Below are 54,727 nucleotides of genomic sequence, written 5' to 3'. Positions count from 1 at the left end.
GACCACGACCTCGCGCACCCCGGCATCGACCAGCGCTCGCACCACTGCGCGAGCGTGCTCGCTCGAACTGAGAGTCACGACCGGTGATCCTGCCCCAGCGCCCGCACCGCAGCCAGCCGGTCGGCCCACCACGCTGCGCGGCCGGGCGGCGCCGCCCATCCGGCCAGGGCCGCCTCGTCGACCACCGGCCGCCGCACCGGGAGCACACCGTCGATCGGCAGTAGCGGGTCGGTGCACACGTCGGCGGTGAACAGCTGCACCGTCGCGAGTCCGCAGGCGTACGGCAGCGACGGCAGGGCCGCGGCCAGCGCGACACCTGCCGCGATGCCCACCGAGCTCTCCAGGGCCGAGGAGACCACGACGGGTAGCCCGATGTCGTCGGCGATGCGCAGGCACGCCTCGACCCCGCCGAGTGGCTGCACCTTGAGCACGGCCACGTCGGCGGCCTCGAGGTCGCGTACCCGGTAGGGGTCGGCAGCCCGCCGGATCGACTCATCCGCCGCGATCGGCACGAAGACTCGACGCCGCACGGCGGCCAGCTCCTCCACCGACGCGCACGGCTGCTCGGCGTACTCCAACCCACCCGCGGCCCGATCGAGCACCGGCAGCCGGGCGACGGCCTCGTCGGCACTCCACGCGCCGTTGGCGTCGATCCGGACGCCGCCGCCCGGACCGAGCGCGTCGCGCACCGCCTCCAGGCGGGCCTGGTCGTCGGCCAGCGACTGCCCGGGCTCGGCCACCTTGACCTTGGCCGTGCGACACCCACCGGCGCTCACGATCGCGTGCGCCTGCTCCGGACCGACCGCCGGCACCGTGACGTTGACCGGCACGCCGTCGCGCACCGGAGCCGGCCAGCGCCCCGCGGCGGCCTCCTCCGCGCACCGCAACCACGGCTCGGCGACGCCGGGCTCGTACTCGACGAACGGCGACCACTCACCCCAGCACGCCCGCCCGTCGTCGTCCGTGCCGCGGATCAGCGCACCCTCACGCACGGTGAGTCCGCGAAACCGCGTGCGCAGCGGCACCTGCCACACGTGCAGCGTCACGACACCCTCCCCCGCAGGCCCAGCCGGTCGGTCTTGCCGTTGGCCAGCAACGGGATCTTTGGCAGCACGACCAGCTCGCGCGGTGCCCACGAGCGCGGGTGCACCTCGCCCACCCACCTCCGCACCTCGGCCAGCGCCACCGAGGCTCCCGGGGAGGGCACCACGAACGCCACCAGCCGGTTGCCCCACTCCTCGTCGGGCACGCCCAACACGACGGCGTCGTCGATGCGCGGATGCGTGCGCAGCCGCGTGGCCACGACCGACGCGGGCACGTTCACGCCGCCGGTCACGACCATGTCGTCGAGGCGCCCCAGCACCTGGAGCCGGCCGTCGTGGTCGAGCCGGCCGGCGTCGGAGGTGTGGAACCAGCCGTCGACCAGCACCTCGGCGGTGAGGCGCTCGTCGGTGTAGCCGGAGAACAGCGTCGGACCGCCCAGCCGGATGCGGCCGTCGCCAGCCAGGGCCAGGCCCACCCCGTCGAGGGGAACACCGTCGTAGACGCACCCGCCGGCGGTCTCGGCCATGCCGTAGGTCGCCACGGTGCGCACGCCGGCGTCCGCGGCCCGGGCCCGCAGCGCCGCGTCGACCGGACCCCCACCGAGCAGCACGGTGTGGAAGCCGCACAGCGCATCGAGGTCGGCGCCACCCTCGGCGAGCAGCCGGTGCAGCTGCGTGGGCACCAAGGACACCAGGTGCGGCACGCCGGACGGCAGCGCCCGAGCGGCGTCGGCGAGCGAGGCGTGGTCGTCGAGCACCACCGGTGCATGGCCCGCAACCAGCGACCGGCAGACCACCTGGGCGCCGGCCACGTACGACGCCGGCAGTGCGAGCAGCCACGCCCCCTGCGCACCCAGCCGGGCGGCGGTCGCGGCGCCCGAGGCCAGCACCGCGGAGCGAGACAGCATCACCCGCTTGGGTCGCCCCGTCGAGCCGGAGGTCGGCACCACCAGCGGGCGGTCGTCGTGCGCGGCCAGCCAGGCGTCGAGGAGTGCCACCACCTCGCGCGGCGTGCCGGCGACCTCGCACACGTCGTCCGGCCCGGTCTCCACCCCAGCACCGTAGTGACCCGCACCGACACCGTCGGCGGCGGCTGGGGTTGAATGCACCCTCGTGGCAACTCCCGCACAGTGGCTCGCCGGCGCCCGGCCTCGCACCCTGCCCGCCGCCGTGGCACCGGTGCTCGCCGGCACCGGGGTCGCGGCCGACGCCGATCACGCCGTGGCCTGGAAGGCACTGCTCGCGCTCGTGGTCAGCCTGGCGCTGCAGGTCGGCGTCAACTACGCCAACGACTACTCCGACGGCGTGCGCGGTACCGACGACGACCGCGTCGGCCCCTTGCGCCTGGTGGGCAGCGGCGCCGCGCCGGCGTCCGCTGTGAAGGCTGCGGCGTTCGCCTCGTTCGGCGTGGCCGCCGTGGCCGGTCTCGTGCTGGCCGCCGCCACCGCGTGGTGGCTGCTCGCCGTGGGCATGCTGTGCGTGCTCGCCGCGTGGTTCTACACCGGCGGCTCCAAGCCCTACGGCTACCTGGGGCTCGGCGAGGTGATGGTCTTCGTGTTCTTCGGCCTCGTCGCCGTCATCGGCACGACCTACGTCCAGACCCAGACCTGGGAGCCGGGCGCCCTGGCCGCCGCGGTCGGCATCGGCGCGCTCGCGTGCGGGATCCTCGTGGCCAACAACCTGCGCGACATCCCGACCGACACCGTCGCCGGCAAGCGCACCCTCGCCGTCCTGCTCGGCGACGCCGCCACCCGACGCCTCTACGTCGGGCTCGTCGTCGTGGCCGCCGCCATGGTGCTGGCCACGGCCGCACTCACCAGCTGGTGGGCGCTGCTCGGCCTCGGCTTCCTGCTCCCCGCCTCACGTGGCGTGCGCGCCGTGCGCGGCGGCGCCCAGGGACCGGCTCTCATCCCGGTGCTCGGCGCGACCGGGGGCGCCGAGCTGGTCTGGTCGGTGCTCGTCGGGGTTCCGCTGCTGCTGCTCGCGATCTGACTCCTGCTCCCGGGGGCCCGCGTAGCCTGGAGACATGAAGTTCCTGCTGCTGCTCGCCGTCATCGCCGCGGTCGTCGTCGCCTGGAAGATGCGAGCCGTGATCGCGGCGAAGATCCTCGGCCAGGACGAGTCCCGCGTCAAGCGCCACCTCGACTGAAGACGAGGATCCGCGTGACGCGTGGAGACCGCGCGGGCGCGATCTTCTACTCGGCGTCCTCCTTGGCGCGCATCTCGTCGAACTTCGCTGTCGCGCGCCGGGCCCGCTCGTCGATGGTGCGCGCGAGTGCCTCGCGCGGACCGTTGAGCAAGAAGTAGGAGCCGACCCCGCTGATGACCAGCGCCGCGACGAGCGCGACCAGCAGGTTCACGGAGTCGGACAGTAGGGCCCATACGCCCAGCACCACGCCCACCGCCGCCACGAAGAGCAGCAGCCGCAGGCCCGTGTAGATCGCGAACTCCTTCACGCCGCCGAGGGTACCGGGCGGGGCGGATTCACCGGACGTCCGGTGAACTCGTCGCTGGGACGACGTCACACCGGCGTCCCAGCGGCCGGATCGGCGTCCCACCCCGCGGTGCCCAGGGCCGATCTAGAGTGGTGGTGTGCTGAAGTTCCTGCTCGTGGTCATCGTGATCGCCGTGGTCACGTACCTGGCCGTGCGCGCCACCCTCGACCGCGGCGCCACCGGCACGACTCCCCGGGCTCCGCGCCCACGCCACAAGCCCAAGCTGGTGGCACCCGACGACGACGAGGACTTCCTGCGCGACCTCGACCGCAAGCGGTTCCACGGCGACGACCCCGATCAGGGGTGAGCGCTACCGAGCCTGCGAGGTAGCGGTCATCGGTGGTCGAGCGAGCGCTACCGAGCCTGCGAGGTAGCGGTCATCGGTGGTCGAGCAGCGACCGCGGCTGAGGAACGAAGCCGCGACGGAGCGTGCCGAGACCCAGTAGGCCGGAGGTCGCACCCTCCCCAGCCCCCGCCACCCGAGGCGACGGAGCGTGCCGAGACCCAACGACCCGAAGGGCGACCCACTCCCCGCCACCCGAGGCGACCGCTCACGCGGCCGGCAGCCGCACCCGGAAGCAGGCGCCACGGGCCCCGTCGGGCGGGTTCACGATGCCGATCTGGCCGCCGTGTCGCTCCACGATGGTCTGGCAGATCGAGAGACCGAGCCCGGTGCCCTTCTGCGTGACGCCGGGAACTCGCTCGAAGCGGTGGAAGACCTGGCGCCGCATGTTCTCCGGGACGCCGATGCCGTTGTCGGTGACGGTGAGCTCGACGCACCGATCGACCACGTGGCCGTCGATGCGCACGTGCGGGGCCTGGCCCTCGGGCACGAACTTCACGGCGTTGCCGATGAGGTTGTCGAAGAGGTGATGCATCATCAGGGCGTCGGCGTTGACCGCCGGCACCTCTCCGATCTCGACGGTACTGCCGAGATCGCGCACCTCCACGATCTCGTTCACCAGGCGTCTTAGGTCGACCGGCTCCCGGGTCAACTCGCGATCGCGGCTGGTGGCGTGCAGCAGCAGGCCCTCGACGAGTTGGTCCATCTTGGTGGCACCGTTGTTGAGGCGCTGGAGCGCGCGCACGACCTGGGGGTTCGCCCGCACGCCCTCGGCGTTGTCGTCGACCACCATCTGGAGGGCGAGCTCACTCCAGCCGAGCATGGCTCCGAGGGGTCCGCGCAGGTCGTGAGCCACCACGCCGGCGAACGCGGCGAGCTCGTCGACCTGGGCGCGCTCCTCGGTCACGTCGCGGAAGGTGATGACGGCCTTGGCCGCGCCCTCGGCCCGTAGCGGCGAACCGTTGACGATGAAGGTCCGACGGTTGCCCTCGCGGTCGATCAGGGCGAGATCGAGGTGCGAGACGGTCTCGCCTGCCACCGCGCGCACGATGGGGTTCTCCTCCGGCTCGAAGGACGTGCCGTCGAGGTGCATGAGCGGCGTGCTGCCGGCGCGCTGGATGCCGCCGGCGCGGATGAGCTCGAGCATCGCCTGCCCGGCGCGGTTGCTCCGCAGGATCGTGCCGTCGGCTCCGACCAGCAGGAGCCCGTCGCTCATCGAGTCCAGCGCCGATTCCATGAGCTCCCCGTGCGCGATCGCCACCTGCTCGGCGGCCGCCAGGCCGGCGGTGGCCTCACGCCGCTCCGCGCCCGCGGCGGCCAAGAAGACCACCTTGATCAGGATGATCGCCACGTAGAGCTGCACGAGCAGTACCCGGTCGACCAGGCTGGAGCCGAACATGAACGGGCCGGTGCCGAGGATCGTGGCCGTCACGGCGATGCTGCCGGCGAGGACGCCGTGGACGCCCGCGACGAGCGGCCGCGAGCGGAGCCCGATGACCAGCGTGCACATGGTCGGCAAGAAGGCCATCGGCAGCTGGTTCTGCGCGAAGACCGGCACGTAACAAGCCACGGTCAGCACGACCATCGTGGACCAGTCGATGCCCGAGCTGTGCTTCTGGCTCGACGGGACGCACACGGCCCGGACGATGAGGTGGACGAGCACGAAGACGGCCAGGATGCCGGCGAAGTTGCGGCCCGTCCAGATCACGAGACCCTCGCCATCCGTGGCCCGGCCGGCGAGGTAGAGGCCCGCCGCACCCACGGCGGCGCCGGCGAGGGCCCCGGCCAGCGCCGCGACCGTCGTCCAGGCAACCGGGCGCATCCGGTCGAGTCCCTGGAGGGGGCTGGCCGACGCGAGCCCGGGGCGCCACAGCTGCGGTGACCCCACCCGCAGCGTCGCTGTGAAGACGAGGGCCTGGGCCACGTTGGAGGCCACGAAGGCGGCGCTCACGGGTGCCGAGGCACCGGTGGCAGCGTTCACGCCGTAGGTGACGACTCCCAGCGCCAGCGCAGCGGCCGGAAGCTCACGGCCTCGGGAGAAGTAGAGCCAGAGGCAGGCGACACCGCCGGCGGGCCAGGTGAGGGCGAGCATGGTGTCCGGCAGCATGCTCGCGCGACCGAGCAGCGCGGCACCGACGAAGGCGACCCCGGCCAGCAGGTGCCAGCCGAGAGCCCGCCACGCGGCAGGGCCACTCGGTCGCGGCTCGTGGACGCTCGGGCCGGGGTCGGGGTGCAGGCCGGACGTCGAGCTCGAGCGCACGCGCCGGCGGGGTCCGACCGTCTCGGCACGGTGCGCCGTACCGACCGATTCGGGCATCGCCACAGCCATCGCCTCCTGCTTCCTCCCCCACATTCAGTGTCGGCCGGTCCCAGCACAGGCGTAGCCGAAATCGTGAGGAAAACGTGAAGAAGGTGGCTCAGGTTCCGGGCGTGGCCACGGTCAGCAGGGCCGGGGCCTCGTCGGCCCGGGCATAGGAGTGCATCGAGGAGGTCGAGAAGTAGTTGATCCCGATGAAGTTGAACCACAGCGTGCCGACACCCACGAGGGCCAAGATGGCGGCGTTGCGGCCCTTCCAGCCCGCAGTGGCGCGCGCGTGCAGGTAGGCGGCGTAGACGACCCAGGTGATGAACGCCCACACCTCCTTGGGATCCCAGTTCCAGTACGACGCCCACGCCTGGTGCGCCCAGATCGGGCCTGTGATGAGCACCGCGAAGGTCCACACCGGGAACGCGAAGGCGTGCATGCGGTACGACACGCGATCGAGCGTGACGGTGTCGGGAACCCGCGAGAGGTAGCCGCGGGTGTGCTCGATGCCGCGCCGCTCGGCGCGGTCCTGCACCAGGTACAGCACCGAGGTGATGCCGCCGAGCGTGAACGCCCCGGTCGCGATGACGGCCGAGACCACGTGGATCACCAGCCAGTAGGAGTCCAGCGCTTCCATGAGAGGCGCCACCGGCTGGTAGAGCCACAGCACGGCGACCATGAGCAGCACCAGCACGAAGCCCACCACCAGCGGACCCATCCACGAGGTGCGGAACCGGCGCCGCGTCGCCAGGAACAGCAGGGTGACCACGAAGGTGCCCGAGAGCGTGAACTCGTACATGTTGCCCCAGGGCACGCGGTGCGGCTCGGCGGCCATGCCGCGCGCGACCATGGCCACCAGATGCACCGCGCACGCGAGCGCGGTGAGCAGCAGCCCGAGCCGCCCGGCCATCGCGATCCGCTGCTCGGACACCTCGGACGACACCTCGGACGCCGCGCTCGCGTCGTTCGTCTCGTCGTTCGTCTCGTCGTCCGCCTCGGTGGCGGTGTCGGAGGCCGCCCGGCCTCCGACGGCGATCGCCTCACGCCGGGTGGCGGCGACGGGCACCTGCCGCAGCAGCGCCCATTCGGCCAGGTAGGCCAGCAGCGCGAGGAAGTACACGACTCCCGCGGCCGCCACGGCCTGGTTGCTCAGGGACTCCCAGCTGGTCTGGGTCATGTCTGCTCCTCACGCGCCGCGGCACCGGGCCGTAGCGACTCCACGATAGAGGCGAGCACCGACGAGGTGTCCCCGCCACCGGACCGGTCCAGTACCGCCACCTCGACGTCGGTGCCGCCCTCGGGGTTCGGGCGCGCTCGCACCCACACCCGCCGGGGGCGCACGAACAGCGAGCCGCACAGCCCGATGAGGGCCAGCACGACGCCACCCAGCGCGATGTCCTTGCCGGGGCTGCGGCTGATCTGCACGCGCACCCACGGCTTGATGCCGTCGAAGGTCACCGACCCGAGCCCGTTGGGCAGCTTCGCGGTGTCGCCCACGGCGAGGTCGAGCCGCAGCGGCTTCTGCTTGCCGGTGTCGGCGTCCTTGGTCATGAGCTGGGTCATCTTGGCCGTGTCGAGCACGTAGACCGACTGCGGCTGCCCGTCCTCGAGCCCGAGATCGCCGGTGAACACATTCATGGAGATCACCGGGTTGGCGTCCTGCCCGCCGAGGTTGACCGGGTCGCCGCCGATGCTGGCGAAGTAGGGGTAGAGGAACCCCTGGAGCCCGATCGGGTCCGGCTTCGCATCGATCGCCTTGACCACGCCGAAGGAGAAGAAGCTGGCATCTTGGGGCAAGAAGTTGACCGGCCCCGTCCACGCCTTGTCGCCGTTCGCGTCGCGCACCGTGATGATCGGCGCGTATCCGTGCCCGACGAGGAACACCTCGCTGCTGCCGAGGTCGAGCGGGTGGTTCACCCGCAGGTCGTAGGTCTGCTCCGCTGCACCGGGCGAGGTGCGGTAGACCATGTGCGCCTGGTAGCCGCGCGCCTGACCGGCGTCGCGAACGTTCGGCCCGAGCGGGCGCCACTGCACGTCGAACTTCTCGATGTCGAAGCTGAACGGGTCGAGGTTCGAGGCGTCGAACAGCGAGCCGGGCACGAAGTCGTCGTACTGGGTGAGGTTGTTGGAGAACGTCTCGCCCTGCCGCAGGATCACCGCGCCCTTGTAGCCGAGCATGTTGCCCATCGCGAAGCCGACCAGCACCACGATCACCGAGAGGTGGAACACCAGGTTGCCGACCTCGCGCAGGTAGCCGCGTTCGGCGGCGACCCAGTCGGCACCTTGCGGCACGTCGCGTCGCAACCGGTAGCGCCGACGACGCAGCACGGCCCGGGCCCGTTCGAGCACCGCGGCGTCGCCCTGGTCGAGGTGGAGGCTCTCGTGGTCGGGCAGTCGGGTCAGCCGCGCCGGGGCCGCCGGCGGCTGGGCGCCGATGCCGCGCGCGTAATGCCAGCAGCGCGGCACGATGCAGCCGACGAGCGAGACCATGAGCAGCACGTAGACGGCCGCGAACCAGGTGGAGCCGTAGACGTCGAAGAGGCCGAGCTTCTCGTAGAGGGGCGCCAGCGTCTCGTGCCGGTCCTTCCACTGGCTGGCGTTGAACGAGTCGACGCTGGTCTGCGGGATCAGCGAGCCCGGTACCGCCGCCAGGGCGAGCAGGAGCAGCAGCACCAAGGCGGTGCGCATCGAGGTGAGCTGACGCCACGCGAAGCGCGCGAGCTCACGCGCGGTGAGTTCGCCCGGACGACGCACGCCCGGACGCTGCGGAGCCTCGCTCACACGCTCACCTCGTTGTAGGCGGCCAGGTGCACCTGGAGCCAGTCGACCGCCACGTCCCACCAGCCGGTGAGCAACGCCACGCCCACGAGCACCAGCATCACGCCGCCGCCGCGGGTGACCCAGGCCTGATGCCGGCGCACCCAACCCAACGCGCCGAGCGCCTTGCGCCACGCGAGCCCGGCGAGCACGAAGGGCACCCCGAGGCCGAGGGAGTAGAAGGCGAGCAGGAGGGCGGAGCGACCGGCCGTGCCCTCGTCGTAGCCCAGACCCAGGATGACGCCCAGGGTCGGCCCGATGCACGGCGTCCAGCCGAGCCCGAAGAGGAAGCCGAGCAGCGGAGCGGCGGCCAGGCCGACCGCCGGCACCCGGTGGAAGCGGACGTCGCGCTGGAGCCACGGCACGAGCCCGACGAAGGCGAGACCGAGCACGATGGAGAAGACGCCCAGGCCGATGTCGAGGGCGTGCTTGTTCACGATCAGCCACGTGCGTGCGCTGCCGACGAGCGCGCCGAGGATCACGAAGACGACCGTGAACCCGAGCACGAAGAGCAGCGATCCGGCGAGCATCCGGCCGCGGCGCGCCTCACCGCGGGCCAGGTCGGCCCCGGAGAGTCCCGTGGCGTAGGAGAAGTAGCCGGGCAGCAGCGGCAGCACGCACGGGGAGAAGAACGACACCAGCCCTGCGAGCACGGCCACCGGCACCGCGAGGAGCAGCGACCCCGACGCCGTCGTCGAGGCGAACCAGTCACCCATCGGCGGCCCCCGACGCGGAGTTCGAGGAGGAGGGGCCAGACGACGGGTCGTCGGCGTCGACGCTGGACTCCGCCGGGCCTCCGGCGGACTCGATGAGCGCCTCGAGCGTGCGTTGGGAGGGGATCTCGCCGTTGATGAGGGAGGTGACCCGGCCGTCGGGGTCGAGCACGAGGGTGGTGGGGGTGTAGCGCGGGGCCGAGCGCCCCGGGAAGGCGAGCAGCGCGTCGGGGTCGAGGATCGAGGGGTAGTCGACGCCGCGGTTCTTCTCGAAGATCCGGGCGTTGCCCTGGTCGTCCTTGATGTTGATGCCCACGAAGCCGACCGCGTCGCCGTACGCGGCGTGCAGCCCGGTGAGCATCGGCATCTCCTGGATGCAGGGAGCGCAGCCGCTCCACCAGACGTTGACCACCAGCACCTTGCCGCGGGCGTCGGCGGAGTCGAAGGTGCCGCCGTCGACCGTGGGCCCGGTCAGGTCGACCGGGCCGGGCAGGTCGTCGCGGGCGAACTCCACCGTCGAGCCGTCCCCGGAGATGTACCCGCCCTGCCCGGTGCCCTCCTGGCCCGAGCACCCGGCCAGCCCGGCGCCGACCAGCACGGCGGCGAACACGCCCGCCGTCCCCGTGCGGACGCCGCGTCTCATGGCTGCTCCTCCTCGGGCGCGCCGCCGGCCGAGAACGCCGCACCGCGAGCGTGGGCGGGGATCAGGTCGCCCGCGGGCTCGGAGTAGGTGAGCCGCACGACGCGGTCGCCCTCGAACTCCACGGTGGTGAGCGAGCACAGCGTGCACTGGCGCTTGCGCGGGTCGTGGAAGAAGCGCTTGCCCTCGAGACTGAGCCGGGTCACCCAGATCGGCAGCTGGTGGCTCACCACCACCGCCTCGTGACCCGCGGCGGCGACCCGGGCGTCGTGCAGGGCCGCCGTCATCCGAGCCGCGATCTCGGTGTAGGGCTCGCCCCACGAGGGCTTGAACGGGTTCCAGAGGTGCCGCCACGACGACGGCCGCTTGAGCGCGTTCTTGCCGGCGCCGAACCTCTCGCCCTCGAAGACGTTGGCCGACTCGATGACCCGCTCGTCGGTCTGCACGCTCAACCCGCGGGCGGCGGCCAGCGGCGCCGCCGTCTCCTGCACCCGCTCCAGCGGCGAGGCCACGATGTGGGTGATGTCGCGCTCCCCGAGGGTGTCGGCGACCCGCTGGGCCATCTTCTGGCCGAGGCCGGAGAGGTGGAAGCCGTCGCGGCGCCCGTAGAGCACACCTCGCGGGTTGTGCACCTCGCCGTGACGCAGCAGGTGCACCAGCGTCGTCCGGGGCGTCGTCTGCGGCGTCGGCTGAGGCGTCGGCTCGCTCATACCGCTCCCCCGGCCCCGGCCGCCGCCCGCGCGGCGGCCGGCAGCGCGTCGAGCACCGCCTGCACCGCTTCGTCGTCGTGCGCGGCGGAGCAGAACCATGCCTCGAACGCCGAGGGCGGCAGGTGCACCCCCTGCTCGAGCATGCTCGTGAAGAAGGCGGCGTAGGCAGCGGTGTCGGTGCGCTGGGCGCCCTCGTAGTCGAGTACCGGGCCGTCGCAGAGGAAGACCGAGAACATCGTGCCGGCCGCCTGCACCGTGTGCGGCACGCCCGCCGCCGTCAGCGCCTCGGCGGCACCGACCTTGAGCACGTCACCGACCTGCTGCACGTGGGCGTAGACCTCCTCGGTCGCCAGCCGCAGCGTCGTCAGCCCGGCCGTGGTGGCCACGGGGTTCCCCGACAGCGTGCCCGCCTGGTAGACCGGGCCCTCGGGCGCGAGATGGGCCATGACGTCGGCGCGACCGCCGAACGCCGCGGCTGGGAAGCCCCCGCCCATCACCTTGCCGAAGGTCATCAGGTCTGGAGCCCAGCCCTCGAGCGCGCCGTCGAGACCCCAGAACCCCTGGGGCGAGGCGCGGAAGCCGGTCATGACCTCGTCGCTGATCATCAGCGCCCCGACCGTGCGGCACAGCTGCGCGATGAAGCCGTTGAAGCCCGCCTCGGGCGGCACGACGCCCATGTTGCCCGGGGCCGCCTCGGTGATGACGCAGGCGATCTCGTGGCCGCGCTCGGCGAACACCGCGCGCAGGGCCTCGCGGTCGTTGTAGGGCAGCACCACGGTGAGTTCGGTGGACGACCCCGGCACGCCCGGCGTGCCCGGTATCGCGTGCGTCGCCAGACCCGACCCCGCCGAGGCGAGCAGGGAGTCGACGTGGCCGTGGTAGCAGCCGGCGAACTTCACCACGACGTCGCGGCCGGTGAAGCCGCGGGCGAGCCGGATCGCCGACATGGTGGCCTCGGTGCCCGAGGAGACCAGCCGCACCTTCTCCACCGGCGTGCGCGCGACGATCTCCTCGGCCAGCATGACCTCGGGCTCGGTGGGCGTGCCGTAGGAGGTGCCGCGCGCGACGGCGTCCTGCACGGCCGCGACCACCTCGGGGTGTGCGTGGCCCAGCAGCATCGGCCCCCACGAGCCGATGAGGTCGACGTAGCGGCGGCCGTCGACGTCCGTGAGCCACGGCCCCTGCGCGGAGGCGATGAAGCGCGGCGTCCCGCCGACGGCGTTGAACGCGCGCACCGGAGAGTTCACGCCGCCGGGGGTCACGGTGCTCGCGCGGGCGAACCAGCTCTGGGATGCAGCGGTGGACGTCGTGTACGTCTGGGGGGTACTGCTCACCCAGCCATTGTGACGGCCGAACCTGAGCGCACCGCATCGGGGCGAGGCCCGTCGGACTCCGGCGCGATCTCGACGCCCCGGAGGCGTTTCAACGGCCGTGATCTGGGGAAACGTCTGCCAGTCCGATCTTGGTAACGATCCTCACAAAGCCATGTGCCGCGTAACCAACGCGTGACACCATTCGTTAGGTCGGTCACATCCGCGAGATTCGCGGTCGTGCTTGAGGGAGCACGCGGCACTGCACCAGGGAGACTTCAGCATGGCAGGTCATCGATTCGGACGCGTTCACAAGGCCGTCACGCTGGTTCCCCTCGGGCTGGTGTCGGCAGCGTGGACCGCAAGCGTCGTCTCGACCCCGGTGCTCGACTCGGTCTCCGCAGAGGGTGACCAGCCCGCCCCGGCGGCCAGCCTGCCCGACGGCACCTCCGTGCCGTCCGAGGCCATCGAGGCACCCGCCTCGGTCTCCACGCCCAAGGCGCTCTCGGTCAACCCCGGCGGCGCCAGCGCCCGCCAGGTCGTCGCCACCTCCTCCTCGTCCTCGATCCCCGCCGCCGCGCTCAGCGCATACCAGCGCGCCGAGGCCGTCATCAACTCCGCCGACAAGACCTGCAACCTCCCTTGGCAGCTCGTCGCCGCCATCGGGCGCGTCGAGTCCGACCACGGCCGCTACGGCGGCAACGTGCTCACCGCCAAGGGCGTCTCCAAGCCCGGCATCATCGGCCCCGCCCTCAACGGCAAGCACGGCACCCAGGCCATCTCCGACACCGACGGTGGCCAGCTCGACGGCGACACCAAGTGGGACCACGCCGTCGGCCCGATGCAGTTCATCCCCTCGACCTGGTCGGTCGTCGGGGTCGACGCCGACGGCGACGCCCAGCGCAACCCCCAAGACATCGACGACGCTGCCCTCGCCACCGCGGTCTACCTCTGCTCCGGCAACGAGGATCTCTCCACCACCGCGGGTCAGGAGAAGGCGGTCTACCGCTACAACCACTCCCAGGCCTACGTCGACCTGGTCTTGAAGATCATGGACGCCTACGCCTCGGGCGACTACACCGCGGTGCCCACCAACGTCTCCGCGGCCGGCGTCCTCGCGCCCGACCCGTCCTACACTCCGCCCCCGACCCGCCAGCCGTCCAAGCAGCCCTCCAGCCAGCCGACGCAGCAGATCTCCCAGCCGCAGTCCGACAACAGCGGCTCGAGCCCCAGCAGCCAGCCCACCCAGAACTCCGGTGGCAACAACGCGGGCACCCCCTCGAACACCTCCGGTGGCGGCGTCACGGTCACCGTGCCCGGCGGCAACGGCCCGACCGTCACGGTGCCGCCGCTGCCCTCGACCAGCATCAGCCCGGTCGACCAGGCCCTCACCTACGCCCAGGCCGTGCTGCAGTGCACTGCCGACGGCTTCATCGACAACCCTCTGAAGAAGAACGACCCCTTCGACAAGTGCGTCGAGAAATACATGAACCCCTGACCCACGTCACCGACGAGGGGTCGCAAACGGTCCGTCGAGGAGTCAAAAATGGCGCCTCGAGGGGCCGTTCGCATTTCTCTGGGCGACCCCTCGCGGGACGATTCGCGACCCCTCGCGGGACGATTCGCGACCCCTCGCGGGTCAGGCGGTGAGCAGGCGCGCGGCCTCGACGGCCCAGTAGCTGAGGATGACGTCGGCGCCGGCACGGTGGATCGAGCCGAGGGTCTCGAGGATCGCGGCCTCGCGGTCGATCCACCCGTTCGCCGCCGCGGCCTCGACCATGGCGTACTCGCCCGAGACGTTGTAGGCCGCCACGGGCACCTCGACGGCGTCCCGCACGCGCCGGATGACGTCGAGGTAGCTCAGGGCCGGCTTCACCATGACCAGGTCGGCGCCCTCTTCGATGTCGAGCAGCGCCTCGCGCACGCCCTCATGGGCGTTCATCGGATCCTGCTGGTAGGTCTTGCGGTCACCGGTCAGGGAGGAGTCGACGGCCTCACGGAAAGGCCCGAAGAACGCCGAGGCGTACTTCGCCGAGTAGGCCAGGATGCCGACGTCGTGGTGCCCGAGCGCGTCGAGCGAGGAGCGGATCACGCGCACCTGGCCGTCCATCATGCCGCTCGGACCCACCATGTCGACGCCGGCGTGTGCCTGGGCCAGCGCCATCTGCGCGTACACCGAGAGGGTGCGGTCGTTGTCGACCCGTCCGTCGGGCGTGAGCACGCCGCAGTGACCGTGGTCGGTGAACTCGTCGAGGCACAGGTCACTCATCACGGTGAGCTGGTCGCCCACCTCGCCGACGACGTCGGTGATGGCCAGGTTGAGCACGCCCGCGGGATCGAGCGCACCCGAGCCCTCGGCGTCCTTCTCCTCCGGGACGCCGAACAGCATGACGCCTCCCAGCCCGAGCTCGGCGGCCTCCTCGACCGCCTCGAGCATGCTGTAGCGGGTGTGCTGGACCACGCCCGGCATCGAGCGGATGGGCTGCGGCTCGGTGAGGCCCTCGCGCACGAACAGCGGCAGCACCAGCTGGCGCGGGTGCACCTGCTGCTCGCGCACCATCCGGCGCAGGGCCGGCGTGGTGCGCAGGCGGCGCGGCCGCACGACGGGCGGCACCACGGGTGCCGGGATCGGGTGCTCGGCCGTCATCGGCTCACTCCGCCTTGCGGCGGCGCGCGGTGGTCTTGCGGTCCGACGGCTTGGTGACCGGCAGGCCGGCCTCGACGAACTCGGCGCGACGGGCGGTACCGAAGTCGGCGAGCGCCTCGACGAGCACCTCGACGTCGGGCGCCGACGCCATCACGTCGACGCGCAGCCCGTGCTCCTCGGCGGTCTTGGCGGTCATCGGCCCGATCACGGCGATCACCGTGGAGGGGTGCGGCTTGCCGGCGATGCCGACCAGGTTGCGCACCGTCGAGGACGACGTGAACACCACGGCGTCGAACCGGCCGGACTTGATGGCGTCACGCGTGGGCGCCGGCGGCGGCGAGGCGCGCACGGTGCGGTAGGCGGTGACGTCGTCGCACTCCCAGCCCAGGTCGACGAGGCCGGCCACGAGGTTCTCGGTGGCGATGTCGGCGCGGGGCAGGAAGACCCGGTTGATGGGGTCGAGATCCTGGTCGTACTCCGGCCAGATCTCCAGCAGCCCGGCGGCCGACTGACCCGCCGACCCCTCGGCCGAGGGCACCAGGTCGGGGCGCAGACCCCACGCGGCGATCGCCGCGGCGGTCTTGTCGCCGACGGCGGCGATCTTCAGGCCCGAGAAGGCGCGCGCGTCGAGGCCGTACTCCTCGAACTTCTCACGCACCGCCTTGACCGCGTTGACCGACGTGAAGGCGATCCACTCATAGCGCCCCTCGACCAGGCCACGCACGGCCTTGTCCATCTGCTGGGGGTTGCGCGGCGGCTCGACCGAGATGGTCGGCACCTCCTCGGGCACCGAGCCGTAGCCGCGCAGTGCCTGGCTCAACGAGCCAGCCTGCTCCTTGGTGCGCGGCACCAGCACCCGCCAGCCGAACAGCGGCTTGGTCTCGAACCACGAGAGCGTCTCGCGCAGGTCGACGACCTTGCCCACCACCACGACGGCCGGCGGCGCCATCCGGGCACCGCGCACGTCGGCGGCCACGTGCTCCAGCGTCGAGCACACCGTCGACTGCTCGGTGGTGGTGCCGACGCGGGTCACCGCGACCGGGGTGCTGGCCGCACGACCGGCCTTGACTAGGGCGGCGGCGATGTCGGCGATCTGACCGAGGCCGGAGAGCAGCACCAGCGTGCGGTCGTCGCCGTAGGCCGACCAGTCGACGTTGCCGTCGCAGGTGACGACCTCGACGCAGCGGTGGTCCTTGGTGGTCAGCGGGATGCCGGCGTAGGCAGGCACCGCACCGACCGACGAGACGCCGGGCACGATCTCGAAGCCGATGCCGGCCTTGGCGCACGCCTGGGCCTCCTCGGGGCCGGAGGCGTAGACGAACGGGTCGCCGCTGATGAGCCGGACGACGCGCAGGCCGCGCTTGGCCTGCTTGACGACGAGCTTGGCGCGCGCCGCGTAGGTGAGTGGCTGACCGTCCTGGCCGAACCCGCCGTCGACGAGCTCGGGGCCGTCGACGGCGTCCGGGCCGGTCTCCTCGGGGAGGCCGAGCAGCGAGCGCACCATCGCCTCGTGCTCGGGCGCCTCGGTCACGACGAGCTCGGCGCGCTTGATGACCTCGACGGCCCGCACGGTGAGCAGCTCGGGGTCACCGGGGCCGGTGCCGACGAAGGAGACGGTGCCGAGGGCACGGGGGGCGGCGGGCTTCTTGGTGCCGCGGGCGGTGCCGGCGGAACCGTTCGAGGAGCGCGTCATGCGTGGGGTACCTCATCTGTGTCGCTGGTGCTAGCCGGACCTGGCTGGTCAAGCTGTCCTGCCCCCTCGGCGAGCATCTCGCCGCCGAGGCGGGTGCCGACGCCCACGGCGTCGGCCACGCTGCCGGTGGCGGACATCCGCACCGAGAGCGTGCCGTCGGCTGACAGCGCGATCGCGCGCAGCCACAGTTCGGGCGACCCCTCGGGGTCGTCGAGATCGTCGGCCTCGACCACGTCGGCCAGCGCCCCGATGGGCGCCGAGCAGCCGCCCTCGAGGGTGGCGAGGACGGCGCGCTCGGCCGTCACGGCCGCGCGCACGTCGGGCTCGTCGAGGGGCGCGAGCAGGTGTCGGAGCTCGGTGTCGTCGTCGCGGCACTCCAGTGCCAGGGCACCCTGGCCCGGCGCGGGCAGCATCTGCAGGGGGTCGAGCACCTCGGTCGCCTCGTGGAGCCTCTCGATACGGGCCAGACCGGCCCGCGCGAGCACGACCGCATCGAGGTCGCCTCGGGTCACGGTGCCGATCCGGGTGTCGACGTTCCCACGGATCGCGACCACCTCCAAACCGAGGCCGAGCGCGTGCAGCTGGGCGGCACGCCGGGGCGAGCCGGTGCCGATGCGCGAGCCGACGGGCAGCTCGCCGAGCGTCAGCCCGTCACGGGCCACGACGACGTCGCGGGGGTCCTCGCGACCCGGCACGGCCACCAGCGTGATGCCGGGCTCGGGGGCGGTGGGCAGATCCTTGAGCGAGTGCACGGCGAGGTCGACCTGCCCGGCCAGGAGCGCCTCGCGCAGGGCGCTGACGAAGACCCCGGTGCTCGCGCTGCCGACCAGCGAGGTGCCGGCGGCCTGGCTGCGGTCGCCGTCGGTGGTGATCTCGACGAGCTCGGCCGGGTGACCGGTGCGGGCGGTGACCAGGTCGGCCACCCACTGCGACTGGGTGCGGGCCAGCAGCGAGCGGCGGGTGCCGATGCGCACCGTGCGCAGGCCGGTGTCGGCGGCGGCCGACACGCTGGTGGCACTCATGCGAGACCTCCCTCGCGGCGACCGGGCTCCTCGGGCATGTCGGGTCGGGTCACGGCGCTGACGGCATCGGGATCGAGCGAGAACAGCTCGGCCAGCGCCGCGGCGTAGGACACGGCGCCGTCGGCGTTCGCGAGCTCGCGCACCCGCACGGTCGGCTGGTGCAGCAGCTTGTCGGCCACGCGTCGCAACGTGCGCAGCACCTCGCGCCTGGCTCCCTCGTCGAGGGTGACGAGGCGGTGGTCGAGGCGTTCCATCTCGGCGTCGACCACCGCGGTGGCCATCGACCGCAGCGCCACGACGGTGGGCGTGACACTGGCCTGGCGGCGGGCGGCGAGGAACGCGGTGACCTCCTGGGCCACGATGTCGCGGACCGCCTGCACCTCGGCGCCGGCCGCCGACCCGTGCAGGTCGGCGGCGAGCGTGCCGAGGTCGATCAGCGTGACGCCGGCGAGGTCGCCGACCGCCGTCTCGACGTCGCGCGGCAGCCCGAGGTCGATGACCGCGAGCGGACCGTCGGTGTCGCGTCGCGCGGCCGCCACGAGCTCGGCGGTCACGGTGGCGCCCGTGGCGCCGGTACAGGTGAGCAGCAGGTCGCAGGCCGCGAGCTCGGCGGCGAGGTCGGCCACCGGCGCCGGGCGGGCGTCGTACTCGCGGGCCAGCCGCTCCGCGTGCGCGGGCGTGCGGTTGAGAACGACGATCTCGGCCGCGCCCTGCCGACGCACGGTCGCTGTCGCGAGGCCGGCCATGGCACCGGCGCCCAGCACCGCCACGCGCCGCTCGGCGGCGGGCGGCAGCAGGGATCCGACCCGGCGCAGCGCGGCGTCGACCAACGACGGTGCCGCGCGGTCGATGTCGGTCTCGGCCCTCGAGCGCTTGCCGACCCGCAGCGCCTGCTGGAAGAGGGTGTTGAGGGCAGGCCCCACGGTGCCGAGCTCCTGACCCAGCCGCAGCGCCTCGCGGGCCTGGCCCAGGATCTGCCCCTCGCCCACGGCCATGGAGTCCAGGCCGGCGGCGACCTGGAAGAGGTGGGAGACGGCGCCGTCGTCGTAGTGCACGTAGAGGTGCGGGAGCATCGACTCGGTGGTCTGCCCCGACCGCTCGACCAGCAGCGTGGAGAGCTCCTCGACCGAGCCGTGGAATCGATCGACCTCGGCGTAGATCTCGAGCCGGTTGCAGGTGGAGATCACGGCGGCCTCGACGACGTGGCTGCACCCCGCGGCCGCTCCGACCAGCTTGCCCACGGCCTCGGTGTCGGCGGCCGAGACCTGCTCGAGCAGGTCCACCGGTGCGGAGATGTGGGAGATGCCCACGACGAGGACGCTCATGCGGTCACCTCGTCGTCGAGCGCGTCGGGCTGGGCCTTGCGCTGTTCGTGGTAGGCGAGGATCTGGAGCTCGATGGAGAGGTCGACCTTGCGCACGTCGACGCCCTCGGGCACGGCGAGGTGAGTGGGGGCGAAGTTGAGGATGCTGCGCACCCCGCTGACGACCAGCGCGTCGGCCACCGCCTGCGCGGCCGGCGCCGGGGTCGAGATGACGCCGATCGCGACGCCGTGCTCGGCCACGATGCCGGCGAGCTCGTCGAAGGGCCGCACCGCCAGGCCGGCGACGACCTCGCTCTGCCGCTGGGAGTCGGCGTCGAGCAGGGCGACGACCCGGAAGCCGCGGGAGCGGAAGCCCGAGAAGTTGGCCAGCGCCTGACCCAGGTTGCCGATGCCCACGATGACGACGGGCCAGTCGTGGGTGACACCGATCTCGCGGGCGATCTGGTAGCGCAGGTACTCGACCTCGTAGCCGACTCCGCGGGTGCCGTAGCTGCCCAGGTGTGAGAGGTCCTTGCGCAGCTTCGCGCTGTTGACACCGGCGGCGGTGGCCAGCTCCTCGCTGGAGCAGGTGACCTGGTCGGCCTCGGCCAGCGCCGTGAGTGCACGCAGGTAGAGCGGGAGCCGTGCCACGGTCGCCTCGGGGATGTCCCGAGCCGCCTCGGCGGGGGTCCGATCGCTCACGTACATGCTCCTGACGAGCCGCCCGGCGGAGCAGGAACGGGTCTTCTCCCGAGCCTCGCGGCCCCGACGGCTCGCTCACTGTAGGAGTTTGTGAACGGGAGAACAAACCGACGGCGACGCCCTGCTAGCACACGTGATCTGGGCCACGCGCACCGGGCTCGGGCGAGGATCCGGGCCGGTGATGACGGACCCGGAATCGGCGGCCCGCCGGCTACTGGGCGAGTGCGGCTCGTAGCCGCTGGGCCGAGACCCGCCAGAAGTCGTGCTGGGCGCCGTCGACGAACGTCACCGGCACCTCGTCGGAAAACCGCCGGCGCAGGTCGGGCGCCAGCTCGGGGTCGGTGTCGACGTCTCGCTCCTCGAACCCCTCGCCCAACTCGTCGCACACCGCGCGGACGACGGCGCGGGCGTCGTCGCAGAGGTGGCAGCCGGCGCGGGTGTAGAGGGTGACGCGGGGCACCTCCCGATGGTCGCACGAGGCGCCGCCCGGCAGCCCCTGGGGCGCCGTCGCGCGAGGTCATACGCTGTGCCGGTGACCCCGCCGCCCGACCGTCGCGCCGTCCCGAACCTCAAGCGTCGCTCGACGCTGGCCGGGGAGGCCGCCGCCGCGGCCGCCGAGGTCGAGCAGGCGCTCGACCACCCGCTCGACCCGGGCGCCGCAGCCTTCTTCGACGTCGACAACACGGTCATGCAGGGCGCCTCCATCTTCCACTTCGCGCTCGGGCTGTACCGGCGCAAGTTCTTCACCACACGCGAGATCGCGGCGGCCGCCTGGAAGCAGGCCTACTTCCGCATCGCGGGGGTCGAGGATCCCGACCACCTCGCCGACGCGCGGTCCGATGCCCTGAGCTTCATCGCCGGTCACACCGTGGCCGAGCTCGAGGAGCTCGGCGAGGAGATCTTCGACGAGGCCATGGCCCACCGCATCTGGCCCGGCACCCGCGCCATGGCGCAGATGCACCTCGACCGCGGCGAGCGGGTCTGGCTCGTGACCGCGGCCCCCATCGAGATCGCCCGCATCATCGCGCGACGCCTCGGGCTCACCGGCGCCTTGGGCACGGTCTCCGAGCATGTCGACGGCGTCTACACCGGGCAGCTGGTGGGCGAGATGCTGCACGGTCCGGCCAAGGCCGAGGCAGTCCTCGCCCTGGCCGAGCGCGAGCGCCTGGACCTCTCCCGCTGCTCGGCCTACTCCGACTCGGCCAACGACCTGCCGATGCTCTCGCTCGTGGGCCACCCCACGGCCGTCAACCCCGACGGGCGGCTGCGGGCGCACGCCCGCCAGCACGGGTGGAAGATCCGCGACTACCGCACGGGGCGCAAGGCCGCGCGCGCGGGCCTGGTGGTGAGCGCCGCGGCCGGCGCCGTGGGCGGCACCGTGGCCGCCGGCGTGGCCCTGCGGGGCCGGCGCGGCTGACGCGCGCCGGTCGCGGGCGGCGATCACGAGTTCACGAGAACCGGTTCCACCGCGGCCTGATCCGGCGTACCCTCGCACCATGCTTCGTGGGGGAAGCAAGCGGGAGGAAACCTACGATGGCGCTGGACGACGCCTACCGGGCGCGCGGCCTCGAGGCCCTGCGCGTCGCCGTTGCGCGCGCCCTCCTCGACCTGCTGCCGCCGCTGGGGCCGACCCCGGCGCTGGCGGGCGGTGCCTTCGGGCGGGCCGGCGCCCAGCCTCGGCCCGGCCTGGGCACGCTGGCGGAGGCCGCCGTCGAGAGGCCCGAGGAGAGCTTCTCCGACCGTGACTCCTCGCGCGGGTTCGGTGACGCCGGGCTGGCGGCGTCCTCGGAGGACGACGAGGCCGACCGCGAGCGGCTGATCGCCCTGGTCGAGTTGGCTCGCGGTGGCGATTCCGAGGCGTTCGGCCTGCTCTACGACCACTACCAGGGGTCGGTCTACCGGTTCCTCTTCTACCGCACGCGCTCGACGCAGCTCGCCGAGGATCTCACCTCGGAGACCTTCTTCCGGGCGCTGCGTTCCATGCAGAACTTCCGCTGGCAGGGCAAGGACTTCGGCGCCTGGCTCATGACGATCGCCCGCAACCTGGCCACCGACCACTTCAAGGCCGGCCGGACCCGCCTCGAGATGACCACCGAGGACATGGGTCAGCACGACGACGCGACCGAGGGGCCGGAGCAGGCCGTGCTCGCTCAGCTGACCAACGAGATCCTCGTCGAGGCCTTGGCCCAACTGCCCGAGGAGCAGCGCGACTGCCTGGTGATGCGCTTCCTCCAGGGCATGAGCATCGCCGAGACGGCCGCCGTGCTCGGTCGCAGCGACGGCGCGATCAAGCAGCTCCAGCTACGCGGCGTCCGCAACCTCGCCAAGCTGATGCCCGAGGGGGTCCGATGACCCACCAGACCCCCTCTTGCAAGCGGTTGCACAAACTGGCCCGTCCGGCCGTAACCACCGACCCCGCCGCGTCGTTGAGCAGCATGTCGAGGCACTTCGCCCCGGCACCCATCTCTTCTTCGCAGACAGGAAACCACCGATGAGTCCCGTGTTCGCGGCGCGCCGGCGCGCTGAGGACTTCGACGCCCTGGTCGAGGCAGCGGCCTCCAGCAGGCCCGTCGAGGATCCTCGCTTCGCCGAGTTGCTCGAGGTCGTGTCGGCGCTGCGCGCCGCCCCGGCCCCGGAGCCGCGGCCGGCTTTCGTGAGCAGTCTGCGCGAGCGCTTGATGACCGCGGCCGAGACCGAGTTCGTGCCGGTCGCCGCCGACCCCAGCAGGGCGCGACTCACCGTCACCTCGTCGCGCAGGAGCCCGCGCGAGCGACGCATCGCCGCATACGTGGGCAGCCTCGCGATCGTCGGCGCCAGCGCCGGCATGGCCGCGGCCTCCCAGTCCGCGCTGCCGGGCGACGTCCTCTACCCGCTGAAGCGGGCGATCGAGAACGTCCACACCTCGCTGACCGGCGACGAGGCCGCCCGCGGGTCGGTGCTGCTCGCCAGTGCCACCGACCGCCTCACCGAGGTCCAGGATCTCAGCAACGTCGACTCCCCCGACGCCACGCGCATCGCGCAGACGCTGGAGGAGTTCACCACCCAGACCACGCAGGGCTCCGAGCTCATCATCGGCGGCTTCACGCAGTCGGACTCCACCAGCCAGGAGCCGTCCATCTCGGCGCTGCGCGACTGGACCGCCGCGAGCATGTCGACCCTCAACGACGTGGCGCCGAGCCTGCCGGCCAGCGCGCAGTCGGCGCTGGTCGACGCCGCGAACCTGCTTGCCGAGATCGACCTCACCACGCAGTCGCTGTGCCCCACCTGCACCGGCGACTCGATCGACCAGATGCCGAAGTTCCTGGCCGGGGCCGCCGAGAAGGTCGCCTCGTCGATGCCCCTGGGTGCCTCGGCCTCCTCGAGCGCATCGCCCGACGCGCTCGACCCGGTCCTGCAGCCCGACGGTTCGCCGTCGGCGTCGACGCTCGACCCCGTCGTCGAGCCGCCGGGGTCCGACGACTCCTCCTCGGCCGGCACCGACCCGACCGCGAGCGACCCGACCTCGACTCCCGACGGCACCGATCTGCTGGGCGACCTCCAAGACGTCTTCCCGAGCGACTCCACCACCTCCGGCGGGGGCCTCGGCAACCTGCTGGGCGGCGGCACCACGTCGGGCGGCACCAAGTCCGGCGGCACCAAGTCCGGCGGCACCAAGTCGGGTGGCACCAAGTCGGGTGGCACCAAGTCCGGCGGTGGCAGCACCTCGGGTTCCGACCCCCTCGGCGACCTCGTCGACGGCCTCTCCGACCCGCTCACCCCCTGAGCCACCCGCGAGGGGTCGCGAATCGTCCCGCGAGGGGTCGGGAATCGTCGCCCGAGGGGTCGCGAATCGTCCCGCGAGGGGTCGCGAATCGTCCCGCGAGGGGTCGGAAATCCTCGCCCGAGGGGTCGGGTATTGACCCGCGAGGGGTTGATCGTGCGCCCGGCTGGGCTCAGCGGAAGATCGACTCGCGCTGCATCAGCAGCGAGTAGAGCGTCTGCTGGATCGTCTCGCGCACCTGGTCGGTCACGTTGAAGACCAGCATCGGGTCGTCGGCCGCGCCGTCGTCGTACTCGTCGGTGCGGATCGGCTCACCGAACTCCAGTAGCCACTTCGAGGGCAGCGGCACCAGCCCGAGGGGGCCGAGCAGCGGGAAGGTCGGCGTGATCGGCAGGTAGGGCAGACCCAGCAGCCGGGCCAGCGACGGGATGTTGGCGATGCGGGGGTAGATCTCCTCCGCGCCGACGACCGAGAGCGGCACGATCGGCACACCCGTGCGCAGCGCCGCCGACACGAACCCGCCGCGACCGAAGCGCTGGAGCTTGTACCGCTCGGAGTAGGCCTTGCCGATGCCCTTGAAGCCCTCGGGCCACACCCCGACGAGCTCACCGCCGCGCAGCATCCGCTCGGCGTCCTCGTTGCAGGCCAGCGTGGCGCCGCCCTTGCGGGCGAGGGTGGAGACGAACGGCGTCTTGAACACGAGATCGGCGCCGAGCGCCCGCAGGTGGCGACCGGTGTGGTCGTAGATCGTCGACATCGTCATGAGTCCGTCGACCGGGATCGTGCCGGAGTGGTTCGACACCAACAGCGCCCCGCCGTCCGCGGGGATGTTCTCGATGCCGCGCACCTCGATGCGGAACCACTTCTGTGCGATCGGGCGCAGGGTGGCCAAGATGAGGTGCTGGCTGAGCTGGGCGTCGAAGCCGTACTCGTCGATCGTGTAGTCGCCGGTGACCCGCCGGCGCAGGAACGCGAGGAAATGTGCGAGCTGGGTCTCCCACTCCTCACCGAAGACCTCGCGCGAAGCGTGCTGGAGCGCGCCGAGGATCTCGGCGCTCGAGATCCCTCCGGACGCCGCCGCGGCGACGTCCTCGGTGCGCACGGGCTCGCGCTTCTCGAGCCCGGGGGTGCTCTCGACCTGGGACGGCGGCACGCTCGCCGCCGGCTCGGCGTGCGGCGACTCGGCGCCGGGCCTCGTGGCCGGTGCGATCGATGCCGGCTCGTCGGCCGCCTTCCTCGGTGCGGCAGCCTTCTTCGCAGAGGCCTTCTTGGCGACGGCCTTCTTGGCGGCGGGTCGCGATCCGCCGGCCAGGCTGCGCGACGCCGACGAGGGCTTGCTGCCAGTGCCTCGGCCTGGGCGGCCGCGGGTTCCGATCGGGATGATCTCGGCGTCACCCATGGTCTGCTCCTGCGGTGCGGGCCGCCGGCGTGGGCAGCGGGCGGAGGGCGGGCGGGGCCGTCTCCTCGACGTCGGGGAGTGCCTTGGCGAGCTGGGTGAGCATCCGCTCGCTGCGCCCGCCGGTCGGCGTGAGCGTGGTGGCGAAGTCGGCGAGCGCCTCGGCCGTGGTCATGGTGGGCTGGAAGCCCAGCTGGGTGCGCATGCGGGAGGTGTCGACACCGCGACCGAAGGTGAGCAGGCCGAGCTGCTCGGGCGAGAAGTCGGCGACCCGCGCCTGGCGCAGCGCCTTGCCGAGCCGGCCGACGGCGAATCCGGGCAGCGGCACCATGGGCCGCTGGAGCCGGCGCAGTGCTTGCGTCAGCGAGACGATGCCGTCGCCGGCCACGTTGAAGGTGCCTGAGACGTCGGCGCACACGGCGTGCCGGAGCACACCGAAGAGATCCTGCTCGTGCAGGAACTGCAGCCGCGGGTCGTGGCCCACGACGACCGGCACCACCGGCAGCCGGAAGTAGGAGGTGAGCGGACTCACCACGTGCGGTCCGATGACGTTGGCGCAGCGCAGCGTGGTGACGCGCACGTCATCGCGGCGCCGCGCGAAGCCGCGCACGTAGCCCTCGATCTCGGCGACGTCCTTCGCGTAGCCCGACGTGGGCGCGCGACGCGGCTCCATGTCCTCGGTGAACATCGCAGGGTCGCGACTCGAGGCGCCGTACACGGTCGTGGTCGACTTCACGATCAGCCGACGCAAGCTCGGGGCCCGCTGGCAGCCGGCGAGCAGCTGCATGGTGCCGATGACGTTGAGCTCTTTCATCGTGTTGCGGCCGCCCGCGCTGCCGGGGGTCGCGATGACGCTCATGTGGACGACAGTGTCGACGTCCTCCTTCGCGATCACCTTCGCGATCACGGGGTTGCGAATGTCGGCTCGCACGAAGGAGACCGAACCCATGTCGCCGCGCGGGGGTACGACGTCGACGCCGATGACGCGCGCAACGTCGGGGGCTGCGGCGACCTGGCGGGCGAACTTGCGTCCGAGGTCGCGGGAGACCCCGGTGACCAGCACGACCTTGCCGTCACTCGTTCCGGAGTCGGCCCCCATGACAGCCCCCAACACTCAAGCGGCAGACCTCTGGGGCCCGCGGCTGGCGAAAGACGAAATCTGCGGTGCCGGCGGGGCGCTGCGCCCCGCGCGGCTCACTTGCCGAGCTTGCGACGCTGGACGCGCGTCTTCTTCAGCAGCTTGCGGTGCTTCTTCTTGGCCATGCGCTTGCGGCGCTTCTTGATGACCGAACCCACGGGTGATCCTCCTAGCGGCGGTGCATCCCGCGCAGTGGCGCGGGATCGCCACAGCCTATCGGCCCGGGGCCAGGACCGGAGAAACGGCGCCACTGGGTGGGCGTCGGCCCCGCTCCCGCGGAGCGGGCCGCCCGTGGTCAGCCGGCGTTGAAGAAGCTCTTGCGCAGGTACTCGTCGACCGCGTCCTCGCGCACGCGAAACGACCGACCGACCCGGACGGCGGGCAGTTCGCCCCCGTGCACCAGGCGGTACACCGTCATCTTGGAGACGCGCATGATCTGCGCGACCTCGGCCACGGTGAGGAACGTCGCGTCGGCGGCGTCGCCAGAGGGGTTGACCATGAGGCACCGTCTTTCCATGCGACCGCCCACCGGCTTCCCCACCGGTGATCCATCGGCCGCACCGCAAGCGACAATAGAGGGCTGTGTGACTGGTGGGGAAGAGAACGATGAGAGTGATCTGAGTTTTCTCGGCGTGTCGGCTTGAACCATCGCGAGTCACCTGATTCGGGGCTCGCTGGTCCAGACCACCCGAGCCGAGCTGGTCTGCTAGGTTCTGCGCGTGCACAGCGATCGCGTCGTCCCCCTCCTCGGGGCGTGGTGGCCCGCCTGATCGGCGGCCCATCGATCCTGCACACTCCTCTCCACGGCCGCCCACGGGCGGCCTCTTTGCTCTCGCGTGCCGGGAGTGGCGCCGTCTTGGGCTCTCACCAGAACGGACACCTCCATGACCCGGCCCACCTCCCGCACGCTCTCCCTCCTCACCCCCTCGGGTCACCTGACCCTCGGCAACCTCCTCGGCGCCTTGCGCCCGATGGCCGCTCGCGCCGCCGATGTCGGGGCCGATGCGTTCTACGGCGTCAGCGACCTGCATGCCCTGACGACGCCCCACGACCCCGTGGCGCTGCGCGAGCGCAGCACCGAACTGGCGACCCTGCTGCTGGCCGCGGGCCTGGACCGGGCCACGCTGTTCCGGCAGAGTCGGGTGCCCGCACACCGATCGTTGGCCTATCTGCTGGAGTGCACGGCGCACACAGGCGAACTGTCACGGATGATCCAGTTCCGCGAGAAGGTGCGCAGCGGGTCCGAGGGGTCGGCCCGGGTGTCGCTGTTCACCTACCCCGTGCTCATGGCGGCCGACATCCTGCTCTACCGGCCGGCCGCGGTGCCGGTCGGCGACGACCAACGCCAACACGTCGAGCTCGCCCGCGACCTGGCGCAACGGTTCAACCATGCCTACGGGCCGGTCTTCACGGTGCCCGAGCTCGTCACCCCGCCCCTGGGCGCCCGGGTGATGGACCTCGCCGAGCCGACCCGCAAGATGAGCAAGTCGGCCGGCGCCGCCGGCTCGATCTACCTGCTGGACTCCCCCGACCTGGTGCGACGCAAGATCGCGCGGGCCGTGACCGACTCCGACACCGGGACCGGCGCCGTCCGGGCCGACCGGAACGCCAAACCGGGGGTCACCAACCTCCTGGAGATCCTCGAGGCGTGCGGCGGCTCGGCGGCCGGCGTCTCGACCTACGGCGCGCTCAAGAAGAACGTCACCGAGGCCGTCGTCGCCGTGCTCGAGCCCGTGCGGCGACGCTACGCCGAACTCACCGCCGACCCCGCCCACGTCACGGCCGTCTTCGCCGACGGCGAGGCGCGGTGTCGCGCCCTCACCGAGCCGGTCCTCGCCGCCGCCGAGGCTGCCGTCGGGCTCTGAGGCGCCTCCCCGGGTCGGTGGGGGCGGGCGGGCGAATTCACCGGACGTCCGGTGAATTCGCCCCTGGGACGGCGAAGTTCCGGCGTCCCAGGGGCAGGCTCGCCGTCCCACCCCCGGCGGCGCGAGGTGTCATACGACCGAGGTGAGCCCGCCGTCGACGTAGAGCACCTGGCCGCCCACGTAGTCGCTGGCCTGCGAGGCCAAGAACAGCACGGGCCCGACGAGGTCGGACGGCGCGCCCCACCGACCAGCGGGGGTGCGGCCGCGCAGCCAGGCGTCGAAGTCGGGGTCGGCCACCAGGGCGGCGGTCATGTCGGTGTCGAGATACCCGGGGGCGACGGCGTTGACCTGGACGCCATGACCACCCCACTCCGCGCACATCGCCTGGGTCAGCATCCGCACGCCGCCCTTGGCTGCGGCATAGGCGCCGATACCGGGGCGGGCCAGGGAGGTCTGCACGGAACCGACGTTGACGATCTTGCCGCTCCCGCGGGCCACCATGCCCCGCGCGACGGCCCGGCCGACCAGGAAGACGCTGGTGAGGTCGGCGTCGATGACGCGCTGCCAGTCCGCGGCGTCGATCTCCAGCAGGGGTTCGCGATGCTGGAGGCCGGCGTTGTTGACCAGCACGTCGAGATCGCCGACCTGGCGGAGGATCCGCCCGATCCCGGCCTCCACCGCCGAGGGGTCGGCGACGTCGAAGGCCTCTGCCTGCACCCGATCGGCGCCATGGACGGCGGCGAGCCGGTCGACCGCGGCGCTCAACCGGTCGACATCGCGCCCGTGCACGACCACCCGGGCGCCGGCGCCGGCCAGACCGTCGGCGAGCGCGAGGCCGATGCCGCGGCTCGATCCCGTGACCAGCGCCGTCCGCCCGTGCAGGTCGAAGAGACTCATAGCGATCCGACGGCGAACAGCGCGGTGCCCACGACGAAGCCGACCACGCCCAGCAGCGCCTGGCTCACCGTCCACGTGCGCAGAGTGGTGGCGGTGTCCATGCCCAGGAACCGGCTGACCAGCCAGAATCCGGAGTCGTTGACGTGCCCCGCGAACACCGAGCCGCCGGCCAGTGCGATCACCATCGCCGAGAGCTGCACCGTGGTGAGGGAGGAGTCGGCGAGCACGGCCGGCTGAATGAGCGCGGCACCGGTGGTGAGGGCGACCGTGGCCGAACCCTGGGCGATCCGCACGATCGCCGCGATCAGCCAGCCGGCGACCACGAGGGGAAGTCCGAGGTCGTTGAGGGAGTCGGCCACCGCACCGCCGATGCCGCTGCTGCGCAGCACGCCACCGAACATACCGCCGGCTCCGGTGATGAGGATGATCGCGCAGATGGGGGCGAGCGCGCCGTCGACGACCGACTCCACCAGGGCGCGCGGCCTGCCCACGCTCCACCCCAGCACCCACATGGTCACGAAGACCGTGATGAGCAAGGCCACGGGCGTCTCGCCGAGCAGGCGCAGGATCTGCACCCAGGTGTCGTCGAGCGAGACCGTGCCGGCGGTGGCGAGGGCGTTGAGCCCGGTGTTGAGGAAGATCAGTACGAGCGGGAGGGCGAGCAGGCCGAGCGTGGTGCGCACCGACGGGCGGCTGGCGAACTCCTGCTCGGCGTCGTCGCGACCGGAGAGGATCTCGGGCACGGGCAGGTCGTAGCGCCGCCCGACCCAGCCGCCGAACACCTTGCCGACCAGGTACCAGCCGGGGACGGCGGCGAACAGCGCCAGCACCAGGGTCAGACCGACGTCAGCGCCGAGCAGCCCGGACGCCGCGACCGGGCCGGGGTGCGGTGGCACGAACACGTGCATGGCCGAGAACGCGATGACGGCCGGGAAGGCGTAGACGAGCACCGACCCGCCCAGCCGGCGGGCGACGGCGAAGACGATCGGCAGCATCACGACCAGGCCGGCGTCGAAGAAGATCGGGAAGCCCATCAGCAGCGAGGCGACACCGAGCGCCACCGGCGCGCGGCGCTCGCCGAAGCGCTGCACCAGCGACTCGGTGAGCACCTCCGCTCCGCCGGAGAGCTCCAGCATGCGCCCGAGCATCGCGCCTAGGCCGACCAGCAGAGCGACGGAGGCGAGGGTGCTCCCGAAGCCGCTGGTCATGACCGGCACCACCTGGTCGGGTGGCACGCCCGTGGCGAGGGCCGTGAGCAGACTGACCACCACGAGGGCGAGGAAGGCGTGCACGCGCGCCCCGATGATGAGCACGAGCAGCGCCGCGACGGCGGCGGCAGCGATGCCGAGCAGCGCGGGCGTGGGCAGTGTCCAGGCGAGTTGTAGGTCGTCCATGGTGCTTCTCCAAAGGTGTGTCGGTCGGGCCGTCAGGCGTTCGGTCGTGGGGCGAGGGCCGCGGAGAGCTCGTCGACGATGGCGTCGACGGGGCGTGCCACGTCGACGACGACGCCCGGCTCGTCGTCGGCCAGGGGCTCGAGGACGGCGAACTGGGAGTCCAGCAGCGAAGGCGGCATGAAGTGCCCCGGACGGCTCGCCTGCCGGCGGGCGATCACCTCGCGCTCGCCGTCCAGATGCAGGAACGTCGTGTCGGGTGCCTGCCGACGCAGCACGTCGCGGTAGCTGCGCTTGAGGGCCGAGCAGCTCATGACGCCACCGGTCGGATGGGCGGCCAGCCAGGCGCCGATGGTCTCCAGCCAGGGCATGCGGTCGTGGTCGTCGAGCGGCACGCCGCGGCTCATCTTCTCGACGTTCGAGCGTGGATGCAGGTCGTCGGCGTCCTCGAAGGCGACGCCGAGGCGCCCGGCGAGTGCCGCCCCGACCACGGACTTTCCGGAGCCGGAGACGCCCATCACCACGACGGCGCCTCGGCCCGTCGGAGGGGCGGGGGTGGAGGCGGGGGTGGAGGTGGAAGGGTCGGGCATCGGTGCTCCTGGTCGCGATCGCGGCATGGTTGTGACGGCGATCACGCTGCCCTAAAAAGCATACGATTACAAGAGGATTGACGGATAGATCTTCTTTAATTGGGGATGAGACAGTGTTCCCGTGACGAATACGAGCCCGAACGGACGCCACGGCGACGTCGTCGACGCCTTGGGCGCCGCTGTGGTCGCCGGCGATCCGCCGGCCGGCTCGGTGCTGACCCTCGACCTCGTGGGCGAGCGCTACGACGTGTCGCGCAGCGTCGCACGCGAGGCGGTCCGGGTCTTGGAGTCGATGGGCCTCGTGGCCTCACGGCGCCGCGTCGGCATCACGGTGCAGCCGCGCCTCTCCTGGCACGTGTTCGACCCGCGCGTCATCCGGTGGCGGCTGCGCAGCGGCGACCGCGCAGCCCAGCTGCTCTCACTCTCCGAGCTGCGTCGTGGCATCGAGCCGGAGGCGGCGGCGCTCGCCGCGCGCCGCGCCACCTCGGGCCACTGCCGCGACCTCGCGGCCGCTGCCTCGGACATGGCGGTGCACGGTCGCACCGGCGACCTGCGGTCCTACCTCGATGCCGACCGCGCGTTCCACCGCACGCTGCTCGAGGCCAGCGGCAACGAGATGATGCGTGCCCTGCACGGGCTGGTCGAGGAGGTGCTCGCCGGCCGCACTCAGCACGGCATGATGCCGGCACGCCCCAACCCGGCCGCCATAGCGCTGCACGACGACGTCGCCCGCGCCGTCAGGCTCGGCCAGCCCGACGTCGCAGAGTCCGCCATGCGCGCCATCATCGACGAGGCAGCTCACGCCCTGCGCGCCGAGCACGGGGAGTAGCGGCGGCCGCGGCGGGGGGCGAATTCACCGGACGTCCGGTGAATTCGCCCCCGGGACGACGAAATTCCGTCGTCCCGGGGGCGGGATCGCCGTCCCGGCTCCACGGACGGGGGTGTGCACGACGCGCTCGCCGTCCACATCGGGCGCTCGAGCAGGGTTTCTCCACAAGCATCCGGCCGTGCAGGCGGTCGCCGGGCTGACGCGGAGGAAGGTGGTCCCATGAGTCCAGTGAGCTCTCCACCCGGCGACCCGGTCGTGCTTCGCAGAGACGTGCTCGCCTCGGGTGGGTCCGACAAGGAGTTGTACGCCTCGGTGCGGCGCGGCGATCTGGTTCGCATCCGGCAGGGCGCTTACTGTCCGGCGCCCATCTGGGAGTCCGCGAGCGCCGAGGAGCAACATCTGCTGCGCGTTCGCGCCGTCCTTCGTCAGTACGCGCCTGACGTCGCCGTCTCGCACCTCAGCGCCGCTGTGGCCATCGGCGCGCCGCTTCTCCAAGCGCTGCCCACCCAGGTGCACCTGACCCATCTCGACGCGACGGGAGACAGACACCAGGCCGCCGTCACGCATCATCGAGGTGCCTGCACCGTCGAAGACCTGGGTTGTTGGGAGGACCATTGGATCACCTCCCCCACCCGCACTACGCTCGATTGCGCCCGGTTGCTCGACCGCGATGCGGCCGTCTGCCTTCTCGACTGGATGCTCCAGCAGGGTCACACGACCAAGACCCTCTTGCGGTATCGGCTCTCGCACATGCGCACCTGGCCGAAGACGCTGGCCATCCGCCGCTACATCGACGTGGCCGACCCAGCCTCGGAGTCGGTGGGCGAGACCCTGGCGCGGCTGCTCTTCCTCGACCACGGGCTTCCCCTGCCTCGCACTCAGCTCGAGGTGTACGACCAGACGGGTCGCCTGATCGGGCGGCTCGACTTCGCCTGGCCGGAGCTCGCCACCGTGGTCGAGTTCGACGGGCGGGAGAAGTACACGCGCTACCTACGAGAAGGCGAGTCCGCGACCGACGCCGTGCTCCGCGAGAAGGCACGGGAGGACGCCATCCGCGAGGTCACCGGATGGACCGTCGTCCGCATCACCTGGGCCGACGTCGTCCACCGCCCGGCGCAGACGGTCGATCGGATCCGGCGCGCGATGGCCTCGAGAGCCGCCTGAGAGCGGCACCCGCGTCGCGCCACCCCTGGGCCCGGACGGCGAGTTTGCCCCCGGGACGGTGAAATTGCGTCGTCCCAGGGGCGAATTCACCGGACGTCCGGTGAATTCGCCAGCCGCTACGACCCCTCGGCCAGCTCCCGCGAGCGGTTGCGGGCGGCCTCCATGGCGGCGAGGAAGGCGGCACGCACCTTGTGCACCTCCAGCTCGCGCAGCGCGGAGGCGGTGGTGCCGCCCGGCGAGGTGACCTGCTCGCGCAGGACTGTCGGGTGGGTGCCGGTCTCCTGGAGCATCTTGCCGCTGCCGACGAGGGTCTGGATGACGAGGTCGGTGGCGGTGGCGCGGGGCAGCCCGAGGTGCACGCCGGCCTCGATCATCGACTCGACCACGAAGAAGATGTAGGCGGGGCCGGAGCCGGAGATCGCGGTGACGGCGTCCTGCTGCCGCTCGGGGATCCGGACGACGCGCCCCACCGATCGCATGAGGGCCTCGGCCTCGGCGAGCTGGGCGTCGGAGCAGTGCGACCCGGGCGAGACGCCGGCCATGCCCTCGTCGACCAGCGCGGGGGTGTTGGGCATGACCCGCACGACCGCGACCCCTTCGGGCACGTGCGACTCGATGAACGAGGTGGTGATGCCGGCGGCCAGTGACACGACCAGCTTGCCGGGGCGCAGCGCGGGGGCGATCTCGTCGAGCAGCTCGCCCATGTCCTGCGGCTTGACGACCACGGCCACGGTGTCGGCCCTCTCAGCGGCCTCGCGGTTGCCCACCACCGCCACGCCGTAGCGCTCCTCGAGCTCGCGGGCCCGCTCGGGTCGCTTCTCGCCGACGAGCAGCCGGTCGACGCGGCGCCCGGAGCGCACCAGGCCCGAGAGCAGCGTCTCGCCCATGACGCCGGCGCCGATGATCGCCGTCTGTGCCGCAGGGGTCGTCATGCCAGGGCTCCTACTTCTTCGAGATCAGCGAGGTGAGGAAGAACGAGAGGTTTTGCGGTCGCTCCGCCAGCCGTCGCATCAGGTAGCCGTACCACTCGGAACCGTAGGGCACGTAGACCCGCACGGTCTCCCCGGATTCCGCCAGCCGGCGCTGCTCCTCGGGCCGGATGCCGTAGAGCATCTGGTACTCGTAACTGCCCGGCTCGCGGCCGTTGCGCGCGGCGAGGGTGCCGGCGATGGCGACCATGCGCGGGTCGTGGCTGGCCACCATCGGGTAGCCCTGGCCGCTCATGAGCACCTTGAGGCAGCGCACGTAGGACTTGTCGACCTCGAGCCGCTCCTCGAAGGCCACGGACGCCGGTTCGGCGTAGGCGCCCTTGCACAGTCGCACCCGCGACCCCTCGTAGGCGAGCTGGTGACAGTCCTCCTCGGTGCGGCGCAGGTAGGACTGGAGCACGGCACCGGTCTCCGGGAAGTCCTGGCGCAGCTCACGCAGGATGCCGAGCGTGGAGTCGGTGGTGGTGTGGTCCTCCATGTCGAGGGTGACCGTGGTGCCCTGGTTGCGGGCGGCGCGGCAGATGCGACGTGCGTTCTCCAGCGCCAGCTGCTCGCCACTCTCACCCACGTACTGCCCGACTGCCGACAGCTTCACCGACACCTCGGCGCCGTGGGTCAGGCCGGCGTGCCCCAGCGCGGTGAGCGCGTCGAGGTAGGCCTCGACGGTGCGCTCGGCGTCGCCGCGGTCGGAGGTGTCCTCGCCGAGGTGGTCGAGCGTCACGTGCAGGCCGTCGGCGACGAGCTCACCGGCGGCGCGCACGGCGTCCGTCGTGGTCTCGCCGGGCACGTAGCTGCGCACGATGCCGGCGCTGACCGGCATCGTCTCGACGACCTTCTTCACACCGCCGCTGCGGGCGAGCAGGAGCAGGGGCTGACGCAGGAGGGACATGCCGATCACCCTACGGATGGGTCTCGACGGCGAGGTGCTCGCGGGCGAAGGCAAGCGACTCCTCCAGGTCGACCTGACGCTCGGCCGAGGTGCCGCAGCGCCGGGTGTTGATCTCCAGCACCACGTCTCCGGTGAACCCGGACGACGCCAGGTGGCGGCAGAAGTCGGCGGCGTTCATGACGCCCCGACCGGGCACGAGGTGCTCGTCCTTGGCCGAGCCGGTGCCGTCGGTGAGGTGCACGTGCCGCAGCCGCGGGCCGAGGCGCTGCGCCATCTCCACGACGTCTTGACCCGCGATCGCGGCGTGGGAGAGGTCGATGGTGGTGTGCGCGTACGGCTCCTCGGAGGGGTCGCGCCCGGGCAGGTACATCTCGACGCCGCGGCTCGGACCGGCCCGCCACGGGTACATGTTCTCCACCGCGAACGCGAGCCCCGAGGACTGCTCGATCGCGGCGATGCCGTCGACGAACCCCGCGGCGTACTCCTTCTGCCAGCGGAACGGTGGGTGCACCACCACGGTGTCGGCGCCCACCTCGTGCGCCATCTCGGCCGAGCGCACGAGCTTGCCCCAGGGCTCGGTCCCCCACACCCGCTGGGTGAAGAGCAGGCAGGGTGCGTGCACCGACCCGATCGGCACGCCGTAGTGCTCCGCGAGCTTGCGCACGGCCGACTTGTCCTGACTCAGCGCGTCGATGCCGACCATCACCTCGACGGTGTCGTAGCCGAGCAGGGCGGCCCACTTGAAGGCGTGTGCCGTCGACTCGGGGTAGACCGAGCTGGTGGAGAGTCCGACGCGGGGGGTGCGCACGCTCACTCGGCGAGCGCGCGGAGCTGGTCGAGCCGCTCGAGGATGAGTCCCTCGCGCAGCGCCCAGGGGCAGATCTCGAGCGCGGGCAGGTCGAAGATGTCCATACAGGCCTCGGCGACGAGCGCGCCGGGCACGATCTGGTGGGTGCGGCTGGTCGAGACGCCGGGCAGGTCGCCGAGCTCGTCGGCGGCCATGTCGGCGAGCTTGGGGATCCACTCGCGCAGATCGTCGAGTGGCAGCACCCGCGGTACGAGCGGGCCTTCCGACGACGGCGCCGCGCCGCAGATGCGCGCGAGCGACCGGAAGGTCTTCGAGGTCGCCGCGGCGTGGTCGGGGGCGCCCGCGCGCAGCAGGTGGCCCGCGTCGCGGGCGATGGCGGCCCGGATCTGCTTGCGCAGCTCCTTGAGGTCTCCCGACGCCGGCTTCTTGTTGCCGAAGTGGTCGCGCGCCAGCCTCGCGGCACCCAGCGGCAGCGACCACGCGACGTCCGGCAGCTCGTCGGCACCGCCCGCGATCTCCAGCGACCCGCCGCCGATGTCGAACACCGCCAGCCGTCCGGCCGACCAGCCGAACCAGCGACGGACGGCGAGGAAGGTCAGGCGCGCTTCGTCCTCGCCGGTGAGCACCGAGATGCGCACGCCGGTGCGCCCCTCGACATGGTCGAGCACGGCTTGGGAGTTCGCCGCGTCCCGCACCGCGGAGGTGGCGAAGGCGAGCATGTCCTCGCAGCCCTTGTCCTCGGCCGCGTGCACCGCGTCGGCGACGAACTCGGTGAGGGCTGCGATGCCGTCGTCGCTGACGTCTTGGGCACCGTCGGCGTCCTCGTCGTCGACGTCGACCAGGTGCTCGGCCAACCGCAGCGGCTCCTTGTGCGAGTGTGCCGGCAGCGGAGCCGCGCCACCGTGGGCGTCGACCACCAGCAGGTGCCCGGTGTTGGAACCGATGTCGAGGACGCCCAGGCGCATGAGTCCCAACGTACGCGACCGTAGGGTTGCGCCGTGCCCGAAGTGCCCCTCGACTTCCCGCGGGCCTGGGTGGAGTTCGTCAACCCCGACGACGACACCGAGGTGTTGCGCTGCGACCTGACCTGGCTGACGTCGTCCTACACCTGCATCTTCGGCTCCGGCTGCGCGGGCATCTACGCACACTCCCCCGATGTGGGCTGCTGCACCTTGGGCGCCCACTTCGCCGACGACGAAGACGAGAAGCGCGTCGCGCGCGAGGTCAAGAGGCTCACTCCGGATCTCTGGCAGCACCGACCCGCCGGACGCCTCCGGCGCGACGACTGGGTCGAGACCGACGACGAGGGTGAGCGCAAGACGCTGGTGATCGAGGTCGACGGCCAGCAGGCGTGCATCTTCCAGAACCGCCCCGGCTTCAAGCCCGGCGACTTCGCGGACGGCGCCGGCTGTGCCCTGCACGCCCTCGCGCTCGCCGAGGGTCGCTCGTTCGTCGAGACCAAGCCCGACGTCTGCTGGCAGCTCCCGCTGCGCCGCACCTTCCGCGACGTCGAGCGCCCCGACGGCACGGAGTACACCGAGGTCAGCATCAGCGAGTACGAACGCCGCGGCTGGGGCCCCGGCGGACACGACTTCGACTGGTACTGCTCGGGCAACCCCGAGGCGCACGTCGCCCCCGAGCCGGTCTATCTCACCCATGCCGACGAGCTCACCGCGCTGATCGGCGAGGCCGGCTACCGCGAGCTCGTGCGGCACTGTGACGCCCACGTGCGCAGCCGCTCCGCTCTCGCCCTGCACCCCGCCGACCCGCACTGACCCACCCGCCGGGCTCCCGGCGTCCGGGTGGTGCCGCGGCGCGGGGTCGGATGCACCGCACGTCGGGGCCGGTCCCCGGCAGGAGCCGCACCCACCGCCGCGCCCCACCGACCCCACCCACCCCACCCGATGCCCCCCGGTGTGCCGGGGCGAAAGGCAAAGGCTGACAATGAGTGGCATGCGCTTGGACCACCTCTCCTACGCGGCCGGCCCCGACGGGTTGGAGAGCACGGCTCTCCGGTTGGGCCAGGCGCTCGGGCGTGACTTCGAAGACGGCGGGGTGCACCCGCGGTTCGGCACCCGCAACATGGTGCTGCCGCTGGCCGACCGCACCTTCCTCGAGGTCGTCGAGGTGCTCGATCACCCGGCCTCCGACAAGGCGCCGTTCGGTCAGGCGGTCCGTGCCCGCTCCGCCCTCGGTGGCGGATGGCTGGGCTGGGCGGTCGAGGTCGGCGACATCAGCAAGGCCGAGGCCCGACTGGGTCGCGGTGCGGCGCAGGGCAGCCGCTACCGCCCCGACGGCGTCGAGCTGCGCTGGAAGCAGATCGGTGTCAACGGACTCATCGCCGACCCGCAGCTGCCGTTCTTCATCCACTGGGAGTCCGAGCCCGACCTGCACCCCAGTGTCGGCGCCGACGACCGGTTCTTCCTCGACCGGCTCGAGATCGCAGGCGACCCCCAGCGTGTGAGCGAGTGGCTCGGCGAGACCGTCGAGGCGCCGCTCGAGGACATCAAGGTCGAGTGGGTCGCCCCGCACGGCACGCCCGGCATCATCGCGGTGCAGGTGCAGACGCCCACCGGACTGGTGCGGCTCTGAGCCAGGCTCGCCCCGGCCCTCTCGCGGGCGCTCGCCCGAGCCCCAACATCTGGCACCACACCGAGACCTACGAGCTCGAGAACCGCGCCTTCGACCCCGACGGTCTCGTGTGGACGACGATGCGCGGCGTCCGCGACTGGCAGGGCGCCGCCGTGCTCGACCTCGGCTGCGGTACCGGCTTCCACCTCCCCTACTTCTCCCGGACGGCGGCACACGTCGTCGGCGTCGAGCCGCACCCCGAGCTGGTGGCCCTGGCGCGGCGGCGAACCCGCCGCCTGGAGCACGTCGAGGTGCACCAGGGGCTCGCCCAACGTCTACCGCTGCCCACCGACAGTGTCGACGTCGTGCACGCTCGCTGGGCCTACTTCTTCGGCCCCGGCTGCGAACCGGGGTTGGCCGAGCTCGAACGCGTCGTGCGGCCGGGCGGCGTCGCGTTCGTGATCGACAACGACCCCACCCGCGGCACCTTCGGGCCGTGGTTTCGTGAGGGGTTCCCCGATCACCACTCGCCCGCGACGGTGGCCGACTTCTGGGCCGCGCAGGGGTTCGATCGCTCCCCGGTGATGACCCGCTGGGCGTTCGACTCCTTCGACGACCTGGCGAGCGTCGTCCGCATCGAGCTGCCGGGGCACGTGGCGCACCGGGTGATCGCGGAGCACCGGCGCAGCAGTCCGGTGCCGGAGGTCGCCTACGCCGTCGACGTGTGGTGGCGCCGCTACTGAGCGGTGTCGCGCACCGGCCCCGAGGAGTCACGCACCTCGAGGGTCGGTGAGAGCAGCACGCCACGATGCCGGGTGCGCGGACGACCCACGACCTGCTCCAGCGCCCGCACGACCTCGACCGCCACCTGCTCCAGAGGCTGGCGCACCGACGAGAGCCCCGGACGCACCACCTGTGCTGTGAGCGAGTCGTCGAAGCCGACGACCGCGACGTCGTCGCCTGCCCGCAGGCCCCGCTCGCCCAAGGTGTGCAAGACCCCCATGGCCAGGGTGTCGGAGGCGCAGACGAACGCCGTGGGCGCCGCCTCGTCGAGCAGGACGGCGCTGGCGCTGCGACCGGAGGTGACGGTGTCCTCGACGCGAGAGGCGAGCCCGGTGGTCGAGAGGTCGCGGTCGTGCATGGCGCGGTGCCACCCGGAGCGCCGGTCCTCGCCGATGCGGGAGTCCTTGTGCCAACCGATCCAGGCGACCCGGGTGTGCCCCTTGTCGAGCAGGTGCGCCGTGGCGAGCTCGCAGCCGGCGGCGCCGTCGACGTCGACCCAGGCATGGCCGGCCGCTCCGTCGTCCCAGGGGCGCCCGAAAGCCACGAAGGGCGCCCGCCGATCGTCGAGCCACCGCGCCTGCGGGTTGCCGAGGTAGGTGTCGGTCACTACGAACGCGTCGACCGCGGTGGAGCGCAGTAGGTCGTCGTAGCCGGCGAGCGGATCGCTCGCGTCGCCCGAGAAGAGCAGAACGTGGTACCCGGCCTCACGGGAGGCATCGACCAGGGAGTGCACGAAACGGTCCATGGTCGCGTTGGCCGTGCCCTCCTGCGCCGCCGCGATGCGCAGCCCGATCAGGTGGGAGGCGCGGGTGCGCAGGTTGCGGGCCGCGCGGTTGGGCAGGTAGCCCAGGTCGGCGATCGCCTGCTGCACGCGGGCGAGGGTGTCGGGGCGCAGCAGGTCGGGAGAGTTCACCGCGTTCGACACCGTCTGCCGCGACACCCCCGCCCGCTCGGCCACGTCGGCCAGGGTCGGCGGGCTGCCGGACGGCACCCCGCCCGGCTCGGAGACGTGGCGCGGAACCTGCGAAGGCGCGGGCGACGACGGACGACGACGGGCCGGCTCGGACTCCACGTGCCCACCTCCCGCCGTCCGGACGAACATGGCTGGATCGTTCCAACCGACGGGTCGAGGATACGACCTCTCCCGCACCTCACACCCCCACGTTTGGTCGAGAACTGCACTCCGACCGGCCGTTTTACCCTCGTTTGGTACCAAACGGCCACCACCACGACCGCCCCCGGGACCACGGCCCGGCTGCGGTGTCGGCACCGTGACCTAGGTTCGATCCATGGCCACCCGCACCGCATCGAAGACACCCCGCCCGGTCTACCGGTGCTCCGAATGCGGGTGGGAGACGGGCAAGTGGGTCGGTCGGTGCGGCGAGTGCCAGGCGTGGGGGTCGGTGGCGGAGGCGGCGAAGCCGGCGCTGCGAGCCGAGGCGACGCCGGTCACCAGCCGGGCGGTGCCGATCGGTCAGGTGGCGGTCGAGGACGCCGCCTTCCGCTCCAGCGGGGTGGGCGAGCTCGACCGGGTGCTGGGCGGTGGCCTGGTGCCCGGGGCGGCGATCCTGCTCGCCGGCGAGCCGGGGGTCGGCAAGAGCACGCTGTTGCTCGAGGTGGCGGCGTCCACGGCTCGCACCCCGCAGCGGGTTCTCTACGTGACCGGCGAGGAGTCCGCCTCGCAGGTGCGGCTGCGCGCCGACCGCACCCAGGGAGTGCACGACGAGCTCTACCTGGCCGCCGAGACCGACCTGGGTGCGGTGCTCACCCACATCGAGCAGACCCGGCCGACCCTGCTGGTGGTCGACTCGATCCAGACCATCGGCGCCGCCGGCATCGAGGGCGTGCCCGGCGGGGTCACCCAGGTCAAGGAGGTCGCGGCCGCGCTCATCCGGGTCGCGAAGACCCGCAACATCACCACGGTCATCGTCGGTCACGTCACGAAGGACGGCTCCATCGCCGGCCCGCGCGTGCTCGAGCACCTGGTCGACGTCGTGCTGCACTTCGAGGGCGATCGCAACAGTCGCTTCCGCATGGTGCGCGCCCACAAGAACCGCTTCGGCCCGGTCGACGAGGTCGGCTGCTTCGAGCTGGGCAACGCCGGCATCCTCGGCGTCACCGACCCCACCGGGCTCTTCGTCGAGCAGCACCACGGCACGGTGCCGGGCACCTGCGTGGCGGTCACCCTCGAGGGGCGTCGCCCACTGCTGGCCGAGGTGCAGGCCCTGGTCAGCCAGGCCACGCTCGACAAGCCGCGCCGGGCCGTGGCCGGGCTCGACACCTCGCGGGTGGCGATGGTGCTCGCGGTGCTGGAGAAGCACTGCGGGCTACAACTGCCCCGCCAAGACGTCTTCGTCTCCACGGTCGGCGGCGCTCGGCTGCACGAGCCGGCCAGCGATCTCGCGCTGGCCGCGGCGCTGGTGTCGTCCTACGTCACGCAGGCGCCGCCCGCGGCCACGGTCGCGATCGGCGAGATCGGCCTGGCCGGCGAGCTTCGCCGCGTGCGCGAGCTGCCCCAGCGCATCGCCGAGGCCGCCCGGCTGGGCTTCGAGCGCGCCGTCGTGCCGTGCGAGCCCGGCCGCCGCCCCGGCCGCCGCACGGTCGACGGCCTGGAGGTGATCGAGGCGCCCACGGTCATGTCGGCCCTGCACGCGCTGGGGTTCACCAAGAACGGTTGAGCACGCAGCGTCCGGCCGCCCGTAGACTCCCGCCAGGGCGCGGCCGCCGCGCCCACTCCCCTTGGAGGAACCCGTGTCCGACCGCCCCACCGAGTCGCAACGGCTGCGTGCCGTCCTGGCCGAGATCGCGCCCGGCACCGGTCTGCGCGACGGCTTGGAGCGCATCCTGCGCGGGCGTACCGGCGCGCTGATCGTCATCGGGCACGACGAGGTCGTCGACGACATCTGCACGGGTGGCTTCGAGCTCGACGTGCCGTTCACGCCGACCGGCCTGCGCGAGCTGGCGAAGATGGACGGCGCGATCGTCGTCGACGCCGACCTCACCCGCATCGTGCGCGCGGCCGTGCACCTCATGCCCGACCACTCCCTGCCCAGTTCCGAGACCGGCACCCGGCACCGCACCGCCGACCGTGTCGCCCGCCAGACCGGCTTCCCGGTGATCTCGGTGTCGCAGTCGATGCAGATCATCGCCGCCTACGTGGGCGGCCTGCGCCACGTGCTCGAGGACTCCGGCCAGATCCTCTCCCGCGCCAACCAGGCGCTGGCCACCCTCGAGCGCTACAAGATGCGCCTCGACGAAGTCGCCAGCACCCTCTCCGCACTCGAGATCGAGGATCTCGTGACGGTGCGCGACGTCGCCGTGGTCGCCCAGCGGCTCGAGATGGTCACCCGTATCGCCCGCGAGGTCGAGGACTACGTGCTCGAGCTCGGCACCGACGGCCGGCTGCTCTCGCTCCAGCTCGAGGAGCTCGTCACCGGCGTCGACGCCGAGCGGCAGCTGATCGTGCGCGACTACCTCCCCGAGGACGCCGACCCCAGTGGCCCGCTCGCCGAGCTGGCCGCTCTCTCCCCTGCCGAGCTGGTCGACCCCGCCGCGGTCGCCGCCGTACTGGGGCTGGGCCGGGGCGAGGTGCTCGACGGCAGCGTCGCTCCGCGCGGGTACCGGCTGCTGGCGAAGGTGCCGCGCTTGCCCAGCACGGTCATCACCCGGCTCGTCGAGCACTTCGGCACGCTCCAGAAGCTGCTCACCGCCAGCGCCCACGACCTCCAGACCGTCGACGGCGTCGGCGAGCTGCGTGCGCGGTCCGTGCGCGAGGGCCTCTCGCGCCTGGCCGAGTCCACGATCCTCGAGCGCTACGTCTAAGAGGCGCCCCTCCACGTTCGGCGTGAGGTCATCGGGCATGCACGACCCGCCTTCATCGCCGCGCAGGCGATGCCGCGCTGACGTCGCGGAGGTTCCACCCGCACCCGTACCCGCCCTGCCGCGGGTCTGTTGACCGCCACCCTGGCCACGGCCGGGCTCTCCGCGTGAGGTGGCGACGACTCCCCAGCCCTGCACCCGGCACCGCTTCGTGGCTTCGTGGCTTCGTCTGTGGCCCCGAAGGCGGCGCCGACGGCCGCACCACCCCGTGGCGGAGCACCGACACCGCGAGTCTCACCCTGTCCGACGGTCGCGCGGTCACGATCCCGGGCCAGATCCGCAACACCAGCACGCGCCACACCCCGCCAGTCGGCGAGGTCGAGTTGCTGGTCACCGGTACCGGCTGACGCCGTTCGAGCCCTCGGTCGCGCACCCCACCTCCCATGGACGGCACGCTCAGTCGACGGCGCGCCGGCGTTCGAGCATGACGGTGTCGCGCCACACGCCGTCCAACTGTGCGATGCGTGAGCGGACGCCGAGCGTGACGTACCCGGCCGAGCGATGGAGCGCGAGGCTGGCCCGGTTCTCGGGGAAGATCGCGGTCTGCAGGGTCCACAGACCGCCGGCGTCGGCCTCGGTGACCTGTCGGTGCAGCAGCGCCCGCCCGACGCCCGCACCGCGAGCCGACTCCGCGACGTACACCGACGTCTCCCCTACCCCGGCGTAGCAGGCGCGGGTCGAGGTGGGCGAGACGCCCGTCCACCCCAGGACGTCGTTCGCGCGCTCGGCCACCCAGCGATGCTCGGGCAGCCATTTGTCGCGCAGCTTCGCCACGCTCGGCACGTCGGTCTCGAAGGTCGCGTTGCGCGTCGCGATGCCCTCGGCGTAGATCTCCCGCACGCGTGGCAGGTCGGCCTCCGTCATCGCCCGGGTGGTGACGTCGGCAGGCAGGTCGCCCGGGCAGCACGGCGCGGTGGCGAGCGTGCCCATCACGACGTCGGCCGCGTGCGGCAGCCCCGCGCAGCAGGCCTGGTTGACCGAGACCAGGCTGGCGGTGCCGACCTTCTCGACCGCGACGTACCCGGTCTCTGCTAGCCGGCGTACGTGATGGGAGCAGGTGGCCTGACTGATGCCCAGCGCGGCCGCGAGATCGCCCACCTTCACCGGGGCCGGCGCCGTGGCGACGGCGTGCAGCAGCCGCACCCGCGTGGGGTCGGCCAGGGTGCCGAACCAATCCGCGTAGGTGGTCGCGAGCTCGATGTCGAGGGACGCCATAACACCCAGCCTAGCTTCTTCATCGACATGCGTCGATGTATCCCCATCGACCATGACCGATGAAGCTTCCTCCTCCCCCGGCCCGCTTTCGACGGCGGGCCGGCGCACTGCTGCGGCTGACGCCCCGCTCGGTCGCCGCGAGTTCCCTCGCGGTGTGTACTGCTCCGATGAGGCCCGCCCGTACCGTCCGCACCGCCCGCACGTGCGCAGGCCTCGTGGGCGCCGTCCTGCTGGGCACGACCGCATGCAGCGGGGAGGCCACCGACCCCGACGAGGCGCTGCGCCACGCCTGCGCGGAGACCTCCGGATCAGGATCCCCGAGCCGCATCGAGACTGGTCCGGCCTTCACGACCACCCGCTTCGTCAACGGCGGGACCGACGAGATCACCCCCGACGACCCGGCCTCCACCGAGTACCCGACCGTCGGGGTCGACGACAACCGGGCCTGGGTCGGCGTCCTGATCACCGCGGACGGCGTCTGTGCGGCCGTGGCCTACGCGGTCGACCTGGAGGGCTGGCGGGTGCGAGGCGGGTTGATCCGGGTGCGGCATGAGACCGGCAGGCCGGCGGCCGAGCCCGACGACGATCGGATCGACGTCGAGTTCAGCCCCGAGCGCTTCCCGGCGACCCTGAGCGCCGACGGCCCCGAGCGGGACAGCCCTCTGGCCAGCGCCGCAGCGCCGTGGAGCGACTGCGTGCAGGTGAGCGCCGCGCTCGACCTGGCCGGACCCGGCGGCTCGGTGGCCACCTGGTACGCCCAGGGGCGGTACGGCGCACGCTGCGACGCGTGAACGGGCCCTCACACCAGGAGCAGGACGCGCGGGGACTCGCTCACCCGCACGCGCTGGCCCCAGGTGAGGGTGAGCCGATCGGACTCGATGCCGTCGCCGAAGGCCACCAGCCGGTCGGACTCCACCACCACGGCGATGCCCTCCTCCAGCCCGGCGCCCGGGCCGAGCATGCCGGCGGTGTGCTCGACGCCGGTGACGGGCGAGGGCCAGGCCTCGCGCACGAACCAGGCCAGGCCGCGCTGGGTCGCGGCCGGCAGTGGCATGGTGTCGCCGCGCTCGCGCGAGACCGATCGGCACCACCCCGTGGCGCCGGTGCCGGTGGTGACGAGCAGGCCCGAGCTGGCCTGCCGCTCGCGCGCACCGTCGGGCTCGACGAGGGTCCATCGCGCGGTCTGGTGGGTCTCGTGCCCGAGGTAGATCTCGTTGAGGGCGTCGAGCCGCTGGCCGTCGTCGGCCTCGGCGCGCACCATCGCCCGCCGCTCGACCGGTGCCCGACCGGCCACCACAGCGGGCAACAGCTCCTCGACCTCGGCCGGAGCGTGCCGCACGAGCACGCCGGCGTTGCGCCCGGGGTCGGGGTCGACTCCGATCACCGGGTTGCCGTCGAGGTAGCGCGCCACGTTGGCCACCAGACCGTCTTGACCCACCACGACCACGACGTCCTCGGGCGCGAACCGGAAACGCGGCAGGTCGGCCCGCTCGACCCGCCCCTGCCGCCAACCCCGCGGGATGGCCGCCTCGACCACCGCCAAGGCCGAGCGCTGCGCGGCGTCTCGCGCCTCGACCTCGACCAGGTCGCGCCCGCGCGTGCGCAGGAAGAACGCGGCCTGGCCGGCCGAACCGTGGGTGGCGAGCAGGCCGTCGCGCTCGGTGGTCCGGTGCACCACGACGACCCGCGGTGCGAGCGTCATCGCTGGCTCCTCACCTCGGTGCTCGCGCCCAGGCGGGCTAGCGCCGTCGTCACGACGTCCGGACTGAGCACCAGGGTGCCCACCTCGGGCAACTGCCCGGCCAACTCCTGGAGCGCGAGCGCCATCAAAACGCCGGGTTCGGCGTCGCGGTAGGCGGCCACCCGGGCGCTCTCGGCCTCGGCCCGGGCCACGCCGGTGGCGGCGATGCCCTCGGCCGCGGCCCGCTGTGTCTCTCGAGTACGCGCCACCTCGGCCCGGACGGCGACCTCGTCGGCCGCGGCCGCCTCCTGCGCCCGGCGCCGCTCGTTGGCACCGCGCTGGGCGACCAGCTGCTCCTCGCGCCGGGCGAGCTCGATCTGGTTGGCCAGCTCGTTCTCGGCGATGGCGCGCTCGCGTTCGACCGCCACCGCGCGGCGCTCGTAGGTGGCACGGTCGGCCTCCTGCTGGAGCTGCTCGCGGGTGGTGGTCCGCAGCGCCTTCTCGACATCCGGCTCGGGCGTCAGGGCGACGACGCGTACGTCGACCACCTCGAGCCCGGTGCCCACCAGCCGGGCGTCGCCGACCAGGCCCTCACGCACCGCCTCTCGCACGACGGGCACGCCGGCGGTGAGCGCGGCGACCAGCTCGAGCCCGGCGACGGCCTCGATCACGTGCTGCTGGGCGGCCTCCGAGAGCAGGGTCTGCACCTGAGCCATCGGCGCACCACGCCAGCGACCGCTCACCGGGTCGATGCCGAAGTCGATGCGGCCGGCAGCCAGGGCCGGCTCGCTGAAGCGGAAGGTGACGGTGAGCTGGGCGGCGAGATCCTGGAAGTCGCTGGTGCGGCCGTGCACCACCAGCGGCACCTCCTGATCGTCGACCGGGAGCTCCGAGAGGGCGCTGCTCAGCGGACGGAACCAGAAGCTGCCACCCGTGGTGGCGCGCAGCACGGTGCCGTTGCGCACCAGTCGCACGTGGGTGGTCTCGTCGGCGCGCAGGTGCCGCACGAACGGGTAGCGCTTGATGTCAGCCATGCGAGGACTCCTTTGTCGTCGTTATGACGATAACTATCCTCCAACCCGCCCCTTTCGTCAACTTGACGATTAGCGTTAGCCTGACACCATGCCTGGCCTCCCGGATGCCGTCGTGCCCGTGGCCCTGGCCGCCGACCTCGTCGTGCTCACCCTCGTCGACGGCTCGCTGCACGTGCTCGCCGTCCGGCGCGCCGAGGCGCCGTTCATCGGCCGCTGGGCGCTGCCGGGCGGGTTCGTCCGCGAGGGCGAGAGCGCGCAGCGAGCCGCCGAGCGCGAGCTGGCCGAGGAAACCGGGCTCGGGTCGCGCGTGCACCTCGAGCAGCTGGCCAGCTACTCAGACCCGGCGCGCGACCCGCGCGGGCGCGTGGTCAGCGTGGCCCACCTAGCCCTCGTCCCCGCAGACGATGCGCCGCCGGAGGCGATGCGCGCCGGCGGCGATGCCGCCGAGGTCGCCTGGCTCCCCGTCACCGACGACGGCTCCACCGCCGAGCCCCTCGCCTTCGACCACGCCCGGATCCTGCGCGACGGGGTCGAGCGAGCCCGCGCCAAGCTCGAGTACTCCGCACTGGCGGCGGCCTTCTGCGAGGAGGAGTTCACCGTCGGCGAGCTCCGCCGGGTCTACGACGCCGTCTGGGGAGTGCGGCTCGACGCCCGCAACTTCCACCGCAAGGTCACCGGTGCGCGCGGGTTCCTCGACCCGGTCGGCACCACCACCACGAGGGACGGCGGTCGTCCGGCCGCGCTCTTCCGCCGCGGGCCGGCGTCCACCCTCAACCCCCCGATCACCCGGCCACCCGAACCCGACTGACCGCTCTGCCTCAGAGCTGGCTCTGCACCCCGGCCAGCAGTTGGCGTGCCATGACGATCCGCTGCACCTGGTTGGTGCCCTCGTAGATCTGGGTGATCTTGGCGTCGCGCATCATCCGCTCCACGGGGTAGTCGCGAGTGAAGCCGTACCCCCCGAGGATCTGCACCGCGTCGACGGTGACGGCCATGGCGGTGTCGGAGGCGAACGCCTTGGCGGCGGCTCCGAAGAAGGTGAGGTCGGCGTCGCCGCGCTCGGAGCGACCGGCGGCGGCGTAGGTGAGCTGACGGGCGGCCTCGACCTTCATGCCCATGTCGGCGAGCATGAACTGGAGCCCTTGGAAGTCGCTGATCGGCTTGCCGAACTGCTGCCGCTCCTGGGCGTAGCCGAGCGCGTAGTCGAGGGCGCCCTGAGCGATGCCGACGGCCTGTGCCGCGATCGTCACGCGTGTGTGGTCGAGGGTCTTCATGGCGGTGGCGAATCCGGAGCCCTCCTCGCCGATCATCCGATCAGCCGGGATGCGCACGTTGTCGAGGTAGACCTCGCGCGTCGGGGACCCCTTGATGCCGAGCTTCTTCTCCGGCGCCCCGAACGAGACACCCTCGTCGGACCTCTCCACCACGAACGCCGAGATGCCCTTCGACCGCGCGTCGGGGTCGGTCACGGCCATGACGGTGTAGAACTCCGACTCGCCCGCGTTGGTGATCCAGCGCTTGGTGCCACTCAGCACCCACTCCTCGCCGTCGCGCACGGCTTTGGTCTTCATCGACACCGCATCCGAGCCCGCCTCGGGTTCGGAGAGGCAGTAGGAGAAGCCGCCCTCGCCACGCGCGAGCGCACCGAGGTAGTGCTTCTTGAGCTCCTCCGACCCGCTCAGCATGACCGGCAGCGACCCCAGCTTGTTGACCGCCGGAATGAGGGACGACGACGCGCACGCGCGAGCGACCTCCTCGATCACCAGCACCGTGGCCAGCGCGTCCGCCCCGGCTCCGCCGTACTCCTCGGGCACGTGCGGGGCGTGGAAGTCGGCGCTGGTCAGCGCCTCGGCGGCCTCGCGCGGGTAGCGGGCCTCCTCGTCGACCTCGGCCGCGTACGGCGCCACCTTCGCCTCGCACAGATCACGCACGGCTTCGCGGATCGCCTGGTGCTCCTCACTGAGCGCGTACATCGGCATGTCGGTCACGGCGATCCTCTCGGTGGCTGGTACTGAGTACCGTACTCTCGGGATTCAGTGTCATCCAAACGCGTGGAGGTCCGCATGCCCGACAGCACTCCCCGAGAGCGCTTGCGCGAGGCGGCCTTCGCTCTGTTCGAGGAGCGCGGCTACGAGGCGACCACGGTCGGCGACATCGCGACCGCTGCCGGCGTCGGCCGCACCACGTTCTTCCGTGCCTTCGCCACCAAGGACGACGTCGTGCTCCCCGACCACGACGAGCTGCTCGGCCAGGTGCGCACCCGACTCGCGAGCCTGCGCTCCGGGCGCCCCACCCGCGCAACGGTCGACGTCGCCCTGCGCGACGGGTCGCGCATCGTGCTCGAGCACTATCTCGCGGAGGGCGAGCTGGCCCGCACCCGCTACCGCCTGCTGCGCTCCGTACCCGCCCTGCGTGACCGCGAGCTCATCGTCACCGCGCGCTACCAGCGGGTCTTCCGCGAGGCGCTGCGCGGCTGGACCAACGAGCAGGACGGCGACGACCTGCGCGCCGAACTGCTCGGCGTGGCCGTCACGTCGGCTCACAACCACGTGCTGCGCCGCTGGCTGCGGGGCTCGATCGACGCCGCCGGCGCCCACGCCGAGCTCGAGCGCGCCCTCGACACCGCCATCCCCCCAGCTCGCCCGGACGGCGCCACGCCGGGGTCCGCCGTCGTCGTGCTGCGCCACGGCGCACCGGTCGAGGAGGTGCTGGTCGCCGTCCGCGACAGCCTGGACCAGCTGCCCGATCCGGGCCGAGATCCGGGTTAAAGGTCGGGCAACTCGCTGAGATCTCGGGCCGACCTGCCGATGATCACCTCGTGGACTCCACCAACCGGCGCGACGTGCGCGGGCGGAGCCATGCCCCGGCGCAGCCCCGGCGCCAGTCCGACTCCTCGGACGGCGACGCGCTGATGGCGCGCTGGCTGGACCACCACGCGGGTGGTTCCACGCCTTCTCCCTCGGCGCGATCGGCCCCGGCCACCCCACAGAGCCCGACCACTCGGCCGGCGCTGTCCACCCGCGCGCGGACCGGCCTCGGGCCGATGTGGAGCCTGCTGAGCTCCACGGTCGCCACCGCGGTGGGAACCTCGGCCACCGTGAGGCCGGTCGATGACCCCACTGGCAAACGAGGCAGCGCCGACGAACGGGACACCCACGTCGCTGGGCACGGCTACCACTCGCCCCAGGCGCGCGCGGCCAGGGAGCAGGCGGCAGCCGCGGCGCGACCCGCCGGCCCCGGAGCCCCCGACATCACGTTCAAGCCGCGCACGGGCGGGCGCACCCTGGCCGGGCTCGTGGTGCTGGCCGGCGCCGTGGCGACGATCTGGTACGCCCGGCTCACCTACGTCACGCGCAGCCAGCTCGACCTGACGCTGGCCGCCGTCCTGACCTTCACCACGGCCGTGGTCTGGGCAGTACGCGCCGGGTCGACGCCGGCCCAGGTCAGCCTGCGCGGCTCGCGACTACTCGTCGACCAAGGAAACGAGCACCACGAGTTCGACGCCGCCACGGCACGTTTCGAGCAGCTCGGCCGGCCGGGCCGCCACGGGTGGGCGCTCATGGTGCAGCGCCGCGGCCAGGGACCGTTCCGCATCGACGGTTCCATGGTCGACGGACGCCGATTCGTCGAGGCGCTGCGCTACTACCACCCGGATCTCTGACCGGCCACAGCCAGAACTGGAACGTGTTCTACCGTGGTGCTCTAGCATCGGCCGGATGATGAACGGCTTCCACCCCGAGGACATCTCCGACGAGGAGCTGGACCGCCAGCGCGACCTCTACGGCCCGTTCACCGACGTGCTGCGCGACCTCGTCGACGCCGGCATCCGCACCGAGGTCGGCGAGGCAGAGATCCACGGCGTCCAGGTCGAGCTTGAGGCGATCGTGGCGCGCCTGCGCGAGCGGCAGATCCCCGGCGCGTACGGCGTGCGCTACACCTCGTCGCGCCGCAGCCGCGCCTGGGGCAACTCGGTGGTCGGCGTCCGCAACGCCATCGCCCCGCCGCTGCGGGTGCACTGGCACCCCGACGCCACGGGCGAGGTCTGGGCGGACTTCGAGCTCGGCGCCGCCTACGAGGGACCACCCGGACTCGTGCACGGCGGCATCTGCTCGCTACTCCTCGACCAACTGCTCGGCGAGTCCGCCGGGTGCGCCCAGCGCGCCGGCATGACCGCCACGCTCACGCTCACCTACCGCGCCCCCACGCCGCTCGGCCCGCTACGCGGCGAGGCCTGGGTCGACCGGCACGAGGACCGCAAAACCTGGTGCCGCGGCCATCTGATCGGTCCCGAGGGTGTCACCGTCGAGGCCGAAGGACTCTTCATTCAGCCCCGGACACCCCGCGGATCCGACACCCCCGCCCCACCGGACTGACCCACCTCCCCGGAAGGTCGGACGGCGTTTCTCCCCCTGGGACGGTGAAACTTCGCCGTCCCAGGGGCGAATTCGCCGGACGTCCGGTGAATTCGCCCACCGGCCCCGGCCCACACCTCAGTCCCCGACCTTGACGCCCCGCTCGCCGGCGTCGGTGAGCCGGGCCTCCTCGAGGGCGCGGGACTCCAAGGCGGCGCGCCGCTCGGACTCGTCAGCAGCGCGCTTGTCGGCGTAGGCCCCCGGGTCGGAGACCAGGTCGGAGGCACCTCTTTCGAGCCGCTCGAGGGCGGCGCGGGCGAAGATCTGCTGCTCGGTGGCGGTGCGCTCCGACCGGCCGCGGCCCAGGAACGAGACCAGCCAGTGCAGCACGGCGGTGACCCGGTTCTTGAACCCCGTGATGTACACGAGGTGCACCGCGAGCCACATCAGCCAGGCAACGAAGCCGGTGAGGCGCAGCCTGCCGACCATCGCGACGGCCCGGAACCGGCTGATGGTGGCCATCGAGCCCTTGTCGAAGTAGTGGAACGGCGCCTGGGCCGGCTTGTCGCGCAGCCGCCCGTCGATCTCCTTGGCGGCGTACTTGGCACCCTGGATCGCCACCTGCGCCACGCCGGGCAGGTTGTCGAGGGCGATCATGTCGCCGACGACGAACACCTCGGGGTAGCCGGGCAGCGTGAGGTCGGGGTTGACGCCGATGCGGCCGGCCCGGTCCAGCGGCGCACCGGTCTGCTCGGCCAGCGTGCGACCCAGCGGGCTGCCCTGCACGCCGGCGGCCCAGATCTTGGTGACCGAATCGAGGGTCTCGACGGTGCCGTCCTTGTACTTCATCGTGAGGGTGCGCTCGTCGAGGTCGGTCACCATCGCCCCGAGCCGCACCTCGACGCCGAGGCCCTCCAGCGCCTTCTTGGTCTTCTCGCCCAAGCGCGCCCCGAACGGCGGGAGCACCTGACCCGCCGCGTCGACGAGGACGACACGAGCGGTGCGGGTGTTGATGGCGCGGAAGTCGTGGCGCAGCGTGCGACGGGCCAGCTCCGCGATCTGGCCGGCCATCTCGACCCCGGTGGGACCGGCGCCGACGACGACGAACGTGAGCAGATGGTCGACGTCCTCACCGCGGGCGGCGCCCAGTTCGGCGAGCTCGAAGGCGCCGAAGATGCGGCCGCGCAGCTCAAGCGCGTCGTCGACACTCTTCATGCCGGGCGCGAACTCGGCGAACTGGTCGTTGCCGAAGTAGCTCTGCCCGGCGCCCGCCGCCACGATGAGCGAGTCGTAGGGCGTGACGTTGTGGCGACCGAGCACCTGAGAGGTGACCAGTCGCCGCTCGAGGTCGATGTGGGTCACCTCGCCGAGGAGCACCCGCGCGTTGCGCTGGCCGCTGAGCACCTCCCGCGTCGGTGGTGCGATCTCGCCCTCGGAGAGGATCCCGGTCGCGACCTGGTAGAGCAGCGGCTGGAAGAGGTGGTGGGTGGTCTTGGCGATCATCGTGACTTCGACGTCGGAGCGCCGCAGGGCCTTGGTGCCGAAGAGACCACCGAAGCCCGAGCCGATCACGACCACTCGGTGGGGTGCTCCCTGCTGGCCTGCCTCGGACATCACTTGCTCCTCACTGCGGCGGCCCCTCGCGGCCACTCCGCATTCGCCCGCTTCCCAAGCCCCCAGTCTCGCCCGAGCGGGGGCATGAGGGCCAAACCCGAGCGGACGTCGACTCGCTCACACCCTGGTCTGGACCGGCCCCGAGCGCAGGTCACGAATTGGGCAAAAGTCCGCAAGTGCGGCGTTTGCTGCTCGACACCTAGGGGTAGACAAAGTTTGGTGTGTTGTCAGGCCGGACGACTGCCGGCCTGCTTCACCTTCCGCACCACACCCGCACCATGGGGGTCACGACGTGTCACTGAGCCGACCCGTGCTGGCGCTCGGCGCCGGCCCCCGGGTCGTCGCCGACGCCCGCAGGTGGGTGGTGGGCACGGTGGCCGAGATGGGACGCGACGACCTCACCGAGACCGCCGAACTCGGCGTCTCCGAACTCGTCACCAACGCCCTGCTGCACGGTTCCGCCCCGATCCAGGTGGCCGTGCGCGGCACGCGGGAGCACCCCCGCATCGAGGTCCGCGACGCCTCCCCGGAGCGTCCCGTGATGCCGCACAGCCGCGGCACCTCCGCCGGCGACCACCGCCCCGGGAATGTCGATCTCGACACCGTTCTCGACGACCTGGACCTCGAGGGGCTCGAGGCCGGGGCCTTCGCCCTGGCCACCGTCGGGCGTGGACTCGACATGGTCGCCCGCTGCTCCGAGGCCTGGGGAGCCGACATCGAGGAGGACGGTAAGGTCGTCTGGTTCTCCCCGGCAACACAGTTCGCCGAGGACGAAGGGGTCGCCGGCGTCGTCAGTGATCTCGACCTCCCCCGTGCGGAGACCATCGACGACCCGGTCACGGTGCACCTGCTCGGCGCGCCCGGCTACCTGGTCGAGAGGCTTCAACGCCACGTGCGCGAGTTGCGTCGCGAGGTGCGGCTGCTGGGCTTCTCCTACGGCAACGCCTACCCCGCCGCGGCCACGCTCGCCGATCTCTTCCCGCTGCTGGTGCCGCTCACCGAGTCTCGCTACATCGACGCCGTCAGTCTCTCGGCGGCCGGTCGCGGCCTCGATCTCTCCGTGGTCGTCTCGCGCGGCAGCGCACTCGCCGCCCGGCAGGCCGCCGACCTCCTCGACAAGGCCGACGACTTCTGCCGCCAAGAAGAGCTGCTCACCTTGCATCGTGACGACCAGCTGTGCGAGTTCCAGGACTGGTACCTCGACCAGTTCGCCCAGCAGGCCGCAGGCCACCCCGCCGCCCCGTGGCAGGTGCCGGTCACCGACCCCCACGCCAGCGCCTGCTGACCTGGCATGAGGTCTCACCCGTAGCCGAGGGCGTGCAGCCGGTCGTCGTCGATGCCGAAGTGGTGGGCGATCTCGTGCACGACGGTCACCCGGATCTCCTCGACCAGCTGCTCGAGTGAATCGCAGTAGTCCATCAAGGGCCTGCGGAAGAGGAAGATCCGGTCGGGCAGCGCGCCGCCCTCGTTGAGCCCCCGCTCGGTGAGTGCGACGCCCTCGTAGAGTCCGAGCAGGTCATCGGCCTCTTCGGGCGGGGGCTCGTCGGCCACCAACACCACCACGTTGTGCACCAGCGCGGCCAACTCGTCGGGGATAGCGTCGAGCGCCTCGTCGACCAGGGCGTCGAATCGGGCGGCGTCCATCTCCCACGGCATGGCTGCATGGTGCCGGAACGAGACAAGCCCAGGTCTGTGCGACCTGGGCTTGTGGACGGCGACCCCGACGGGACTCGAACCCGCGGCCTCCGCCGTGACAGGGCGGCGCGCTAACCAACTGCGCTACGGGGCCATTGCTCTCATCCGGCTCTCACCGGCGAAGCGATGGGAACTGTAGCCCACCGACTCCGAGGCTCCCAATTCCGCGGGCCACCTCGACCCGCACGAGCGTCGAGCAGGCCCGTGACCGTACCCTCAACCGGATTCGAACCGGCGCTACCGCCGTGAAAGGGCGGGGTCTTCGGCCACCCGCCCGCTAGACGATGGGGGCCCGGCCCCACCCACGCGGACAGGAGGAGTCCCGTGGAGTGGTGGGGTTTGAGGACCGGCGTGGTGGCGTGAAGTAGGCGGCCATCGGCGGAATCTTCGGTGTGAAACGACCAAGTCACGCACTGAAGGAGAACCACCGATGGCCTTGTCCCA

At 72.1% G+C, this 54,727-nt stretch carries 57 protein-coding genes and 2 tRNA genes (1 of these 59 cut by a window edge); 22 read left to right on the top strand and 37 right to left on the bottom strand.

The genetic code is table 11. The features are described 5' to 3' along the window. The 3 genes in view from menD to ISG29_RS19580 are tightly spaced (at most 2 nt apart) and all read right to left on the bottom strand, a layout consistent with a single transcriptional unit that may run on beyond the window. A protein-coding gene (gene menD, locus ISG29_RS19590; RefSeq protein WP_328829931.1) for a 2-succinyl-5-enolpyruvyl-6-hydroxy-3-cyclohexene-1-carboxylic-acid synthase crosses the window boundary here: on the bottom strand, window positions 1-78 show its 5' end (the start). The gene continues 1,539 nt to the left of window position 1, outside the view; the window shows 78 of its 1,617 coding nt (coding positions 1-78); it begins with the start codon at window positions 76-78; its stop codon lies off the left edge, out of view. Then, entirely contained in the window at window positions 75-1,040 is a 966-nt protein-coding gene (locus ISG29_RS19585) for an o-succinylbenzoate synthase (RefSeq protein ID WP_207793385.1), read from the bottom strand. The genes menD and ISG29_RS19585 overlap by 4 nt, the downstream gene beginning before the upstream one ends. A gap of 2 nt (window positions 1,041-1,042) precedes the next feature. Then, complete coding sequence (locus tag ISG29_RS19580) at window positions 1,043-2,095, bottom strand: AMP-binding protein (RefSeq protein WP_194505140.1); 1,053 nt, start codon at window positions 2,093-2,095, stop codon at window positions 1,043-1,045. Between the two features lie 61 nt (window positions 2,096-2,156). On the opposite strand from ISG29_RS19580, the gene ISG29_RS19575 reads away from it, so the two are divergent. Continuing rightward, complete coding sequence (locus ISG29_RS19575; RefSeq protein WP_194505139.1) at window positions 2,157-3,035, top strand: 1,4-dihydroxy-2-naphthoate polyprenyltransferase; 879 nt, start codon at window positions 2,157-2,159, stop codon at window positions 3,033-3,035. 34 nt (window positions 3,036-3,069) lie between these two features. Beyond that, window positions 3,070-3,192: a hypothetical protein gene (locus ISG29_RS21425; protein ID WP_268927798.1), complete on the top strand. Its 123-nt coding sequence runs from the start codon at window positions 3,070-3,072 to the stop codon at window positions 3,190-3,192. A 46-nt stretch (window positions 3,193-3,238) separates the two neighbouring features. On the opposite strand, the gene ISG29_RS19570 is transcribed toward ISG29_RS21425, so the two are convergent. Next, complete coding sequence (locus ISG29_RS19570; protein WP_194505138.1) at window positions 3,239-3,499, bottom strand: DUF4229 domain-containing protein; 261 nt, start codon at window positions 3,497-3,499, stop codon at window positions 3,239-3,241. Between the two features lie 136 nt (window positions 3,500-3,635). Between ISG29_RS19570 and ISG29_RS19565 the strand changes: the two genes are divergently transcribed. Beyond that, window positions 3,636-3,845, top strand: coding sequence for a hypothetical protein (locus ISG29_RS19565; RefSeq protein WP_194505137.1), 210 nt, complete (start codon window positions 3,636-3,638; stop codon window positions 3,843-3,845). Between the two features lie 244 nt (window positions 3,846-4,089). Here ISG29_RS19565 and ISG29_RS19560 read toward each other — a convergent pair whose 3' ends face one another. The 7 genes from ISG29_RS19560 to hemL all read right to left on the bottom strand — a co-directional run bounded on the left by ISG29_RS19560 (window position 4,090) and on the right by hemL (window position 12,400). Then, window positions 4,090-6,198: an ATP-binding protein gene (locus ISG29_RS19560; protein WP_235960441.1), complete on the bottom strand. Its 2,109-nt coding sequence runs from the start codon at window positions 6,196-6,198 to the stop codon at window positions 4,090-4,092. 100 nt (window positions 6,199-6,298) lie between these two features. After that, window positions 6,299-7,363 (bottom strand): c-type cytochrome biogenesis protein CcsB, encoded by a 1,065-nt coding sequence (gene ccsB, locus ISG29_RS19555; RefSeq protein ID WP_194505135.1) that lies wholly within the window; start codon window positions 7,361-7,363, stop codon window positions 6,299-6,301. After that, complete coding sequence (resB, locus tag ISG29_RS19550; RefSeq protein WP_328829926.1) at window positions 7,360-8,967, bottom strand: cytochrome c biogenesis protein ResB; 1,608 nt, start codon at window positions 8,965-8,967, stop codon at window positions 7,360-7,362. Before resB ends, ccsB begins: the two co-directional genes overlap by 4 nt. After that, window positions 8,964-9,719 carry a cytochrome c biogenesis CcdA family protein gene (locus ISG29_RS19545; RefSeq protein WP_194505134.1) on the bottom strand — a complete coding sequence of 252 codons (756 nt, stop codon included), beginning with the start codon at window positions 9,717-9,719 and terminating at the stop codon, window positions 8,964-8,966. Before ISG29_RS19545 ends, resB begins: the two co-directional genes overlap by 4 nt. Further along, on the bottom strand, window positions 9,712-10,359 hold the full coding sequence (locus ISG29_RS19540; protein ID WP_194505133.1) for a TlpA family protein disulfide reductase: 648 nt from the start codon (window positions 10,357-10,359) through the stop codon (window positions 9,712-9,714). Before ISG29_RS19540 ends, ISG29_RS19545 begins: the two co-directional genes overlap by 8 nt. Beyond that, the gene (locus tag ISG29_RS19535; protein WP_194505132.1) at window positions 10,356-11,066 is read right to left on the bottom strand and encodes a histidine phosphatase family protein; all 711 of its coding nucleotides are present in this window, start codon (window positions 11,064-11,066) and stop codon (window positions 10,356-10,358) included. Before ISG29_RS19535 ends, ISG29_RS19540 begins: the two co-directional genes overlap by 4 nt. Next, entirely contained in the window at window positions 11,063-12,400 is a 1,338-nt protein-coding gene (gene hemL, locus ISG29_RS19530; RefSeq protein WP_194505131.1) for a glutamate-1-semialdehyde 2,1-aminomutase, read from the bottom strand. The genes ISG29_RS19535 and hemL overlap by 4 nt, the downstream gene beginning before the upstream one ends. A 259-nt stretch (window positions 12,401-12,659) precedes the next feature. Between hemL and ISG29_RS19525 the strand changes: the two genes are divergently transcribed. Continuing rightward, complete coding sequence (locus tag ISG29_RS19525) at window positions 12,660-13,874, top strand: lytic transglycosylase domain-containing protein (protein WP_194505130.1); 1,215 nt, start codon at window positions 12,660-12,662, stop codon at window positions 13,872-13,874. A 141-nt stretch (window positions 13,875-14,015) separates the two neighbouring features. On the opposite strand, the gene hemB is transcribed toward ISG29_RS19525, so the two are convergent. The 6 genes from hemB to ISG29_RS19495 all read right to left on the bottom strand — a co-directional run bounded on the left by hemB (window position 14,016) and on the right by ISG29_RS19495 (window position 20,203). Then, the gene (gene hemB / locus ISG29_RS19520; RefSeq protein ID WP_194505129.1) at window positions 14,016-15,023 is read right to left on the bottom strand and encodes a porphobilinogen synthase; all 1,008 of its coding nucleotides are present in this window, start codon (window positions 15,021-15,023) and stop codon (window positions 14,016-14,018) included. Between the two features lie 4 nt (window positions 15,024-15,027). Beyond that, a complete protein-coding gene (locus ISG29_RS19515; RefSeq protein ID WP_194505128.1) occupies window positions 15,028-16,716 on the bottom strand; it encodes a bifunctional uroporphyrinogen-III C-methyltransferase/uroporphyrinogen-III synthase in 1,689 nt (562 codons plus the stop codon). Beyond that, window positions 16,713-17,699: a hydroxymethylbilane synthase gene (gene hemC / locus ISG29_RS19510; protein WP_407940249.1), complete on the bottom strand. Its 987-nt coding sequence runs from the start codon at window positions 17,697-17,699 to the stop codon at window positions 16,713-16,715. The genes ISG29_RS19515 and hemC overlap by 4 nt, the downstream gene beginning before the upstream one ends. A 35-nt stretch (window positions 17,700-17,734) precedes the next feature. Beyond that, window positions 17,735-19,063 (bottom strand): glutamyl-tRNA reductase, encoded by a 1,329-nt coding sequence (locus tag ISG29_RS19505; protein ID WP_194505126.1) that lies wholly within the window; start codon window positions 19,061-19,063, stop codon window positions 17,735-17,737. Further along, the gene (locus tag ISG29_RS19500; protein WP_407940247.1) at window positions 19,060-19,743 is read right to left on the bottom strand and encodes a redox-sensing transcriptional repressor Rex; all 684 of its coding nucleotides are present in this window, start codon (window positions 19,741-19,743) and stop codon (window positions 19,060-19,062) included. Before ISG29_RS19500 ends, ISG29_RS19505 begins: the two co-directional genes overlap by 4 nt. Before the next feature lie 211 nt (window positions 19,744-19,954). After that, window positions 19,955-20,203 carry a glutaredoxin family protein gene (locus ISG29_RS19495; RefSeq protein WP_194505124.1) on the bottom strand — a complete coding sequence of 83 codons (249 nt, stop codon included), beginning with the start codon at window positions 20,201-20,203 and terminating at the stop codon, window positions 19,955-19,957. Between the two features lie 72 nt (window positions 20,204-20,275). Here ISG29_RS19495 and ISG29_RS19490 point away from each other — a divergent pair, with 72 nt between their 5' ends. The 3 genes from ISG29_RS19490 to ISG29_RS19480 all read left to right on the top strand — a co-directional run bounded on the left by ISG29_RS19490 (window position 20,276) and on the right by ISG29_RS19480 (window position 23,506). Next, window positions 20,276-21,160, top strand: a complete 885-nt coding sequence (locus ISG29_RS19490; protein WP_328829920.1) for an HAD family hydrolase — start codon at window positions 20,276-20,278, stop codon at window positions 21,158-21,160. Window positions 21,161-21,276: 116 nt separating this feature from the next. After that, window positions 21,277-22,095, top strand: a complete 819-nt coding sequence (locus ISG29_RS19485) for a sigma-70 family RNA polymerase sigma factor (RefSeq protein ID WP_194505122.1) — start codon at window positions 21,277-21,279, stop codon at window positions 22,093-22,095. Between the two features lie 139 nt (window positions 22,096-22,234). Then, window positions 22,235-23,506, top strand: a complete 1,272-nt coding sequence (locus ISG29_RS19480) for a DUF5667 domain-containing protein (protein ID WP_194505121.1) — start codon at window positions 22,235-22,237, stop codon at window positions 23,504-23,506. Between the two features lie 169 nt (window positions 23,507-23,675). Here the strand turns inward: ISG29_RS19480 and ISG29_RS19475 are convergent, their stop codons facing one another. The 4 genes from ISG29_RS19475 to ISG29_RS19460 all read right to left on the bottom strand — a co-directional run bounded on the left by ISG29_RS19475 (window position 23,676) and on the right by ISG29_RS19460 (window position 26,536). Further along, window positions 23,676-24,902 carry a lysophospholipid acyltransferase family protein gene (locus tag ISG29_RS19475; protein WP_194505120.1) on the bottom strand — a complete coding sequence of 409 codons (1,227 nt, stop codon included), beginning with the start codon at window positions 24,900-24,902 and terminating at the stop codon, window positions 23,676-23,678. Further along, window positions 24,895-25,998 (bottom strand): NAD-dependent epimerase/dehydratase family protein, encoded by a 1,104-nt coding sequence (locus ISG29_RS19470; RefSeq protein ID WP_194505119.1) that lies wholly within the window; start codon window positions 25,996-25,998, stop codon window positions 24,895-24,897. Before ISG29_RS19470 ends, ISG29_RS19475 begins: the two co-directional genes overlap by 8 nt. Before the next feature lie 95 nt (window positions 25,999-26,093). Further along, on the bottom strand, window positions 26,094-26,195 hold the full coding sequence (locus ISG29_RS19465; RefSeq protein ID WP_008356322.1) for a 30S ribosomal protein bS22: 102 nt from the start codon (window positions 26,193-26,195) through the stop codon (window positions 26,094-26,096). A gap of 137 nt (window positions 26,196-26,332) precedes the next feature. After that, window positions 26,333-26,536, bottom strand: coding sequence for a helix-turn-helix domain-containing protein (locus ISG29_RS19460; RefSeq protein ID WP_194505118.1), 204 nt, complete (start codon window positions 26,534-26,536; stop codon window positions 26,333-26,335). Window positions 26,537-26,921: 385 nt separating this feature from the next. Between ISG29_RS19460 and trpS the strand changes: the two genes are divergently transcribed. Next, a complete protein-coding gene (gene trpS, locus ISG29_RS19455) occupies window positions 26,922-27,902 on the top strand; it encodes a tryptophan--tRNA ligase (protein WP_194505117.1) in 981 nt (326 codons plus the stop codon). A 129-nt stretch (window positions 27,903-28,031) separates the two neighbouring features. Here trpS and ISG29_RS19450 read toward each other — a convergent pair whose 3' ends face one another. From ISG29_RS19450 to ISG29_RS19440, 3 genes are read right to left on the bottom strand one after another with little or no spacing between them, the layout of a single operon-like run. Continuing rightward, window positions 28,032-28,799, bottom strand: a complete 768-nt coding sequence (locus ISG29_RS19450) for an SDR family oxidoreductase (RefSeq protein ID WP_194505116.1) — start codon at window positions 28,797-28,799, stop codon at window positions 28,032-28,034. Then, a complete protein-coding gene (locus tag ISG29_RS19445) occupies window positions 28,796-30,193 on the bottom strand; it encodes a GntP family permease (RefSeq protein ID WP_194505115.1) in 1,398 nt (465 codons plus the stop codon). Before ISG29_RS19445 ends, ISG29_RS19450 begins: the two co-directional genes overlap by 4 nt. 32 nt (window positions 30,194-30,225) lie before the next feature. Further along, on the bottom strand, window positions 30,226-30,780 hold the full coding sequence (locus ISG29_RS19440) for a gluconokinase (RefSeq protein ID WP_328829915.1): 555 nt from the start codon (window positions 30,778-30,780) through the stop codon (window positions 30,226-30,228). Window positions 30,781-30,901: 121 nt separating this feature from the next. Here ISG29_RS19440 and ISG29_RS21775 point away from each other — a divergent pair, with 121 nt between their 5' ends. Both ISG29_RS21775 and ISG29_RS19430 read left to right on the top strand, forming a co-directional pair. Beyond that, on the top strand, window positions 30,902-31,609 hold the full coding sequence (locus tag ISG29_RS21775; protein ID WP_194505114.1) for a FadR/GntR family transcriptional regulator: 708 nt from the start codon (window positions 30,902-30,904) through the stop codon (window positions 31,607-31,609). 228 nt (window positions 31,610-31,837) lie between these two features. Then, the gene (locus ISG29_RS19430) at window positions 31,838-32,773 is read left to right on the top strand and encodes a PDDEXK family nuclease (RefSeq protein ID WP_194505113.1); all 936 of its coding nucleotides are present in this window, start codon (window positions 31,838-31,840) and stop codon (window positions 32,771-32,773) included. 116 nt (window positions 32,774-32,889) lie between these two features. On the opposite strand, the gene proC is transcribed toward ISG29_RS19430, so the two are convergent. The 4 genes from proC to ISG29_RS19410 are packed head-to-tail and all read right to left on the bottom strand — an operon-like array spanning window position 32,890 to window position 36,424. After that, a complete protein-coding gene (gene proC, locus ISG29_RS19425; protein ID WP_194505112.1) occupies window positions 32,890-33,705 on the bottom strand; it encodes a pyrroline-5-carboxylate reductase in 816 nt (271 codons plus the stop codon). Between the two features lie 10 nt (window positions 33,706-33,715). Continuing rightward, complete coding sequence (locus tag ISG29_RS19420; RefSeq protein WP_194505111.1) at window positions 33,716-34,651, bottom strand: proline dehydrogenase family protein; 936 nt, start codon at window positions 34,649-34,651, stop codon at window positions 33,716-33,718. Between the two features lie 10 nt (window positions 34,652-34,661). Beyond that, window positions 34,662-35,465 (bottom strand): sugar phosphate isomerase/epimerase family protein, encoded by an 804-nt coding sequence (locus ISG29_RS19415; RefSeq protein ID WP_194505110.1) that lies wholly within the window; start codon window positions 35,463-35,465, stop codon window positions 34,662-34,664. After that, window positions 35,462-36,424: a Ppx/GppA phosphatase family protein gene (locus tag ISG29_RS19410; RefSeq protein WP_194505109.1), complete on the bottom strand. Its 963-nt coding sequence runs from the start codon at window positions 36,422-36,424 to the stop codon at window positions 35,462-35,464. The genes ISG29_RS19415 and ISG29_RS19410 overlap by 4 nt, the downstream gene beginning before the upstream one ends. 33 nt (window positions 36,425-36,457) lie before the next feature. Between ISG29_RS19410 and ISG29_RS19405 the strand changes: the two genes are divergently transcribed. From ISG29_RS19405 to ISG29_RS19395, 3 genes are all read left to right on the top strand, one after another. Continuing rightward, window positions 36,458-37,234, top strand: a complete 777-nt coding sequence (locus tag ISG29_RS19405; protein ID WP_194505108.1) for a hypothetical protein — start codon at window positions 36,458-36,460, stop codon at window positions 37,232-37,234. Between the two features lie 178 nt (window positions 37,235-37,412). After that, a complete protein-coding gene (locus ISG29_RS19400; protein WP_194505107.1) occupies window positions 37,413-38,051 on the top strand; it encodes a VOC family protein in 639 nt (212 codons plus the stop codon). Further along, the gene (locus ISG29_RS19395) at window positions 37,976-38,773 is read left to right on the top strand and encodes a class I SAM-dependent methyltransferase (protein ID WP_328829909.1); all 798 of its coding nucleotides are present in this window, start codon (window positions 37,976-37,978) and stop codon (window positions 38,771-38,773) included. The genes ISG29_RS19400 and ISG29_RS19395 overlap by 76 nt, the downstream gene beginning before the upstream one ends. Here ISG29_RS19395 and ISG29_RS19390 read toward each other — a convergent pair. Further along, a complete protein-coding gene (locus ISG29_RS19390) occupies window positions 38,767-39,915 on the bottom strand; it encodes a LacI family DNA-binding transcriptional regulator (RefSeq protein ID WP_194505106.1) in 1,149 nt (382 codons plus the stop codon). The two genes, ISG29_RS19395 and ISG29_RS19390, sit on opposite strands and share 7 nt — an antisense overlap. Window positions 39,916-40,102: 187 nt before the next feature. Between ISG29_RS19390 and radA the strand changes: the two genes are divergently transcribed. From radA to ISG29_RS19375, 3 genes are all read left to right on the top strand, one after another. After that, a complete protein-coding gene (gene radA, locus ISG29_RS19385; protein ID WP_194505105.1) occupies window positions 40,103-41,491 on the top strand; it encodes a DNA repair protein RadA in 1,389 nt (462 codons plus the stop codon). A 73-nt stretch (window positions 41,492-41,564) separates the two neighbouring features. Beyond that, window positions 41,565-42,635 (top strand): DNA integrity scanning diadenylate cyclase DisA, encoded by a 1,071-nt coding sequence (gene disA / locus ISG29_RS19380; protein WP_328829906.1) that lies wholly within the window; start codon window positions 41,565-41,567, stop codon window positions 42,633-42,635. Window positions 42,636-42,799: 164 nt separating this feature from the next. Next, the gene (locus ISG29_RS19375; RefSeq protein ID WP_194505104.1) at window positions 42,800-43,039 is read left to right on the top strand and encodes a hypothetical protein; all 240 of its coding nucleotides are present in this window, start codon (window positions 42,800-42,802) and stop codon (window positions 43,037-43,039) included. A 49-nt stretch (window positions 43,040-43,088) separates the two neighbouring features. Here ISG29_RS19375 and ISG29_RS19370 read toward each other — a convergent pair whose 3' ends face one another. Next, entirely contained in the window at window positions 43,089-43,907 is an 819-nt protein-coding gene (locus ISG29_RS19370; protein WP_194505103.1) for a helix-turn-helix domain-containing GNAT family N-acetyltransferase, read from the bottom strand. 167 nt (window positions 43,908-44,074) lie between these two features. Between ISG29_RS19370 and ISG29_RS19365 the strand changes: the two genes are divergently transcribed. Continuing rightward, window positions 44,075-44,698 (top strand): hypothetical protein, encoded by a 624-nt coding sequence (locus ISG29_RS19365; RefSeq protein WP_194505102.1) that lies wholly within the window; start codon window positions 44,075-44,077, stop codon window positions 44,696-44,698. Window positions 44,699-44,706: 8 nt separating this feature from the next. Here the strand turns inward: ISG29_RS19365 and ISG29_RS19360 are convergent, their stop codons facing one another. Together ISG29_RS19360 and ISG29_RS19355 are read right to left on the bottom strand one after the other, a co-directional pair. Next, on the bottom strand, window positions 44,707-45,609 hold the full coding sequence (locus ISG29_RS19360) for an NAD(+)/NADH kinase (RefSeq protein WP_194505101.1): 903 nt from the start codon (window positions 45,607-45,609) through the stop codon (window positions 44,707-44,709). Next, on the bottom strand, window positions 45,606-46,622 hold the full coding sequence (locus tag ISG29_RS19355) for an SPFH domain-containing protein (protein ID WP_194505100.1): 1,017 nt from the start codon (window positions 46,620-46,622) through the stop codon (window positions 45,606-45,608). The genes ISG29_RS19360 and ISG29_RS19355 overlap by 4 nt, the downstream gene beginning before the upstream one ends. A gap of 88 nt (window positions 46,623-46,710) precedes the next feature. On the opposite strand from ISG29_RS19355, the gene ISG29_RS19350 reads away from it, so the two are divergent. Further along, on the top strand, window positions 46,711-47,430 hold the full coding sequence (locus ISG29_RS19350; RefSeq protein ID WP_194505099.1) for an NUDIX hydrolase: 720 nt from the start codon (window positions 46,711-46,713) through the stop codon (window positions 47,428-47,430). Between the two features lie 10 nt (window positions 47,431-47,440). On the opposite strand, the gene ISG29_RS19345 is transcribed toward ISG29_RS19350, so the two are convergent. Continuing rightward, window positions 47,441-48,601 carry an acyl-CoA dehydrogenase family protein gene (locus ISG29_RS19345; protein WP_194505165.1) on the bottom strand — a complete coding sequence of 387 codons (1,161 nt, stop codon included), beginning with the start codon at window positions 48,599-48,601 and terminating at the stop codon, window positions 47,441-47,443. A gap of 84 nt (window positions 48,602-48,685) precedes the next feature. On the opposite strand from ISG29_RS19345, the gene ISG29_RS19340 reads away from it, so the two are divergent. Genes ISG29_RS19340 through ISG29_RS19330 form a run of 3 tightly spaced genes read left to right on the top strand, consistent with a single transcriptional unit; the run spans window position 48,686 to window position 50,995 of the window. Then, on the top strand, window positions 48,686-49,390 hold the full coding sequence (locus ISG29_RS19340) for a TetR/AcrR family transcriptional regulator (RefSeq protein ID WP_194505098.1): 705 nt from the start codon (window positions 48,686-48,688) through the stop codon (window positions 49,388-49,390). A 50-nt stretch (window positions 49,391-49,440) separates the two neighbouring features. Further along, complete coding sequence (locus ISG29_RS19335; RefSeq protein ID WP_194505097.1) at window positions 49,441-50,283, top strand: hypothetical protein; 843 nt, start codon at window positions 49,441-49,443, stop codon at window positions 50,281-50,283. A gap of 55 nt (window positions 50,284-50,338) precedes the next feature. Further along, window positions 50,339-50,995, top strand: a complete 657-nt coding sequence (locus ISG29_RS19330) for a PaaI family thioesterase (RefSeq protein WP_194505096.1) — start codon at window positions 50,339-50,341, stop codon at window positions 50,993-50,995. A gap of 117 nt (window positions 50,996-51,112) precedes the next feature. On the opposite strand, the gene ISG29_RS19325 is transcribed toward ISG29_RS19330, so the two are convergent. After that, window positions 51,113-52,588 carry an NAD(P)/FAD-dependent oxidoreductase gene (locus ISG29_RS19325; RefSeq protein WP_194505095.1) on the bottom strand — a complete coding sequence of 492 codons (1,476 nt, stop codon included), beginning with the start codon at window positions 52,586-52,588 and terminating at the stop codon, window positions 51,113-51,115. Between the two features lie 292 nt (window positions 52,589-52,880). Between ISG29_RS19325 and ISG29_RS19320 the strand changes: the two genes are divergently transcribed. Then, a complete protein-coding gene (locus ISG29_RS19320) occupies window positions 52,881-53,873 on the top strand; it encodes an ATP-binding protein (protein WP_194505094.1) in 993 nt (330 codons plus the stop codon). Window positions 53,874-53,887: 14 nt separating this feature from the next. On the opposite strand, the gene ISG29_RS19315 is transcribed toward ISG29_RS19320, so the two are convergent. The 3 genes from ISG29_RS19315 to ISG29_RS19305 form a co-directional block, all read right to left on the bottom strand. Beyond that, a complete protein-coding gene (locus ISG29_RS19315; protein ID WP_194505093.1) occupies window positions 53,888-54,244 on the bottom strand; it encodes a metallopeptidase family protein in 357 nt (118 codons plus the stop codon). A gap of 59 nt (window positions 54,245-54,303) precedes the next feature. Further along, window positions 54,304-54,377 (bottom strand) — tRNA-Asp (locus ISG29_RS19310). Window positions 54,378-54,494: 117 nt separating this feature from the next. After that, window positions 54,495-54,575: transfer RNA gene (locus ISG29_RS19305), tRNA-Glu, on the bottom strand. Window positions 54,576-54,727 lie beyond the last annotated feature (152 nt).

Origin of the sequence: Nocardioides acrostichi, assembly GCF_015319165.1 — a bacterium.
GTDB classification, from domain to species: domain Bacteria; phylum Actinomycetota; class Actinomycetes; order Propionibacteriales; family Nocardioidaceae; genus Nocardioides; species Nocardioides acrostichi.
Note: the sequence above shows the minus strand (reverse complement) of the source record. Positions and strands in the feature narration are given on the sequence as shown.

What these genes read in the sequence shown, in the direction of transcription:
- ISG29_RS19365 (WP_194505102.1), top strand. Translation starts at nt 44,075, where the DNA reads ATGAGGCCCGCCCGTACCGTCCGCACCGCCCGCACGTGCGCAGGCCTC.
- ISG29_RS19410 (WP_194505109.1), bottom strand. Translation starts at nt 36,424, where the DNA reads ATGCGCCTGGGCGTCCTCGACATCGGTTCCAACACCGGGCACCTGCTG.
- ISG29_RS19420 (WP_194505111.1), bottom strand. Translation starts at nt 34,651, where the DNA reads ATGTCCCTCCTGCGTCAGCCCCTGCTCCTGCTCGCCCGCAGCGGCGGT.
- ISG29_RS19330 (WP_194505096.1), top strand. Translation starts at nt 50,339, where the DNA reads ATGATGAACGGCTTCCACCCCGAGGACATCTCCGACGAGGAGCTGGAC.
- ISG29_RS19505 (WP_194505126.1), bottom strand. Translation starts at nt 19,063, where the DNA reads ATGAGCGTCCTCGTCGTGGGCATCTCCCACATCTCCGCACCGGTGGAC.
- proC (WP_194505112.1), bottom strand. Translation starts at nt 33,705, where the DNA reads ATGACGACCCCTGCGGCACAGACGGCGATCATCGGCGCCGGCGTCATG.
- ISG29_RS19450 (WP_194505116.1), bottom strand. Translation starts at nt 28,799, where the DNA reads ATGAGTCTCTTCGACCTGCACGGGCGGACGGCGCTGGTCACGGGATCG.
- ISG29_RS19475 (WP_194505120.1), bottom strand. Translation starts at nt 24,902, where the DNA reads ATGGGTGACGCCGAGATCATCCCGATCGGAACCCGCGGCCGCCCAGGC.
- ISG29_RS19445 (WP_194505115.1), bottom strand. Translation starts at nt 30,193, where the DNA reads ATGGACGACCTACAACTCGCCTGGACACTGCCCACGCCCGCGCTGCTC.
- ccsB (WP_194505135.1), bottom strand. Translation starts at nt 7,363, where the DNA reads ATGACCCAGACCAGCTGGGAGTCCCTGAGCAACCAGGCCGTGGCGGCC.
- ISG29_RS19340 (WP_194505098.1), top strand. Translation starts at nt 48,686, where the DNA reads ATGCCCGACAGCACTCCCCGAGAGCGCTTGCGCGAGGCGGCCTTCGCT.
- ISG29_RS19390 (WP_194505106.1), bottom strand. Translation starts at nt 39,915, where the DNA reads ATGTTCGTCCGGACGGCGGGAGGTGGGCACGTGGAGTCCGAGCCGGCC.
- trpS (WP_194505117.1), top strand. Translation starts at nt 26,922, where the DNA reads ATGACCCGGCCCACCTCCCGCACGCTCTCCCTCCTCACCCCCTCGGGT.
- ISG29_RS19515 (WP_194505128.1), bottom strand. Translation starts at nt 16,716, where the DNA reads ATGACGCGCTCCTCGAACGGTTCCGCCGGCACCGCCCGCGGCACCAAG.
- ISG29_RS21425 (WP_268927798.1), top strand. Translation starts at nt 3,070, where the DNA reads ATGAAGTTCCTGCTGCTGCTCGCCGTCATCGCCGCGGTCGTCGTCGCC.
- ISG29_RS19545 (WP_194505134.1), bottom strand. Translation starts at nt 9,719, where the DNA reads ATGGGTGACTGGTTCGCCTCGACGACGGCGTCGGGGTCGCTGCTCCTC.
- ISG29_RS19440 (WP_328829915.1), bottom strand. Translation starts at nt 30,780, where the DNA reads ATGCCCGACCCTTCCACCTCCACCCCCGCCTCCACCCCCGCCCCTCCG.
- ISG29_RS19345 (WP_194505165.1), bottom strand. Translation starts at nt 48,601, where the DNA reads ATGCCGATGTACGCGCTCAGTGAGGAGCACCAGGCGATCCGCGAAGCC.
- ISG29_RS19400 (WP_194505107.1), top strand. Translation starts at nt 37,413, where the DNA reads ATGCGCTTGGACCACCTCTCCTACGCGGCCGGCCCCGACGGGTTGGAG.
- ISG29_RS19350 (WP_194505099.1), top strand. Translation starts at nt 46,711, where the DNA reads ATGCCTGGCCTCCCGGATGCCGTCGTGCCCGTGGCCCTGGCCGCCGAC.
- radA (WP_194505105.1), top strand. Translation starts at nt 40,103, where the DNA reads ATGGCCACCCGCACCGCATCGAAGACACCCCGCCCGGTCTACCGGTGC.
- ISG29_RS19325 (WP_194505095.1), bottom strand. Translation starts at nt 52,588, where the DNA reads ATGTCCGAGGCAGGCCAGCAGGGAGCACCCCACCGAGTGGTCGTGATC.
- ISG29_RS19360 (WP_194505101.1), bottom strand. Translation starts at nt 45,609, where the DNA reads ATGACGCTCGCACCGCGGGTCGTCGTGGTGCACCGGACCACCGAGCGC.
- ISG29_RS19370 (WP_194505103.1), bottom strand. Translation starts at nt 43,907, where the DNA reads ATGGCGTCCCTCGACATCGAGCTCGCGACCACCTACGCGGATTGGTTC.
- ISG29_RS19540 (WP_194505133.1), bottom strand. Translation starts at nt 10,359, where the DNA reads ATGAGACGCGGCGTCCGCACGGGGACGGCGGGCGTGTTCGCCGCCGTG.
- ISG29_RS19525 (WP_194505130.1), top strand. Translation starts at nt 12,660, where the DNA reads ATGGCAGGTCATCGATTCGGACGCGTTCACAAGGCCGTCACGCTGGTT.
- ISG29_RS19460 (WP_194505118.1), bottom strand. Translation starts at nt 26,536, where the DNA reads ATGGTCAACCCCTCTGGCGACGCCGCCGACGCGACGTTCCTCACCGTG.
- ISG29_RS19535 (WP_194505132.1), bottom strand. Translation starts at nt 11,066, where the DNA reads ATGAGCGAGCCGACGCCTCAGCCGACGCCGCAGACGACGCCCCGGACG.
- ISG29_RS19315 (WP_194505093.1), bottom strand. Translation starts at nt 54,244, where the DNA reads ATGCCGTGGGAGATGGACGCCGCCCGATTCGACGCCCTGGTCGACGAG.
- ISG29_RS19355 (WP_194505100.1), bottom strand. Translation starts at nt 46,622, where the DNA reads ATGGCTGACATCAAGCGCTACCCGTTCGTGCGGCACCTGCGCGCCGAC.
- ISG29_RS19560 (WP_235960441.1), bottom strand. Translation starts at nt 6,198, where the DNA reads ATGCCCGAATCGGTCGGTACGGCGCACCGTGCCGAGACGGTCGGACCC.
- hemB (WP_194505129.1), bottom strand. Translation starts at nt 15,023, where the DNA reads ATGACGGCCGAGCACCCGATCCCGGCACCCGTGGTGCCGCCCGTCGTG.
- ISG29_RS19485 (WP_194505122.1), top strand. Translation starts at nt 21,277, where the DNA reads ATGGCGCTGGACGACGCCTACCGGGCGCGCGGCCTCGAGGCCCTGCGC.
- ISG29_RS19470 (WP_194505119.1), bottom strand. Translation starts at nt 25,998, where the DNA reads ATGGGGGCCGACTCCGGAACGAGTGACGGCAAGGTCGTGCTGGTCACC.
- ISG29_RS19480 (WP_194505121.1), top strand. Translation starts at nt 22,235, where the DNA reads ATGAGTCCCGTGTTCGCGGCGCGCCGGCGCGCTGAGGACTTCGACGCC.